The sequence below is a fragment of the Thermoplasma sp. Kam2015 genome, from assembly GCF_003205235.1.
Lineage (GTDB): Archaea > Thermoplasmatota > Thermoplasmata > Thermoplasmatales > Thermoplasmataceae > Thermoplasma.
Window position 1 is genome coordinate 115344 of record NZ_QJSM01000026.1, and the last position, 45930, is coordinate 161273.

General features: G+C 44.1%; 44 protein-coding genes, 2 tRNA genes and 1 other RNA gene (1 of these 47 cut by a window edge). 15 read left to right on the forward strand and 32 right to left on the reverse strand.

Annotated features, from left to right (window positions below):
- The 12 genes from DMB44_RS06150 to radB all read right to left on the reverse strand — a co-directional run.
- Nucleotides 1-245 carry the 5' portion of a molybdopterin biosynthesis protein gene (locus tag DMB44_RS06150; protein ID WP_110641853.1) on the reverse strand. Its footprint begins 1636 nt before the window's first position, so the window shows 245 of its 1881 coding nt (coding positions 1-245); it begins with the start codon at nucleotides 243-245; the stop codon falls past the left edge of the window.
- A complete protein-coding gene (locus tag DMB44_RS06155) occupies nucleotides 242-1441 on the reverse strand; it encodes a molybdopterin molybdotransferase MoeA (RefSeq protein WP_110641855.1) in 1200 nt (399 codons plus the stop codon). Before DMB44_RS06155 ends, DMB44_RS06150 begins: the two co-directional genes overlap by 4 nt.
- A gap of 153 nt (nucleotides 1442-1594) precedes the next feature.
- Nucleotides 1595-3340, reverse strand: a complete 1746-nt coding sequence (locus DMB44_RS06160) for an MFS transporter (RefSeq protein WP_110641857.1) — start codon at nucleotides 3338-3340, stop codon at nucleotides 1595-1597.
- Between the two features lie 377 nt (nucleotides 3341-3717).
- Nucleotides 3718-4761: a hypothetical protein gene (locus tag DMB44_RS06165; RefSeq protein WP_110641859.1), complete on the reverse strand. Its 1044-nt coding sequence runs from the start codon at nucleotides 4759-4761 to the stop codon at nucleotides 3718-3720.
- A 441-nt stretch (nucleotides 4762-5202) separates the two neighbouring features.
- Nucleotides 5203-5275: transfer RNA gene (locus DMB44_RS06175), tRNA-Gly, on the reverse strand.
- Between the two features lie 214 nt (nucleotides 5276-5489).
- Nucleotides 5490-6305 carry a DNA-directed RNA polymerase subunit D gene (locus DMB44_RS06180; protein WP_110641863.1) on the reverse strand — a complete coding sequence of 272 codons (816 nt, stop codon included), beginning with the start codon at nucleotides 6303-6305 and terminating at the stop codon, nucleotides 5490-5492.
- Nucleotides 6306-6689, reverse strand: a complete 384-nt coding sequence (locus tag DMB44_RS06185; protein ID WP_048162364.1) for a 30S ribosomal protein S11 — start codon at nucleotides 6687-6689, stop codon at nucleotides 6306-6308.
- Nucleotides 6682-7281, reverse strand: coding sequence for a 30S ribosomal protein S4 (locus DMB44_RS06190; protein ID WP_110641977.1), 600 nt, complete (start codon nucleotides 7279-7281; stop codon nucleotides 6682-6684). The genes DMB44_RS06185 and DMB44_RS06190 overlap by 8 nt, the downstream gene beginning before the upstream one ends.
- Before the next feature lie 10 nt (nucleotides 7282-7291).
- Nucleotides 7292-7807: a 30S ribosomal protein S13 gene (locus DMB44_RS06195; RefSeq protein WP_110641865.1), complete on the reverse strand. Its 516-nt coding sequence runs from the start codon at nucleotides 7805-7807 to the stop codon at nucleotides 7292-7294.
- A gap of 275 nt (nucleotides 7808-8082) precedes the next feature.
- Nucleotides 8083-9327, reverse strand: a complete 1245-nt coding sequence (locus DMB44_RS06200) for an MFS transporter (protein ID WP_110641867.1) — start codon at nucleotides 9325-9327, stop codon at nucleotides 8083-8085.
- A 72-nt stretch (nucleotides 9328-9399) separates the two neighbouring features.
- Entirely contained in the window at nucleotides 9400-10410 is a 1011-nt protein-coding gene (gene fen, locus DMB44_RS06205) for a flap endonuclease-1 (RefSeq protein ID WP_110641869.1), read from the reverse strand.
- 3 nt (nucleotides 10411-10413) lie between these two features.
- Entirely contained in the window at nucleotides 10414-11103 is a 690-nt protein-coding gene (gene radB, locus DMB44_RS06210) for a DNA repair and recombination protein RadB (RefSeq protein WP_110641871.1), read from the reverse strand.
- Nucleotides 11104-11236: 133 nt separating this feature from the next.
- Between radB and DMB44_RS06215 the strand changes: the two genes are divergently transcribed.
- Nucleotides 11237-12319 carry an aminopeptidase P family protein gene (locus tag DMB44_RS06215; protein ID WP_110641873.1) on the forward strand — a complete coding sequence of 361 codons (1083 nt, stop codon included), beginning with the start codon at nucleotides 11237-11239 and terminating at the stop codon, nucleotides 12317-12319.
- Nucleotides 12316-13332, forward strand: a complete 1017-nt coding sequence (gene priL, locus DMB44_RS06220; RefSeq protein WP_110641875.1) for a DNA primase regulatory subunit PriL — start codon at nucleotides 12316-12318, stop codon at nucleotides 13330-13332. The genes DMB44_RS06215 and priL overlap by 4 nt, the downstream gene beginning before the upstream one ends.
- 4 nt (nucleotides 13333-13336) lie before the next feature.
- Here priL and DMB44_RS06225 read toward each other — a convergent pair whose 3' ends face one another.
- Both DMB44_RS06225 and DMB44_RS06230 read right to left on the reverse strand, forming a co-directional pair.
- On the reverse strand, nucleotides 13337-13588 hold the full coding sequence (locus tag DMB44_RS06225; protein WP_110641877.1) for a signal recognition particle subunit SRP19/SEC65 family protein: 252 nt from the start codon (nucleotides 13586-13588) through the stop codon (nucleotides 13337-13339).
- Between the two features lies 1 nt (nucleotide 13589).
- Entirely contained in the window at nucleotides 13590-13973 is a 384-nt protein-coding gene (locus tag DMB44_RS06230; RefSeq protein WP_110641879.1) for a 30S ribosomal protein S8e, read from the reverse strand.
- Between the two features lie 261 nt (nucleotides 13974-14234).
- Here DMB44_RS06230 and DMB44_RS06235 point away from each other — a divergent pair, with 261 nt between their 5' ends.
- A complete protein-coding gene (locus tag DMB44_RS06235) occupies nucleotides 14235-14588 on the forward strand; it encodes a NifB/NifX family molybdenum-iron cluster-binding protein (protein WP_110641881.1) in 354 nt (117 codons plus the stop codon).
- Here DMB44_RS06235 and DMB44_RS06240 read toward each other — a convergent pair.
- From DMB44_RS06240 to purS, 3 genes are all read right to left on the reverse strand, one after another.
- Nucleotides 14582-15292 (reverse strand): hypothetical protein, encoded by a 711-nt coding sequence (locus DMB44_RS06240; RefSeq protein ID WP_110641883.1) that lies wholly within the window; start codon nucleotides 15290-15292, stop codon nucleotides 14582-14584. The two genes, DMB44_RS06235 and DMB44_RS06240, sit on opposite strands and share 7 nt — an antisense overlap.
- Nucleotides 15293-15681: 389 nt before the next feature.
- Complete coding sequence (locus DMB44_RS06245) at nucleotides 15682-17406, reverse strand: DUF2070 family protein (protein ID WP_110641885.1); 1725 nt, start codon at nucleotides 17404-17406, stop codon at nucleotides 15682-15684.
- 84 nt (nucleotides 17407-17490) lie between these two features.
- A complete protein-coding gene (gene purS / locus DMB44_RS06250) occupies nucleotides 17491-17727 on the reverse strand; it encodes a phosphoribosylformylglycinamidine synthase subunit PurS (protein WP_110641887.1) in 237 nt (78 codons plus the stop codon).
- Nucleotides 17728-18182: 455 nt separating this feature from the next.
- On the opposite strand from purS, the gene DMB44_RS06255 reads away from it, so the two are divergent.
- The 5 genes from DMB44_RS06255 to DMB44_RS06275 all read left to right on the forward strand — a co-directional run bounded on the left by DMB44_RS06255 (nucleotide 18183) and on the right by DMB44_RS06275 (nucleotide 23476).
- Nucleotides 18183-20525, forward strand: coding sequence for a plasma-membrane proton-efflux P-type ATPase (locus tag DMB44_RS06255; protein ID WP_110641889.1), 2343 nt, complete (start codon nucleotides 18183-18185; stop codon nucleotides 20523-20525).
- Between the two features lie 632 nt (nucleotides 20526-21157).
- Complete coding sequence (locus tag DMB44_RS06260; RefSeq protein WP_110641979.1) at nucleotides 21158-21499, forward strand: tRNA-binding protein; 342 nt, start codon at nucleotides 21158-21160, stop codon at nucleotides 21497-21499.
- 18 nt (nucleotides 21500-21517) lie between these two features.
- Entirely contained in the window at nucleotides 21518-22471 is a 954-nt protein-coding gene (locus tag DMB44_RS06265) for an alpha/beta hydrolase (protein ID WP_237265332.1), read from the forward strand.
- A gap of 40 nt (nucleotides 22472-22511) precedes the next feature.
- Nucleotides 22512-22700 (forward strand): hypothetical protein, encoded by a 189-nt coding sequence (locus DMB44_RS06270; protein ID WP_110641893.1) that lies wholly within the window; start codon nucleotides 22512-22514, stop codon nucleotides 22698-22700.
- Between the two features lie 11 nt (nucleotides 22701-22711).
- Nucleotides 22712-23476: a glycosyltransferase gene (locus DMB44_RS06275; protein WP_110641895.1), complete on the forward strand. Its 765-nt coding sequence runs from the start codon at nucleotides 22712-22714 to the stop codon at nucleotides 23474-23476.
- 37 nt (nucleotides 23477-23513) lie between these two features.
- Here DMB44_RS06275 and rnpB read toward each other — a convergent pair.
- The 7 genes from rnpB to DMB44_RS06310 all read right to left on the reverse strand — a co-directional run bounded on the left by rnpB (nucleotide 23514) and on the right by DMB44_RS06310 (nucleotide 32038).
- Nucleotides 23514-23807: RNase P RNA component (rnpB, locus tag DMB44_RS06280), an RNA gene on the reverse strand.
- Nucleotides 23808-23995: 188 nt separating this feature from the next.
- Nucleotides 23996-24898, reverse strand: coding sequence for an ATP-binding cassette domain-containing protein (locus tag DMB44_RS06285; RefSeq protein WP_110641981.1), 903 nt, complete (start codon nucleotides 24896-24898; stop codon nucleotides 23996-23998).
- A 12-nt stretch (nucleotides 24899-24910) separates the two neighbouring features.
- Complete coding sequence (locus DMB44_RS06290) at nucleotides 24911-25705, reverse strand: ABC transporter permease (protein WP_110641897.1); 795 nt, start codon at nucleotides 25703-25705, stop codon at nucleotides 24911-24913.
- A gap of 100 nt (nucleotides 25706-25805) precedes the next feature.
- Nucleotides 25806-27005, reverse strand: coding sequence for an extracellular solute-binding protein (locus DMB44_RS06295; RefSeq protein ID WP_110641898.1), 1200 nt, complete (start codon nucleotides 27003-27005; stop codon nucleotides 25806-25808).
- Nucleotides 27006-27046: 41 nt separating this feature from the next.
- Nucleotides 27047-27667: an isochorismatase family cysteine hydrolase gene (locus tag DMB44_RS06300; protein ID WP_110641900.1), complete on the reverse strand. Its 621-nt coding sequence runs from the start codon at nucleotides 27665-27667 to the stop codon at nucleotides 27047-27049.
- A 53-nt stretch (nucleotides 27668-27720) separates the two neighbouring features.
- The gene (gene gyrA, locus DMB44_RS06305) at nucleotides 27721-30102 is read right to left on the reverse strand and encodes a DNA gyrase subunit A (RefSeq protein WP_110641902.1); all 2382 of its coding nucleotides are present in this window, start codon (nucleotides 30100-30102) and stop codon (nucleotides 27721-27723) included.
- Nucleotides 30103-30112: 10 nt separating this feature from the next.
- A complete protein-coding gene (locus DMB44_RS06310; protein ID WP_110641904.1) occupies nucleotides 30113-32038 on the reverse strand; it encodes a DNA topoisomerase subunit B in 1926 nt (641 codons plus the stop codon).
- A gap of 191 nt (nucleotides 32039-32229) precedes the next feature.
- On the opposite strand from DMB44_RS06310, the gene DMB44_RS06315 reads away from it, so the two are divergent.
- Complete coding sequence (locus DMB44_RS06315) at nucleotides 32230-32475, forward strand: hypothetical protein (protein ID WP_110641906.1); 246 nt, start codon at nucleotides 32230-32232, stop codon at nucleotides 32473-32475.
- Between the two features lie 64 nt (nucleotides 32476-32539).
- Nucleotides 32540-33070, forward strand: coding sequence for a 50S ribosomal protein L16 (locus DMB44_RS06320; protein WP_110641908.1), 531 nt, complete (start codon nucleotides 32540-32542; stop codon nucleotides 33068-33070).
- 279 nt (nucleotides 33071-33349) lie between these two features.
- Here DMB44_RS06320 and speB read toward each other — a convergent pair whose 3' ends face one another.
- From speB to DMB44_RS06335, 3 genes are all read right to left on the reverse strand, one after another.
- Complete coding sequence (gene speB, locus DMB44_RS06325; protein ID WP_110641910.1) at nucleotides 33350-34261, reverse strand: agmatinase; 912 nt, start codon at nucleotides 34259-34261, stop codon at nucleotides 33350-33352.
- Complete coding sequence (locus tag DMB44_RS06330) at nucleotides 34219-34608, reverse strand: translation initiation factor IF-5A (protein ID WP_110641912.1); 390 nt, start codon at nucleotides 34606-34608, stop codon at nucleotides 34219-34221. The genes speB and DMB44_RS06330 overlap by 43 nt, the downstream gene beginning before the upstream one ends.
- 107 nt (nucleotides 34609-34715) lie before the next feature.
- On the reverse strand, nucleotides 34716-35975 hold the full coding sequence (locus DMB44_RS06335) for an amidohydrolase family protein (protein WP_110641914.1): 1260 nt from the start codon (nucleotides 35973-35975) through the stop codon (nucleotides 34716-34718).
- Between the two features lie 258 nt (nucleotides 35976-36233).
- Here DMB44_RS06335 and DMB44_RS06340 point away from each other — a divergent pair, with 258 nt between their 5' ends.
- From DMB44_RS06340 to DMB44_RS06360, 5 genes are all read left to right on the forward strand, one after another.
- Nucleotides 36234-36716 (forward strand): PadR family transcriptional regulator, encoded by a 483-nt coding sequence (locus DMB44_RS06340; protein ID WP_110641916.1) that lies wholly within the window; start codon nucleotides 36234-36236, stop codon nucleotides 36714-36716.
- Nucleotides 36694-38133 carry an MFS transporter gene (locus tag DMB44_RS06345; RefSeq protein ID WP_201796942.1) on the forward strand — a complete coding sequence of 480 codons (1440 nt, stop codon included), beginning with the start codon at nucleotides 36694-36696 and terminating at the stop codon, nucleotides 38131-38133. The genes DMB44_RS06340 and DMB44_RS06345 overlap by 23 nt, the downstream gene beginning before the upstream one ends.
- A complete protein-coding gene (locus DMB44_RS06350; protein ID WP_153280179.1) occupies nucleotides 38130-39731 on the forward strand; it encodes a COG1361 S-layer family protein in 1602 nt (533 codons plus the stop codon). Before DMB44_RS06345 ends, DMB44_RS06350 begins: the two co-directional genes overlap by 4 nt.
- A gap of 133 nt (nucleotides 39732-39864) precedes the next feature.
- Nucleotides 39865-39950, forward strand: a tRNA-Gly gene (locus DMB44_RS06355).
- A gap of 196 nt (nucleotides 39951-40146) precedes the next feature.
- Entirely contained in the window at nucleotides 40147-40809 is a 663-nt protein-coding gene (locus tag DMB44_RS06360; RefSeq protein WP_110641922.1) for a winged helix-turn-helix domain-containing protein/riboflavin kinase, read from the forward strand.
- A 45-nt stretch (nucleotides 40810-40854) separates the two neighbouring features.
- Here the strand turns inward: DMB44_RS06360 and DMB44_RS06365 are convergent, their stop codons facing one another.
- From DMB44_RS06365 to DMB44_RS06385, 5 genes are all read right to left on the reverse strand, one after another.
- Nucleotides 40855-41112, reverse strand: a complete 258-nt coding sequence (locus tag DMB44_RS06365) for a hypothetical protein (RefSeq protein WP_110641924.1) — start codon at nucleotides 41110-41112, stop codon at nucleotides 40855-40857.
- 21 nt (nucleotides 41113-41133) lie between these two features.
- Nucleotides 41134-43410 carry a phosphoribosylformylglycinamidine synthase subunit PurL gene (purL, locus tag DMB44_RS06370; RefSeq protein ID WP_110641926.1) on the reverse strand — a complete coding sequence of 759 codons (2277 nt, stop codon included), beginning with the start codon at nucleotides 43408-43410 and terminating at the stop codon, nucleotides 41134-41136.
- 53 nt (nucleotides 43411-43463) lie between these two features.
- Nucleotides 43464-44609: a glycosyltransferase gene (locus DMB44_RS06375; RefSeq protein WP_110641927.1), complete on the reverse strand. Its 1146-nt coding sequence runs from the start codon at nucleotides 44607-44609 to the stop codon at nucleotides 43464-43466.
- A 13-nt stretch (nucleotides 44610-44622) separates the two neighbouring features.
- Nucleotides 44623-45687, reverse strand: a complete 1065-nt coding sequence (locus DMB44_RS06380; protein ID WP_110641929.1) for an ATP-NAD kinase family protein — start codon at nucleotides 45685-45687, stop codon at nucleotides 44623-44625.
- A gap of 20 nt (nucleotides 45688-45707) precedes the next feature.
- On the reverse strand, nucleotides 45708-45930 hold a 223-nt coding region (locus DMB44_RS06385; protein ID WP_153280180.1), incomplete at its 5' end, for a zinc ribbon domain-containing protein.

The window sequence follows — 45930 nt, forward strand, 5'->3', positions numbered from 1 at the left end:
GCTATCTTAAGCGTAACCGGTCTGTCTTCCCTCGCCTCTTCAACATCGGAATGATCTACGGCGAAACCATCAACCTCGGATCTGTCGAATGGAGGCACATCATATTGAGAGAAAATATCCTCGGCAACAACACGCCCTTCCGCTTCTTCAATTGGAATATTGGTGGTACGCACTATATTCTTCATCTCCTCAGCAATTATCGTCCTTGCATCGTACGCAGAAACCAGTCTGTGAAAAACCTTCATAGGCAATCACCTATCTCAATGATCTCCACCTCAGCACCCTCAGGATAGCCTTCGCTGTTCTCTTCGATTACGAGATATCCATCTGCAGATATCACAGAATTTATAACTCCTGAACCTGTCGTACGCATCGGATCTATCATCATCTTTCCATCCTCCTCAAACATTCTTACCCTTACGAACATCCTCATATTTTCGTTGTTAAATATGGATCTTGTCAGAAATCCTTTCTTAGTGCGACGAACTTTCGATCCCATACCGAACCAGGATCTAATGGCCGGTTCTATTATATTTTCAAAGGCTATTAGTGCGGCCACAGGAAGCCCTGAGATCATGAAGATCGGTTTCCCGTTTATGATCCCAAGACCTGTTGTTCGCCCGGGTTTCATCCTAACACCATGAAATACTATCTTTCCATTTTCCTCGATGATGTCATGCACCAGATCCTGTGAGCTTGGACCGGACCCACCAGTGATTATAATTATGTCCGACTTCATCTCATTTATTTTACTAAGGATTTCCCCCTTCTCATCGGCAACATTTCCATAAAAAACGGATCGCAGACCAAGATTTGATGCAAGAGCCTTAAGCATGGGCGCGCTGGAATTCTTCACAACACCTTCAACAAGCTCTGTTCCCGTTGATAATATGCCAAGTTCAGATCTGAAAACATGCACCTTCTCTACACCCGTCTCTATGAATGCAGGAATGTGCCAAGGCATTATCCTCTGGCCACTTCGAACGATGATGTCGCCTGCCCTCAGATCCTCTCCTGATCTGGATATATTCTGAAATTTCTTGACCTGCTTATAGATTGAGGCTATCTTTCCATCAATAAATGCATCCTCCATCATCACAACCGCATTTGCACCAGTTGGTATTGGAGATCCTGTAAATACAACGGCACATTCGCCTCGATCGATGCTGAATTCTGGATCATCGCCTATTCTGACCTGCCCAATCACTGTAAGGGTCACAGGATTCGATCTTGATGCGCTCAGGCTGTCCTCAAACCTAAGAGCTATTCCGTCAACAGCGCTCCTGTCAATCTCCGGAAAATCATGCGGACTCGTCACGTCCTCGGCGCAATATAGCCCTGACGACTCCGCAGCAGGTATATACTCAGATCTTCCATGTATGGATAATCCTGATGCAAGCTTCAGAGCTTCACCGTATGGTGTAAGGCTCTTGAATTCCATGCTCTTACAATACTTTATCGAATATCACATTATCGCAATATCTGCGCTATACTGATCCGGAAATTCATGCAATCATTATCATAAATTATCCTTGAAACTATAAAATAGTGTTTCCAGTAGGAAATAAAAAATTGACAATGGAGCAAACTACCGTCATGTCCTTTTTCCAGGGGCAAATGGTAACCCAGCCTGAGAATTAGTTGATTCTGCCTTATCTTCATCAAATACCGCATGTTTCATTGCTTCTGGATTAATATATCGCTTTCCACGGAATGCAGAAAGAAGTGCTGCGAATACGGACAGTCCAGCCCCTATGTAGAACGAAACTGAGAGTGAGTTCATCAGAGCCGGTGCGAGAGCATATGGAAACCATGTGCGGCTTTCCATCGCATTTATAGCTGAGGGACTTATGCTAGCCGTTAGGGAAGGTGGCAGATAGCTGAGCATCGTACGAACAGGATCATAGCCCAAAAAGGCTGCGAAAAGTGCGGATGTCGGTGGTAACTTTGTAAGGTATGGTATAAGAATTCCAGCGCCGACGCTGCTTAGTGCTGAGGAAAGCGTTGAGGGTAATCGAGTTGATAGCGTCACTATAACTATCGTGAAAAAGATGCCCATAGAAATGGTCATACCAGCATTCTGCAGGGTGGATCTCATGCCACTTGAGACGCCACGAACTTCTGGTTGTACTGAGTTCATTATTGAACTTGTGTTTGGTGCCGCGAACATGCCGTTGCCGATTCCCATCATAAATATTATCGCAGCGAACTCGGGATAATAGAAATTAAAGGGCAATGAGGCCAGAAGAACAAATGCCACAGCAACCACAGCCATGCCAGCGGTGGCAAGCCCACGTGCCCCCATTCTATCGGACAGCGCCCCACTCACTGGCCCCATAACAAGAAACCCCGCAGTCATGGGTGTCATATATATTCCAGCCCAGAATGGGACGGACGAATACGAATATCCATGGAGAGGCAGCCATATACCCTGGAGAAATATTATAAGCATGAACATAACGCCACCCCTAGCTATGGCGCTGGCAAGCGCCGACAGATTCCCAAGCGCAAATGCCCTAATCTTAAAAAGCGAGAGATTGAACATGGGACTTGAGACATGAAGTTCTACAAATATGAAAGCCATCAACATTATTAGACCTGCGGCCAGTGATGCGATCACATAAGGACTCCCCCAACCGGTAGATGCTTTTCCATAGGGCATGAGCCCATAGGTGATAGCTATGAGTATCAGTGTCAGCGCAGCAGCAAAGAGAGAGTTTCCAGCAGCATCTATTCTGTCACGCTTGAGGCTACCGGTCTCCTTCAATTTGAGAAAGCTCCATGCGGTACCGAATGCACCTATGGGTACGCTGACAAGGAATACATAGCGCCAGTTTATTATCGCGAGAATACCTCCAAGTATCAAACCGATGAAGGATCCTGATAAACCTATAACTTGATTTATTCCCAGTGCCTTACCTCTCTCATTGTAAGGAAATGAATCTGTCAATATGGCCGTACTGTTGGAGAATAGAAAGGCCGCACCTATTCCCTGAATTATTCTGAATACTATGAGTTCTATCGCTGCCGTGTTTCCCTTTCCTGGAGTAAGAAATAGAAGTATAGAGCCGGCAGTGAAAACGGCAAAACCATAATTGAAGAGGCGGACTCTGCCATATATATCAGACAGTCTTCCAAATGTGACGAGCAGTGTGGCCGTGACTATATTATAGCCCATCAGAATCCATAGAAGATACGCAAAAGATTGTGGTGTCAATGGATTTATACCAATACCCTTGAAGATCGCTGGAAGCGATATCATTATTATTGTGCTGTTAACAGAGGCCATCATGACTCCAATACTCGTATTAGAGAGAGCTATCCACTTATACTGCACCACACTAGGACATTAATTTTCGTTATAAAAGGTTTAGTTATTAATTAGTTCTATTACAGTCGAGATATTGATCAAAAAGGTCGATGGGTGTATCATTTGGAACCATTCCGCGGCTGAATATTCGAATTTTAATTTTTAACGAGGATATGTCTGCCTGTGCTGGTATATTCTAGATGTGGCATCCAAGGCCTGAATTTCTCTGCACCGGCCCTACCGATCACTCATGCAAAATTTTTTATCAGATTTCATCGCTAGTGGCAATCGCATCTTTATTTCCTGAAGATCTGAGTTTTACAGATTCTTGTCAAATCCATGATCTTTCAATAATGACCGAAGCTAAGAGATTCATTATTCATATATATTTTATGCGATCCTTACTCCTATGCTAAGTGCATCTTATTCATATGCGTTAAGAATATGGCTGTTGACGTTATCGCATAAATCCATGCTATGATCAGTATTATAGAAGCGGCTAGTCCAACATAGTAAAGAAAGTCTCCAGCAATGCTGTAGTGATATTCCATCAATATTGATTCGAGTTGAAAGGATGAGATAGAAAAGATGGCTATGGGAAACGTATATCCCCAGATGCTTATGCTTGCAGGTTCTCTGAACACTTTCTTCAAACCGATCATCATGGCAACGACAAAGTTCCATAATTCAAAGGCCCAGAGCATTACAGAAATCAGCATTGCCTGTGACATAGCTATCTGAAAAATCGATTTGGTTGTTGCAAGAATAAGGATATTTATCACTATTATACTAGAGACTCCTACCGGAAGTACAAGCATAGGCGAAGTGACATTTGATTTGAGATCGCGTATATAGGAGGCAAATGCCATGATCCCTATGAATAAGAAGAGCAGAAGTGCCATACCTATGCCCATCACCGTCATAAAAATGATGGTACTGAAGTATTCCGTTCTGAAAAGATATAGTCCCAGGAGCGCGTTGGAAGATAATGCCACCGGAGGTATCAACAGAGCATAGGATATCTCGTTTGTATGCACAGGAGACTTTGTATACAGTTTGTAACCAAGGAAGAAGCTCATTATAAGAATCGCAGTAAAATCTGCGAAATAGTTGATAAGATACAAATTCAGATACAGTTCGTTTAACCCATAATATGATATAAGGAGAACATTGAATACCGAGGCTGAAAGTGGTATAACCGTTGTAAAACTTATCCTGTTAAGGCTGTTCCAGTCATTCCAGATGACCTTATGATCAAGAAAAGTTCTGGCTATCCATACGACAATGGTTGCTATGAAAAATGTTATACCTAGATATAGAAAAACCAAACCAATATAGCGAAGATAATGATAACCAAATATCGCATTGAGATGGTACATGGAAATTGAAAGCGCAAAGGTTCCTAAAGTAATAGTAAACCATTCAGATCCGAATATCTCTAATTTAGGCATTTCTATATATAGGGGTGTAGTATTTCATCAACATAAATTTTTCCACCAAAAAAGAGAATTTAGCCTGAGAGAATGAGACCTTACTTTATAATATACTCCTCAGCTGAATCTTCGGATATTACTTTCAGTGAAAAGATATCTCCCCGTACGTGTATATTTCGAATAGTCCAGAAGGCGCTATTGCCATAGCATGTATTCGAACTGCGTCAATTGCATTCTTATAAGTATTGCACATTTTTCATTGAATCCCCAGATTGTCTGAAGTCCGTGCATCTCATGTCCGAAGAGGTTGAGATTTACAGCTTTACCTAAAACCCCAACTTCTCTTTTAAAGAAAATTTTATTGAGATATTCAATCACATTTACTTCTGTAATTTTTTACTCTTATAGACTCGAAGAATGATTGTTCAGCGTTATATGCAGATTGAGAAATTATAAAGATGCGGATGTCGGGATTTGAACCCGAGGCACGAGCTTGGCAAGCTCGCGTGTTACCAGGCTACACCACACCCGCTTACCATATCACTATGAAGGAAGCATAACGGAATTAATACCTGAAATATAAATTCTTTTATGACTGCTTTCAGAGAAACGGTATTTGGGCAAAAATATGAAAATAGGATTGGGGAAAAATAGCAATTCAGACGGGTCTTCCTGCAAACCCAAATAAAAAATGTGTATTTTTATGTCAAATAGGCTGAATCTGAGATCCTTCATTCCTTCTATCTTTATTCAGAAAGACTCTCAACCAGCATATCCCATCTGTCCTTTAGACGGTTAAGAGCATAAAGCAGAGTATCCTTGGCTGTAAGGGAACCGTCTGTCTCAAACTGGAATATGAATCTGCTGTCATCCTCTTTTATGTTTACCCCATCCGACTCAAATAGAATGTTAAGGTCATTGCACCCGAAATCATCGGTGAAAACGATCTCTTCATCGTTTTCGCTCATTACCGATTTGGGGCATGATTCCTTTATCTTCTGCCAGCCATCGAATTCCTTCTTAGAAACATGAAATTCCCTGTGGTACTTGTATGAGACGCCTGATGTGACCTGCCATTTTGCATGATCCTTGGCCGTACCAAGAATTGCTTCCGCGGTTATCAGTATAGCCTGTTTTGCTCCAAGTTTAACTATTGGTATCTCACCATCCACAGGTACAAGATCCGGATGGCTCACGGCCTGTAGATCGGATGAAAACACTGTTGATGGCCCAAGCTTATTTATTGAATAGGTAACGGTACATAGAGAGCAGCCCTTACCACCGCAGGAGCACTGATCTCTGAAATTTAGCGTTAGATCCGTCTTCAGCGGTATAAGGCCAAGCCTATGTGCAACCATTTCATCGAAGAGCGGAAGAGAGGAGTCGTATACATTCCCTTCCGAATCTCTTATCTCACCGTGATGAAATGTGACATTCTCTATGGCCAGCTTTGGTATATCGTTTATAAGCGTGCGACGCAGCGCGTTGGCCTGGGATGGCGTAATGCCATCTATCTCAAATCTTATGTATCTATCGGATAACTTGAAAATTTTTACGTCCATTCAGACCCTTCTCCCTCTCTTTCCCCCCTTCTTCTTGGTCCCATCGTGGGGGATAGGAGTTACTTCCTCTATACGGACAATCTTAAGTCCAGCCCTTGAAAGCGCCCTTATAGCTGCCTGTGCACCAGGTCCAGGGATCTTTGATTTGTTTCCTCCCGGCGCTCTCACCTTTATTATCAGATCCGTTATCTCCTTCTCTTTCAAAGCCTCAGAGACCATATCTGCGGCCTTCATTGCAGCATATGGACTTGCCTGATCCCTATCGTTCTTAACAACCATCCCACCGGATACCATCGCTATGGTCTCAGCGCCGGTCGGATCTGTGACGTGTATTATCGTGTTGTTCTGAGATGCATAAATGTGAGCAATGCCTGTCTTATTCATTTACACCACCTTCCTCAGAGGATTCTTCACTGGTTTCCTTTATCTCAGCAGATCTCTGCGCAGGTGCAAGGAGGGCCTGCCTTATGGGATGCAGCTCGTTCGCAAGAGGCGAATTCTCTTCGAATGTTATTGCATCCTCGTCCTTGGCTTCCACCAGCATTCCGGGGACAGTGACACGCCTGCCTGCCACCGATATATGGCCATGGGTTATCAACTGCCTGGCCTGCCTGACGCTTATGGCAAGGTTCTTTCTGAAAACTATAGTCTGCAGGCGTCTGTCCAGGATATTCTCCACGGTCAATGAAAGGACATCATCAAGGTTCGCGTTCTCGCTCAGAAGCTTGTATCTGCTCAGCCTTTTTATCATCCTCTCAAGCTGCTTCTGTGCATTGACATCGTTTGTTCTTAGCCTGGCTCTAAGATATCTTGCCTGCGATCTGATCGATGACAGGAGAGCCTCACTTCTCCATATCTCCTTTTTGTTCTTCAGCCCATATTTAACAACTATCTTATTCTCCTCATCTATTCTCTCCTTCTCCCAAGGATGGCGAGGAGTCGAATACTTCTTATGATGGAATTTAGGATCTCCCATTTTATCTACCTCATTCTTTCTTCCTGACAACACCTATACTGAGACCTTTTCTACCGTTAGATCTTGTCCTCTGGCCCCTGACCTTTTTACCTTTTTCGTGTCTTATTCCTTTGTATGATCTTATTTTCTTCATCAGGTTTATATCTTCCTGAACCTGAATCTCAAGATCCGTTGAAACTAGATTGAAATTTTTGCCCGTAATGGGCTCCCTTCTGTGGTTGAGAAGCCACTCAGGAAGATCATATTCCTTAGCCTCAACGTACTCACGGAGTTTTTCGAGCTGTTCTTCCTTCAGTTCTCCAATCTTCTTATCGATTGGTAGATCCAAACGTTCCGCTATAACATAACCTAGTCTTTCCCCTATACCCTTCAGATCTGAAAGAGCCAGTGGCAGAAGACGCTCACCGTTCAGATCCTTGTTTGCTATACGTACTATGTACTGGAAATCCTTATTTTCCTTTTTTTCCGGTTGATTCTTGCCGGACTCTTGATTAACCTTAACATTATTTGCAGATCCCTTTGCCATTAGATCATCCTGTCCGTTCGATATATTTTTTCGTCATATAAACATTATCAAATGAATCAACCCCAGCTAGAGCTTTTGATCTCCTATCCAGTAGGCTGTCCTTATCAAGGCGTCAGCGTGTTGAACGAGCGAATAAAGAGACGAAATCAATGAATATCGCATTACATTGTCCGAACGCCATCTGGCTGATCTTGATCGTTCCATCGCTCCGATCTAGGTGCGCTATATTTTTTGATTCGTAGGAATAATTTGATGCCCACATGGGAAAAAGGTTTTCATGAGGTTGATGCTTTCATCCTTGCTGCGGAACGCTTATTGGGTATCAGTGGAAATAGGATCAGGGAAACTGCTCCAAATATGGTCATAATCCACATGGCATCAATCAGAGTCGTATGGACATATAGCAGAATGGATATTATGGCTATTCCAATACCTCCACCGACTGTGTTGCCGATACCCCATACCATCCCTCCAGCGGTTGTTGAGATCTCGCGCGGGACGATCTGATTGACGTATCCCATAAGAACTGGAAAACCTGAAAAGGCTGTGAAAACGTAGAGCGCATAAGTTATGGTGTTCAATACGGGATCAGTGCCAGCAAACATGAAGAAGATGAAGAAAAGTGTTGAAAGGCCGGTGGTCAATCCTATAGTAAATTTTCCTCCGTGTTTCTGGGTCAATCTCCCGAAATATGGTTGCCCTGCTACGGCCGTCAGAAAGCTTATGGTCAAGATGATGCTCATCATGGTCTCGGATCTGACACGATCCAGCACAAACTGTGAGATGTATGTAGTTGTACCGGTGAGAAACATAGACCTTATGAAGACCATCGCAACGATTATGGCCAGCACGCTGGAGTATCTGGAAAGTGTGTCACGATTCCTTGAAGAACTCGCCGATCTTGAGCTTGCCGGTATCTCGTGCTCTCTTATGAATGAGAGGCCACTGTAGATTATTACGCCTGCGATTATCATGTACGAGCCAAGCACGATCAGAGCGTATTTTTCACCAACGAGAATTATCAAAGGAACGAGTATGACAGGAAGGGCCGATCTGCCTATGCTTCCAAATGCGCCGTTTATGCCCAGAGCCGAGGCAGATGAATTTCCATAGGTCAAGTTTAGAACAGAGCTACCAAGTGGATGGTAGAAGGCTTGACCAAATCCAAAGAGAATCGATGCCACTATCATCACAGGGAGTGCTAAACTAGCCGAAACGAATGACAGCGCAAAAAGGTACACTGAGATCCCAAGTATCAGAAATCCAGATAACAGCAGAAATCTGTATCTGCGTGTCTTATCTGCATATCTGCCTATCGGAGTACTTAAGAGACCGCTTATTATACTGTAAATGATGGCTACTGCGCCAAGAACAGCGAGGCTTATCCCAAAGTCGGAGTGGTAGTATGTTATTAGGATTGAGAAAAGAAGTATATTGAAGTCGTTAGTGAAATGTCCAAGCGATGTAAAGACCAGAGATCTGATCTTAGCAGACTGTGTGAAATTTACACTTGCTTCCAATTTAACACCTCTTATCGATAAGTCATTTACCTATATAAACATTTGCAAAAATATAATTTATTTAGCATAATGCTAATCGAAGCTATCAAGCTTCGATTGTGTGGATGCCTGATAATTCTTCTTCAGCGTCTCAAGGTGATCCCTTATCCTGTCCCTCGAAAAATCGTGTTCATCACACAGGAAGCGTTCCACACCATCTGCATCCAGCTGCCCAAACTTGAAGTCAACATCGATCACTGGAGGGTTTCTGAAGAAATCCTCGATCTCGTCGAGATTCTCGATCTCTTTACCCAGTCGCTTCAATACATTCTTTATGTTCCCCTCCTTCTTTATGAGTACAAGCGCCTTTTTTGCTCCTATGCCCTTTATCCCTTCGTTGAAGTCCGTACCCACCAATATACCTATATCAATAAGCTGATCATGGTTGATCTGATTTACCGTGAGCGTTTCATCCAGCAGTATGTACTCTGGATATATAGTCCTGTAAACGTTCTTTCTTGGAACCTTCCTTCTACCATAGATTGCGAAATTTCTCAGGATCTTCTTCGCGCCGAACAGCAAACAGTCATAGTCCTGTGAAATCACGCCGTCAACGTTCTTCTTTGTCATGTACGATGCCTGCGCCTCACCTTCAGATGGCGCATCAACATAGGGGATTCCCATATAGTCAAGAAGCTTCTTCGTATCATCGACTATTTGAGGTGTTATATAATTTACGCGAGAGTAATACTGCCTCAGATTTTCTTCGCCCCTCTCTATGGCCTCCTCGAGCTCAACTTTAGCCTTTTCCTTCATCAACTGCCTCTCGCTGAGCGTTCTGTTCTTTAAGGGACTTGGTTTTCCATCAAATACGTATACCGGCTTGATCTTGTTTTCTATGAGATTGACAGTACGATAAAAAATTCCATACAGATGCGATGTCACATTGCCATGCGAATCCATAAGAGGCATTCCATCAAACTGCCTCACATTGCTGAGTAGTTGGTAAAGTATATTGTACGTATCTATGGAGAATATCTGGTTCGCCTGATCCTTGAGCGATGTGTCATGACTAACAACTATATCGGATATATCAGTTCCCATACCTCACACCTCGCATGTCAGTCCACCATCCGTAATCCTGAAAAATGCCGATAGACCCTCCTTCACGGATCGATGCTTTGTTATGCTTATCTTTCTTCGGCCGTCGGGCAGCTTTTCAACCTTGAGAATCGCCTTCATAGCATGATCGACGAGAAACCCACCGAATGGCTGCAGCGTTCCATTATCTATATCCTGATATATTTGATTGGTTATGAGAACCGGTATGTTTCTCTTGGCTGCCAGTGATGACAATAACGAGAGCTGTCTCTGAAATTCCACTATTCTGGACTGCCTGTCGTCGCTACGTTCCAACCGGAAGAACTCAGAAAATGAATCGAGAATTATGAGCCCTATCTTCTGATCTTTATCTGCCATCTTTGAAGCCTTCATTATGGCGACTTCCTGATCGTCCAGAGAATAAACTCTGAAGAGTTTGAATCTTGATATATCGGAATGGCAGACTGCAAGGAATCTCTCTGGCGATAGGCCCTCTGAATCAATATACACGACCTTCAGTCCCTGACTGAGTGCCGAGCATGAAGCCACCATGCATATGTTTGTCTTACCGGATCCTCCTTCTCCAAAGACCTCTGTGATTATGCCACCCTCCAACCCTCCGTTCAGAATTGCATCTATACAGTTGACTCCAGTGGTCAGGCGTCTTATTCCTTGCTCAAGCGAAACTTCATCCATTACGGGGTAAATATCTCCATAAAGTATATTTTCATTTCCATGATACACGCTGATTTAATGCCCATTTACTGATTTCTCTCTGTATAAGATGATTGATTGCAAAGAGTTATATCCACAGGTAAAATCTTGCAATATGGATGTGAAGAGAATTTTCGAATACGCCAGAGAGGTTGACACAGTTCTCATATACAACGCCTCGGAGAGCGCTAGAGATCCGACGTTCACCTATGTCACGCAGACGACGAATGGGATTTTTGAAGGATCTGCCCTGATAGTTGGAAAGAACGGGACAACTATCGTTACATCCCAGCTTGAAGAGCAGGCGGCAAGGGCTACTGGTCTTGATGTCAGGATATTCAGGAACTCCACTGAATTCCAGAATATACTGAGAGAGATTTTGAAGGACGTCAATACCGTTGGCCTCAACTATTCATCACTCTCACTTGCATCTTATAAGATGCTGCTCAGGATAGTACCAGATAAGGAATTCCTCGATGTATCGGCAAGCATCCTCGAAGCCAGAAAGATAAAGCAACCTGAGGAGCTGAGCAAGATTAGGGAGGCTGCCAAGATAGGCAGTGAGGTTCTGCCTGATGTTCTAGACAGCCTCAATGAGGGCATGACAGAGTATGAGGTTGCTTCCAAGATAGTCTATCTTATGATGAAGAACGGTGCCTCAGGACCATCCTTTGATACCATCGTGGCATTTGGAAAGAATGCCGCAATGCCACATTATTCGCCCGGTCAGGCCAAACTCAAAAAGGGGGATTTTGTGCTGATGGATTACGGGGCCAGATACATGGGATACTGTTCAGATATAACCAGAACGGTCGTGTTCGGAAAGGCCAGCCAGGAACAGGTGGAGATGTATAATATAGTCAAGGAAGCTCAGATGGCTGGAATGAAGAGCATAAAAGATGGAGCGAACGGAAGGGACGTTGACGGTGCAGCGAGGAAAGTTATCGATTCAACCAAATTCAAGGGAAGATTTATACACTCTCTTGGCCATGGAGTGGGACTTGAGGTTCATGATCATCCAGCACTTTCCCCAAGCATGGATTTTCCGCTCAAAGCAAACATGGTCGTCACCGTAGAACCAGGGATATACGTTCCAGAGTTCGGTGGGGTGAGAATAGAGGATGATGTAATAGTTACAAAGGACGGCTATGAGCGGATAACCAGCGCACCTACATATGACCTCATAGAAGTATCATGATATTTCCAGACAGAAAGACAATACTAGACAGGAATTTAATAGAGGGCATCGCCGCCGCCTCAATTAGTGGTGATGCCCAAAGAGACCGTGAGTACGCTGCAATAAAGAGAAGCACGCTGGCCTTCATAGAAGGCGCAATACGTGGAGATAAGTCTGCTTACATCTCTGAGGTCGAAGAGCTTGCGTTCATGACCTGGATACTGGCGTCTCTCAATGAAAATATAGTGACAGCAAGAACCATAATAAGAGCGCGCGATATCGTTGAAAGACAGCTTGCAAATGCGCAGCATAATGAAGATCTGGAAGAGTTCGCAAGGAGGCTCAGCATCGATGTATCCATTGAGGGCAACATACTTACGAAGGATCATCTCTACAGAGTTCAGATCGATGACTTTGCAACCTATGCCAGCAGAGTGACCGGAGCGAGATATAGACTTTCCAATCAGATTGTAAAAAATGGTTACGTATATATTCAGAATGAAGTTCTTGTCCGTATCCTGGAAGAGGCTTTTGTATCCTTCATGTTCAGTGTGATAGACGATATAGATGAAAATGCCGCGACCGATGCACTTAAACCAGTATCTGATGACCTAGCAAGGCTACGCGATGCATATAGGAAAGTACATAACAGAGGACTATTGGAGGGCAAGGGAAATATCGATATGTTTCCGCCCTGCATGAAGGAGATAATTAAAAATCTTGATAGCGGAATAAATGTATCGCATATGGGAAGGCTGGCACTGGCCAGCTTCTTACATAAGGTTGGGTATTCTGAAGATGAGATAGTTCAGTACTTCAGGAATGCGCCAGATTTCGAAGAGAATATAACGAGGTATCAGATTAAGCACCTATCAGGAGAGATCTCTGGAACGGAGTATACACCACCAAAATGCGAAACAATGCGATCCAATCATCTGTGCTACATGGATGATGACCCTCTGTGCCACAGGGAATGGATGAAGCATCCCCTGACGTATTATGAGGTTAAGAGGAAAAACAGAAACATAAGATAAAACGCTATAGCTTCTTCTCGATCAATTTCAGTATAGATGTTTTCTTCAAATTTGATTCCAGAACATACATTTTTGTCTTCTGCCAGGGAATTCTAGGATAGTAACATTCCCTTATTTCGTATGATATACCGGCCTCATCCAGTATCTTGCGGAGGCGATCCTCGGAAAAATTAGCGAGAACCTTCCTGGAAAGCCGCCTTCCCTTGGATCTGGGTATATCCCTGGAAAAATACTGGAGATATAGAGCGCACCTCATTTCACTTCAGAAGCTTAGCGTTAACAACGCCATCCTGGCCCGGCCTTGAGGTTACAACAGCATCCCCTATCTCTGTCGCTATTACAGTACCCTTGTTTATGATGTTTCTCTGAACATAATGGCTGTTTGCAGGGTTGGCTTTAACTGTTACTATCTTGACGCGCTTTATCTTCTTCTCTGATGCATCGTATACATTTGCAGTCTCAGCTGTGAACAGTATCACCTTGCTGTTACCGCCCATTGTTCTGACTACCTTACGCTCGGTCTTGCTGCCAAGCTTCGTTAAGGTTGGCTCTCTGCCCAGTTCAAATCTTCTCTTCTTTCTGGACTGCTTCAGGCTTCCGCCAGTTGGTTTCTTTCCGGATTTGCCCTGAAATATTGTCATACATTCACCCTCTACTATGAGTTAATCAGCAGATATCTTCCATATGATCAGGATTAAACCTGACGATACAGTTATTTGCTAACGCTTATTGTAATTCACTTTATCAACTTTTCCGATCGGACATCAAGAACGCAACGATTCAAGGGCGGATCACATCTGGAATGACTATAATATCCTAGCAATAGCCCAGCGATCACATATTTATGCAAAATTGATATCGAAATATCGATTAATTTTTATAGGTAAGTGGCATACCTATCTATGAAATTCGCTGTAGCAGTTTCTGGAAACAAAGTGAATGGGCCTGGGGAATCTGAAGAAATACAGATTTATCAGGTAAACGATGGTAAATTTGAGCTTGTGGAGAAATACGCCAATCCGGCGCTTGAAGCGTCTGGCGCAAGAGGCATACAGATGATACGATCAGCAATGGATCATGGGGTGGATGTACTGGTGCTAAGCGAAATTGGATCTCCCGGATTCAATTATGTCAAAAATAGGATGAAGGTATATATCGTACCAGAGATCCCCGTAGATGAGGCACTGAAGATGATACTGGATGGTCGGGTAAAACCTGCCAGTGCTGCGACACATGAACACGGCCATCATCACTGATCCATTTTTCCAAGAGGGATAGCCACCTTTCTCTTTATGAGTATTGCGGCAAGATCAGATGGGATATGAACCAGATCGTTGTTGTGCAACGAATAGTTCCTATCTGACTGGGCTATTGGAGGAAGATCCTCCGTTATCATAACGAGAACGTATCTTTGCTCCTCATTTTTATCCTCAGAGGCCGGTGGAGTTGGAGTCTCGATAGGCTCTTCGGAACTCTTCTTTTCCCGTACTTCTTCTTTCACGATCTCTGTGCGTTCAAAATCCTCAGCCTCTTTTTCCGGGATAACCACAGTCTGGGCCTTTTCCACCTTATTTTCTTCACGCTTTGGAATAAAACTTTCAAATTCCTCCATAATTATATTGTGTATCTTTTCTATGAATTCCCTTTCTTCTTCAGTGAGTGGAGAAAGCGTTTCTCCACCTATATCGTATATTGCCTTGGCCACTATTTTTTCGAATCTCCTCTGAAAAAGACTTTTGAAGTCCCTCTTTATGGTCTGTATCCTATTGTTGACCGTGAGATAATTTTCTATATCCTGTTTCTGAAAATATTCGGCAGCTTCAGCCTGCAGATCCGATAATGCCAGACGTACTCTACGGTATATATCCGGATCGATTTCTATTATCTTCCGATGACTCTGCTCAGCGTAGATCGCTGTACGTATGTCTGATATGAGCTTATCTATGTCTGCAGGTTTCATTAACTCCCTATTGTTCTTATATGCACTTTATGCTAATGTGATTTTCTCTATCGTCGATGTCATTCTAAGAAATGAATGAGACATAACTGTATCATGCCAGGGAAAATGGATCGATAAACTGGACTACATATCCATAGGATATCATGACCGGGAATACGGGCTTATAGCCAAAGTTGGAGGTTTGATAGAAACATCAGAAACCTTTTTAGACAAGAGATACGCGGAATTATCCATTGAATGGATCTATAAACAATCTTTCCATGTTCCTTTTGTATTCTCCACGATATTGGCTCTGTTCGGAACATATCCTTAGAGGCGGACGCATCTTTGCTGAAATGAAAGTTCGAAGATCCCGCTGAGGAGTGACTCACATCTTCCAGTGAATGTGATTAGATGAACCTGAATATGAGAAAAGTTGTGGCTATGGACGTAGGTATGGTATATATAGCTGTGAATTTAGCCGTGCGTACTGCCGAAAATACCGTAGATATAAGCGACTGAAAATTGTTCTTTTCGCCCATCTTGACCGTCGTAAATTCAGTAGCCATGCCTATGAGAACAGGTTCAACGTCATTCTTCGCCCTTTTGACAGCCTCCACTATCAGATCTGATATTTTCTCCAGATCGCCCTTTGAACCCAATGGAAACACGTCAAGAACGCTTGCATTCACATAATGGTTATCTGTTGTATAGATCTCTACGCCTGCGACGATGCCAGAAAGCTTGGATCTTACCTTCTCTATGAGTTCAGTCGTTATATTGTTGGAGTCGGTAAGCACAACAGCATCATATCTATCACCGGTCTGAAAGACAGTCGCCTGTATACCCATAGATGCAAGACCTGGTATATCCTCATAAATCCTCGCGTATCCCACCTTGGCTTCATACTTGGGTTCATCCCTTTTGAATTCTCTTTCGAATGCCTTAATGGTGGTTGAGCAGTTCTTAAGCTCGGGTGCCTTTTTGGTAAAATTGTTCTGTGCATCTATAACGGTAAAGTCCTGAGCACCGATCTTTTTCATATGCGCAATGATCTTAAGACCCTCTTCAAGCGCTACATCGTCAAAGGGTGTTTTTTCAGGGACTATTGCTCCAAAGGCAAAATTGCCGAATCTCTCTATGAAAATTACATATTTACCAGCGACTACCTTTCTTGGCCTGGACATCTTATCAGTGAATACAAGCTTGCTGTGGGCTTGTCGAACCGCTTCCGCAATATTGTCTATGTCCTGATCTCCTCTGCAGTTATTATCGTTGCTAGTTGTGGTATGAAACACCATCAGATCGTTCAGCTCTGGAAGCCTCATGCTCAGACGTTCAGGAAGGTTACTGCTGCCAAGGGTTCCAAATGGGCCTGGGTGTATATAAGGAAAGATCATGCTCACCTTTATGGTTCCATCTCTTCTTCTTATCTCTATAAGCTTGACAGGGATCTTTCGCTCATGGCTGTATATTCTGTCAAAGAAATGCTTAACTGAGATATTAGATTCAAGACGCTTACCTGAATTCAGGAAAAATTCGAGGATCTTTGATGGGGACGATCTGTATTTCTTCACAAATTTTGATGTCGACCTCTTAACAAGGAAATATGCCGCGACCGCATAAATCAACGAGGATATGATGAACGGCACAATAAGGATATACTGTGATCTGAACAATATGAGGAATATGATCAATGCTGAATAAACATAATTCATAGATGGTACCAGATCTCTGATCCCGTCTGCTGGATAAAAAACGTAGAATATCAAGAATCTGAACAATGTGGTTGAAGATATTGCAAGTAGAAGTGATGCATCATAGGAACTGAAGGCGTGTGAAATTAAGAGGATCCAGAAGAAAACGTTCCATATGACAAGCGAGACAAAATTAAGATATATACTTCTCCTCAATGGAAACACAATCTTAGTCAATTTTGTGAAAAGCAGATCTAGAAGAATGGATATGAAGAAAGTGCCTGGTACTATCAGCAATGTTATTACAACGCTTTTTATAAAATAATAGTCAATTAAACCTATGACTATCAATGGAATTACGAAGTACTTCGGAGAGACAGATTTTTTGACAAATACCGATAGATCGTCTATGCTTCTCTGTTTTTGTGCTAGCAACATATCTGTAATATAGAGAAGTATTTCTTTTTTATGCGTTATATTGAAATTTATGTTAAAAATTTATGTTATTAACTTTTTGACAATTTAAGCAATTGACCCGTCGACCACACCTATGCTATATGTATGTATGACTGGATTTGCCAGTATCTTCTTCGTCACTTCATAAACCTCTGACTCATCAGTTGCCTCAATGTAGTAAACCTTTGATGTCTTAATATCCTTTATTCCCTTGTATCCGAGTATATTGAAATTCTTGAGTATGGTAACAGCTTCTGGATCTTCAACACCTTCCTTATACCTTATTTCAACACGGAATTTCATAACCCAGTATTTGATCGCCGTTAAATATATTATGTTTGATCCGGGATGACCGTTTCTTTGGTCCCAAGATGTTAGAACTTTCCGTGCTCAGCATTAGGATGACCTCTCCATGAGGCGTCTATTTTCCGTAATTATAGAAAAGTTAGGAGTTTGAGGGAAGCAGTAAAACTCCTCTTCAGACATGAGATACACGGACTTCCCCAATAGAATTATACCTAAGTAGGATAGGTGCAGTCCGAATACACGCCTGTGGAGATCGCCACTTCGGGCTTGTACGGAATATATCCGTACAGGCAGAGGTCTCTTCGATAAAAGGAAGATCCGATGCTTCAGCGGAGGAGTAGCTCACTTCCGTAGAACTGCATGGCAAAGGCTATATGACCTTTTCTCTGGGCATAATCATCCTATACAAAAATCTGACTTCCCTATAAATAGAGTGATGATATTATGAGGATATGGGTGATGAAAAGGCCGATGTGGATAAGATCCTGAAAGAACTTGAGACAAGCCAATCTGGCCTAACAGAAGAGGAAGCACAGAAAAGGATCGATCAGTACGGTTACAATGAGATACAGGAAAAGAAGGAAAACAGAGCCATCAAATTTCTCAAAAAATTCTGGGCACCCGTTCCATGGATGCTGGAAGCCACCATAGTCATAACAGCCTTACTTGGTAAATATCTTGATACTTACATAATTTTGTTTCTCCTTGTTTTCAATGCATTCGTAGGATTTTTTCAGGAATCAAAAGCCGAAAATGCCGTGGAGCTCCTCAAACAGAAGCTAAGGGTCAAGGCAAGAGTTGTCAGATCAAGCAACTGGAAGCAAATCGAGGCCAGGTTCCTGGTGCCGGGAGATGTTATAGACATAAGGCTGGGCGACGTGGTACCAGCTGATTCAGTCATAATATCTGGCAGTCTCGAAATTGATCAATCTGCACTGACGGGAGAAAGTGTAGCGGTTTCAAAGGATAGGGGAGATACTGCATACTCAGGATCTATAGTCAAACGTGGAGAAGCTTTGGCCGTGGTGGTTAAAACTGGATCTTCAACCTACTTTGGAAAGACCACCGATCTTATACAATCTGCAGGAACAAAATCACACATAGAATCACTCATATTTGGCATAGTCAGGGATCTGATAATACTGGATGTGATCCTTGTCCTGATAACCGCCGTATACTCTTACTTTATTCATATACCGATACAGAATATAATCCCATTCATCCTCGTGCTTCTGATAGCCTCAATTCCCGTGGCACTTCCCGCAACATTCACGATAGCCATGGCTTACGGGGCTCTCGACATTTCTAAAAAGGGCGCGATAGTTACCAGACTGAGCGCAATAGAGGATGCTGCATCCATGGATGTTCTCTGTTCTGATAAGACGGGGACCATAACGAAGAATCATCTTACGGTTGCGGACCCAATAGCTCTCAATGCAGATGAAAAGGATCTCATCATGTATGCTGCATTTGCCTCTGAAGTTCAGAGCGACGACCCTATAGATAAGGCCATACTGGAATATGCAAGGTCCAGGAACATGATGCCTGATTTTTCAATCAGAACAGCATACACGCCATTTGACCCATCTACAAAGCGAACCGAAGCGGTCATCAGGATAAATGGAAAGACGATGAAGGTTGCCAAGGGTGCACCACAGATCATAAGCCAGCTGTGCAGCATGAAATACGATGATATAATGGATGACGTCGTGAATCTTGCAAAGCGTGGTTACAGAGTCATAGCTGTTGGTGCTGGGGAGGATAAGATGCACCTCGCTGGTTTGATACCGCTTTACGATCCGCCACGTGATGACTCAAAGCAGCTTATATCGGATCTAAAGGATCTAGGCATCTCAGTTAAGATGGTAACAGGCGACAATGCACCCATCGCTGAAGAAATTGGGAAACAGGTTGGCATTGAGGGAAAGGCTTGCAATATCCATACCGATGGCAAATTTTCGGACGAATGCGCCATATATGCAGAGGTCTTTCCAGAGGATAAGTTCAAAATAGTAAAATCTCTGCAGGAAGAAGGTCATATAACTGGAATGACCGGCGACGGTGTAAATGATGCTCCTGCGTTGAGGCAGGCGGAGGTGGGTATAGCAGTCAGCAACGCTACGGATATAGCAAAGGCTTCAGCAAGCATAGTACTCACGCATGAAGGTATTTCTGACATAGTCGAGGCAGTCAGAGAGGGAAGGAGGATATTCCAGAGGATGCTGACGTACACGCTTAACAAGATCGTGAAAACTATACAGGTTGTGGTGTTTCTGACAGCATCATTCTTCGCTGTGCATTTCTTCGTCACCACTCCATTTGATATAATACTGCTCCTATTCGCCAACGATTTTGTAACCATGTCGATTGCGACAGATAACGTTAGATATTCAAATAAACCGGAAAAATGGAATGTAAAGGCCATGGTTGTCACGTCCGGTCTTATAGCGGCCCTTCTCGTAGTTGAGGGTTTTATAATTCTCTACACCGGTCTGTATCTTCATTTCTCAAAAAACATGATACATACGCTGATATTTGATATGCTGGTATTCAGCGGTCTGTTCAATGTTTTCATGGTCAGAGAAAGGGGACGCTTCTGGCACTCAAAGCCTTCACGATATCTGATGATCTCAATACTTGGGGATATAATTGGAATCGGCCTGATATCCGCGCTGGGTATCCTCGTTAGCAAAATACCAGTGTATTCCATACTGATGGCCCTGGCATTCGCATTCGTCTGGATGGCCTTCCTTGACACGCTGAAGAACTATGTTTTCAGAATATACGGTCTGTGATCAAGCTGTTCGTGAAACAATTGCATGGAACCGGCAGGTGGGATTGGCGTTGAATAGACGCTGACATCTAGACACAAGTACCGTGACCGAGCCGTCTGAAGTTTAAACCTTATATATTTTAATTTAGAATGCATGTAAGAAATACACATCTGCCAGAATGATTTATATCTGACATTTTAAAGATCTGAAAGATGCTTGAGAACAATACTTGCTGTCAATCAGCGCCTTCCATGTGTGCATCCATAGATGATGATAAATATTTAAAGAGAGGTTAGGGATTGGGGGAAGCAGTAATTCTCCTTCTTCGGACAGGAGATACACGGACTTCCTCCAATGCTATGAATTATAAATTGTCCTCCCATATTTTTCCGTATCATCCACGATAACCAAGTGTACGATGCTTGAGTAGGATCGGTGCGATCCGAATTCACTCCTGTGAATATACCTCTGGCGGGATGCCTGATCCATGAAGGTATTAGCTAAGTGTCGTTGAATCAGGAAGCTCCGAAGCTAGAGCAAGGGATAGCTGACTCCATCATTCCTTCATCTAATGTGCGGATCTGAGGAGCTCAGATGCAGTATTATATCCATTGAGACAATATTGCTGCTGAACGGATTTGGAGGTGTTGATGATGGAGATCAAACCAAGGATAGACTATGAAACTTTTTCAAAAGTTGATATGCGCGTCGGTATAATAATGGATGTCCAGGATTTTCCTGAGGCTAGAAAGCCGGCCTACAAGCTGCGCATCTTCTTTGGAGACGATATAGGATACAAAAATTCCTCAGCACAGATAACCAATTATCCTAAGCAAAACCTCATTGGTATGAGGGTCATCGCTGTTGTCAATTTTCCGCCAAAACAGGTCGCAAATTTCAAGTCGGAAGTCCTTGTCCTGGGGGCGCTTACTAACAATGGTGTGAGACTTATACAGGCCGATGATCTCTCTCAACCCGGCGACAGAATAGCATGAGGTGATAGATTGATAAACATGCTCGAGGAAAAAATAACATCCGAAGTTCTATCTGGGAATCCACTTGGAGATCCAGTTACAAGGGATGTGAATATCATCGAGATAAGTCCAAAACCGCGTTCTCCAGTTTTGATAGGCCTTGCTGGATTCACCGGATCTGGAAGAAGTTTCCTGAACAGATCGTTTACCGCACTGGATTTTATAACCGCACTGAAGGACATAGAACAGAAGAGAATAGATCATGGCTTCATACTTATCCTTCCAGACGTTATGACCGGACTCTACGGAAACCAATATCTGAACTCAGCAGCTGTTGGAGACTATGAGGATTACATTGTGAAGGAAATCGTCGGATTCGTAAGAGAGAGATATGGAGAAAGAGCAATGGCGTTATTCGGAAAATCCTCAGGAGGCTTCGGATCTTACACGCTCGCTGTGAGGCATCCGGACATATTTTCTGGATTCATAGACGTTTCAGGCGATTCATGTTTCGAGTATGAATACATCCCTGACTTTCCAGATACATATAAGGAGATACACAAATACGGCATATATCGCTGGTACGACGAGATACACAGGAAACTCAGTCTCCAGAATCAGGACATAAAGGTTGCAAATATTGTTGCCATGTCCGCCTTTTACAGCCCGGATTCTGGCAGCCCAATGGGGATATCATTCCCGTTCGATCTTGAAACTGGCGAGTTCAATGAATCTGTTTGGTCAAGATGGCTGCGATTCGATCCGGCAAGAAATATAGATGAATACATGGATGTGCTGAAGGATATGGCTGTCTTTCTGCAGGCTGGCATACGAGATGAATTTCATGCAGACATAGGGATCGGGGTGATGCACAGAAAGCTTGAGAGAGAAAATGTAGTGCATTTTTACGAGCTATATGACAGCGGGCATTTTGGCATTGATTACTTCTACCTAAAGTCTATGCCACTTCTGCTGGAACTGATCGAACAGTGAATGGAAAAAGTTTAATAACCGTACAACACATTGCAATCAGATGGAGAAAACTTGTGAAGTTACAGGCTGCACAAATCCGAGTTTCAAGACCGTACCAGCAGAACTTGCCAGAAAGGTATTTTCTTTATCTGTCGATAAGACAAAGGTACACCTCTGCAAGGAACATTACAAGGAATATAAGAAGAAGACCAAGGAAGACAGAAAGATAGATAGGGCCGACTGGGTCTGATTGGTTCGATCATGGTCAACTACGGTGCATCTATCGTTGTTACGGTTAAGGATGAGGGTAAGAATCTCAGGGATCTTCTGGAAAGCATAAATCGCAATGATTTCAGACCGATGGAGACGATCGTCGTTGATGATTTGAGCACGGACGATACGGAGGAGATCGTCAAGCAATACGATTTCACCTTATACAGAAGGATCAGATGCTCCAGAGGTGAGGGAAGGAATATCGGATCGAAGATGGCCAGATACGATTTTCTCCTCTTCACGGATGGCGATGCCACGGTGTCCGAAGGTTGGATTTCCGGTATGACCTCTGCCCTGGCGGAGGGAAATGATGCAGTTATCGGTCTCACCCGGTACATCGGTAAAGAGAGATACATGCAGGAACGCGTGAAGATATACATGAACGGCATTGAGGTTACTGCACCGTCGGTCAATCTGGCTTACAGGAAGGAGAAATTCTTAGAGCTTGGAGGTTTCGATCCCGAATTTGTTACGGCAGAAGACATAGATCTGAATATAAGGGCGGTTGAAGCTGGATTCCATTTTGCGACATGTGATAGATGCATCGTCTATGCAAAGACGAGAGAAAATCTACGGTCGTTCTTAAGGCAGGCATACTGGAATGGATATGGAAGGTATCAGCTCGAAAGAAAACACCCTGGTGTTCTTAGGAAAACTGAGATAAGGATCGGTAAAAATTTCTTCGACTTTCTTCACATGGCCGCCGGAGCAACAGGATATCTTTCCGCTAAATTTGATTACAGGAAGAGATGATGCATCTTGCTCGGACCCAACGAATCTGAAAAGGCGGGAATACGCGGAGTAAGCCCCCTTCTGTTCACCCTACGGGCTGGCAGCATTCGACTATTCGTCTTACCCGATCCTAGCGGCGGGCTCACAGGATCCGTTTAGACTTTCTCCATCCGGGGAGGCTTTCCATCGGATCCTCCGGGAACGTCATCCCTTCGGAATCATTCTTAACCGGAGACCGTGAATTTCTTTTGCCTTTACCATCCTTCTCAGGATACCAGCTTGCGCTGGTCGGATTCCGCCGTGGAGGGGGGACTTTCCTCACCTCAAGAGCGTCAGCTGCCCTCGCGCTTTCCCGCCTGCTGTTTCCAGCCTATCATTATCCCTAACACTTATATTTATCTGATCTCCGGTTGAGGCCCTGAATTTCACGCGTGAAGAAATGGATATATATCAGCAATGACCTTTAATCTGCATCTTTACGCATATCGTTGCCTCCACAAAGAGCAGATTCCAGAGTTCACGATCGATCGCGATATGGATCTATGCACTGGACTCACCTGAAGAAATCATCTCCTTGGCGGATGATAGATCGAACTGGAAGTGATCAGCCATAACACTGGACGTTATGAAGTAGTTCTCGTCACCGATTCTAATGGAGCATACATATCCTTGTCCGGATCGGTTGCAGATTGCCGGATATCCTCTATCCGATGGTATCACTGAACGTTCGCTCAGCCTGTAGTACTTTCCATCAATGCGAACTACATTGCGAAAGTCCAGCAGAGAAGCGCTCTCATAATACCGAAGATCCTCAATGCTCTTTACAGATTCAATTATCCTGCCATTGGACATAATGGATAAAGTATCAAAACCAAGTTCAAGATCCCGTGAGTTATGAGTAACGTATATATAATCTATATCGTATCTCTCCAGAAGTTCGGCAACGCTTATCACCATTGACATCCTTGATCTCTCGTCCTGCATTGAGAATGGTTCATCCATAAGAAGCAGTTTCGGTTTTGATATCACAGCTCGTGCAACAGCCACTCTCTGCTGTTGACCTCCAGATAGTTCCCAGGTATTCTTATCGAGAAGATCGCTGAGGTGCATGAGATCCACGACCTCCCTGTATATATTGTAATCACCATGGCCATATCTTATCGAAATCGCAAGGTTTTGCCTCACATTATACTGCGGAAAGAGGAGGAGATTCTGTGGTATATAGGTTATCCTGCGTTTCCACGGCGGCAGTTTTTCAACATGTTCACCATTGAGTATGATCTCCCCTGTTGAATCTATTATTCCAGAGATCGCTTTGAGAAATGACGACTTACCTGCGCCGTTCTCACCCATTATGAAATTTTTCCTTCCCCCGGTACTGTAGTGATCGACATTGAGAACAAATTTTCCCAGACTTGCATTAAGATTATTTATCTCAAGCATTCCAGCCACACTCTAAGAACGTATCCCGACAGTTTCCACAATCCTAAAAACACCGGTCACCACTATGCCTGTGAGTATCAGTATTGCGGATGAAGCGGCTGCAGGATCGAGGCCGTAACCGAGCCACTGGGAATATATGAAGACTCCTGCGAGCTTCACAAAACTTGGAAAGATGTAGTATGCAACTATCAATATCGCTCCAACCTCCGAAACCGATCTGGCCCAGGACAGAAGGAAGCCCTTTATCATAGATCTTGCCAGAAGCCTCATCGAAACTACCAAGAAGCTTATGCCCTCACCGATTCCAAGAGTCTTCGCAACATCCTCATAATCCACCACGTTACGCTGATAGCTTACACCGACTTCCCTTATGGAGTACGCCGAGGACAGAAAGAACAGCGTTATTATTACCGCGAAAAGTGTGTCATCAAACGAGTAGCCTGGTATGTACTTCGAGAGTATGTGGCCTATGGGCATTGAAGGCTCAAACGTGAGAAGCATTATTATACCGACGACCGTGTGCGGTATCATAATGGGAATCTCCACAACGCTGTCCACCGCCTTGAACACTGCTGATCGGTGTCTGGACATCGTATACGCATATGGTACAGCAGCCATGACCGAAAGAACCGCAACGAATGCACAGACAATATAAGTGTACTCTATGGACGGCAAGATGCCGGAATGCAGATCGGTCAATATCTCGGACAGGGATGAATAGGTGAGGGCCCTTATCAAAGGTATGATGAGTACGAGAAGGTATATCACAAACACCGGTACAAACAGATAAGAAAGACGCCCTCTCATCTCACAAAAACACCTCTACACGTGATCGCCTTTAACATATTTACGCATGCGCATTCAAGAAAAACTGTGTAAAATATAATATTATGTAAAAAATAAGAAATCAGTCATATGAGGATACTGGCAGATACGATGGAGGCGTAACCACCAGACCCTTCAGCTGACTTGGTACGTTGCCCACATAGAATGGCTGCGATAGCGGATCGAATTTGCTCATGGAGAGGTATTGCTGCCCAAGACCGGTTATCAGGTCGTAAACGTACTGTATCGCATATGGGTTCGTGTAGTTGTTTATTACGGTGACGCTGTAGAATATTGGCGCACCTGGTAGATTGCCCACGTTATCCCATGCTGGACCGCTTTCATTTATCTGTTCGTAGAAGTCGTCAACGGTCTTGTTGACGCTGCCAAGGTTTATCCATGTTGGAAGCCCATTTGCACCTGTGGAATTCTGATAGTAGTCCAGTCCCTGATTTATGGCCTGCGAGACGTAAGTGAGAGCATAATCGGCCGTTCCAGCTGTCAGGTATCCGTCAAGTCCTATTTCGACTGTGGTCAGTTTCGTTGTGCCATTGAGATACTTCGATATGAATATCTGATGGTAGAGCGCCATCGAATCGTTCATCGGATATCCAAATTTATCATGGAACCAGTTGTTGTAAGCCCTATTGTAATTCATGTATTCAGTGAAGTTGTTGTTGAATGCAAGTCTAACATAGTAACTGACCGGCTCGCTTCCTTTAATAACAGTTGTATTATCCCAACCTGTGTAAAGTACTCCGGCCAGCTTCATGGTTTCTATGGCCTGGAAACCGCTTGGGTCCAGAGAAGCGTTTGACGCTGCCACTATTGCACTATTATTGGTTATATTCTCGAACCAATAAGGATAACTTGAAGGTATGGAATATTTGCTGTTAACCCAGGTTATTGCCATCTCGTTGGCTGAGAATATGATCTGCCATGATGCGTAATGCGTCTGATTCATAAGATCCTGATAAAGTATAGGAGCTGACGCGGAGATGAATACGCTGTAGTTCTTACCTTCCTGTACCTCCCTGGCACCGCTTATCGAACCTGAGAAGGTCATGCCCACGCGCACCCCGGTCAAGTTAGTGAATTCTGGATTGAAATCGTTTCCAAGAGCGTATTTCAGCGATCCTGCGGCAAAGGTATTTATGGCAGGTTTCGAAGGGGTGGAAACCGTGTAATGCCCGGCGGCAAAGCCTATCACAATTCCAACAACAAGAAGGACGACAGATATGCCGACCCATTTAGTTGAGGCGGGTTTTATTGGATTTTCCATGATTAGTTAATATCGTAAATAACTAAAAAAGTTTGTTTATTTTATTTCCAGGTGTTAATAATTTCTTCGGAGTGGGCTACAATGGCCTGGGTCTTCAGAACTTTCAGGGCTGCTTCATGCATCTCTCTGTTGGAGGATGAAACACAATCCTCGACAACCACCGGATAGAAACCCCTGTTTCCTGCACTTCTTGCTGATGATTCTATACCAAACTCAGTGGCTATGCCGGTGAATATGACTGTGTCTATATGCGCATTACGCAGCATCAGCTCGACGTTTGTACCGATGAAAATATCAGCCGTGTTCTTGTTAACCACCATATCGCTGGCATCTGGCGCGAGATCGGCATAGATTTCTGATTCGGGTGATCCGGGCTTCATGAAACTGATCTTCTTCGGATCAGAAACGCCGTATCTCTTCATAGAGGAATACAATCTGAACCCAGACTCATATTCGAAGGGCAACGGGGTGATCTTCGTATAGAGTATCGGTATATGATAATGCCTTGCCTCAGCTATAAGTTTCTTCAGAGATGAGACAAACTGATCTCTATTGAATATTCCGTTAACAAGTGCGTTCTGGACATCCCAGACGACAAGGATCGAATGATCCGGGCTTACCATTTCTTTCAGATTTTCATATATCTTTCCTTCTATAACCATAAAAAATGAATAGAAGAATAGATATTAAGATTTTTCAATGAAATATTTACAAGTCATTTAATCACAGCTGCGGCTATTATCCTGTCATCATCGTCTATATCCATCAGCTTTACGCCAGATGTCACCCTGGATGTCTCAGGAATTTCCGAAGCCTTTATCCTGATGGTCTTCTCATTCATCGACACAAGTATAACCTCGTCATCGCTGCTCACCGGTATCGCATGACTGACCTTTCCTGTCCTCTCAGTATCCCTGTACACCATCACGCCGGATGATCCCCTATGATGTATTGGAAATTCCGAGATGCTGGTGCGTTTTCCATACCCCTTCTCTGATATGCTCAGAATATCCTCATCCTCATTGACTACGAAGGCTGTGAGTATCTGGTCCCCCTCATTCAGGCGCATAGATCTTACACCCATGCTTGTTCTCCCAGTTTCTCTTATCTCAGAGGTGTTGAACACTGATGCCTTACCCTTTGACGACAATACGAATATATTCTGATCCTTCGCCGTATATGATACGGACACAAGCTCATCGCCTTCGTCAAGCGTTATGATCTTGATCCCGGAACTCTTTGAATCAAAGACAGGATCCGCCGCAGTCTTCTTTACCGATCCGTCCCTTGTAACGAGGATCAGATAGTATCCCTTCTCCGGCGGCGCCTTCATGATCTCGGTGACTCTCTCTCCATTGGAGAGCTTTAGGAAAGCTGCAGCTGATACGCCAAGAGAGGTTCTGCTCTTCTTCGGTATCTCATAGGCCTTCGATTTGAAAACCCTGCCAGTATTGGTGAAATAGTAAATCGTATCGTGAGAGAAGCAATGGATCATGCTCTTTATGCTATCTGCGGTCTTCATAGAAGTGCTTACGCCCTTGCCACCCCTGCGCTGAGATCTGTATTCATCTGCCTGTACACGCTTCACTAGGCCACCGTAGCTCAGCATAAGAAGGGATTCTTCATTTGGAATCAGATCCTCCGTTGTCCTCTCCGTCACACCTCTGAACTTTATCTTCGACCGCCTCTTATCACCATATTTTCTCTTTATCTCCTCCATCTCGCTCTTGAATACCTTTATCCGCTTTTCCTCAGAGAGTATGGTCTCCTCAAGATCCTTTATATCCGCTTCAAGTTGCGATATTTCTGTTCGTACAGATTCCTGTTCCATATTGACCAACCGCTGGAGACGCATCTCCAGTATGGCCTTTATCTGCCTGTCATTGAGTTCAAATTCCTTCCTGAGCAAATTCCCTGCCTGATCAGCATCTCTTGACGATTTAAGGATCTCCACAACACGATCTATATTTTCAATGGCCGTCAGAATGCCAGTCAGAACATCCAGCCTTTCCTTTTTCTTGTCAAGCCTGTACTGGGATCTCCTGAGAATGACGTCGAGCCGGTGATCTATAAATGAATCTATGAGCTCTTTGAGATTCATCAGCTTGGGTTGATTCCCCACAAGCACCAGATTTATTATTCCTATGCTGCTTTCGAGTGCGGTGTGCTCATAGAGCTGGTTGAGGACAAGCGATTTTATATCATCATCCCTCACCCTGACCACTATTCTGATGCCATTCCTGTCGCTCTCATCCTTTATATCCGTTATATCCTTTATTATCTCATTCTTGGCTAGATCCGCTATGGACTGTACAAGATCTGCCTTATTCACACCATAGGGTATGCTCTTTATTATTATTCTCCGATCCTCTGAGAGATCGACCTCACCCTGCACTATGACCTTCCCCCTACCTGATCTGTAGGCATCTATCAGTTCCTTTCCATAGAAGATTATACCTCCTCCTGGAAAATCGGGACCCTTAACGTATTTGAGCAGATCATCTACCGGTGCATCCCTGTGATCGACCTCATACAGTATCGCATCCGATATCTCTGTGAGATTGTGCGGCACCATGTTCGTTGCCATTCCAACTGCTATACCAGAGCTTCCATTGACAAGAAGGTTTGGAATCTTAGCCGGAAGATATTCAGGCTCAGACAGAGTACCATCAAAATTCAACCTGAACGGCACCGTATTTTCATCTATATCATCCATCATGTCCTCTGCTATCTGGGTGAGCCTTGCCTCCGTATACCTCATTGCAGCTGGAGAATCTCCATCGATCGAGCCGAAGTTTCCCTGACCATCTATCAGAGGATATCTGAGGGAAAAATCCTGCGCCATCCTCACAAGCGCATCATATATGGCCATGTCACCATGAGGATGGTATTTACCCATGGTTTCACCGACGATTCTTGCACATTTCTTGTAAGGTTTATCATGGGTTACGCCCAGCTCTCTCATTGAATAAAGAACACGCCTCTGCACTGGCTTTAGACCATCCCTGACATCCGGTATTGCCCTGCTTACGATCACGCTCATAGCGTATTCTAGATACGACTTTCTTATCTCAACCTCAACGGCTCTCTTTTCCATACATCACACCTCAGAGGTCTATGTTCTCCGCATAAACTGCATTCTCTTCTATGAACTTCCTTCTTGGTTCTACTTTTTCACCCATCAGAATAGTGAATATCCGCTCAGCTTCCTCTGCATCCTCTATGGTCACCTGGACAAGTTTCCTGGTCTTCGGGTTCATCGTCGTTTCCCATAGCTGCTCCGGATTCATCTCACCCAGTCCTTTGAACCGCTGTATTATTGCATTTGGCCCGAATTCTTTACTCACCTGTTCCTTCTCATCATCTGAATAAACGTATTTTACATTCTGTCCCTTCTGTATTCTATAAAGTGGTGGCTCGGCAAAGAAGACATTGCCGTTCTCGATGAGCGATCTTGCATACCTGAAAAAGAATGTGAGTAGTAGTGTCCTTATATGAGCGCCATCAACATCTGCATCCGTCATTATTATTATCTTGCCGTATCTCAGCTTTTTTGGATTCAGATCCTCTTTCACTCCAGTGCCTATAGCGACGACAAGATCGTGTATTATCTCATTTTCAACGACCTTCATATCAGAGGCCTTTTCCACATTCAGTATCTTTCCACGAAGTGGAAGAACAGCCTGATACTGCCGATTTCTCGCCTGCTTTGCGGATCCTCCCGCAGAGTCACCCTCGACTATGTAAAGTTCTGTATTATTCGGATCGTTGGAAGAGCAGTCAGCAAGCTTTCCTGGAAGTCCACCGCCTTCCAGAGCCGATTTTCTCCTTACCAGTTCTTTAGCCTTTCTTGATGCTTCCCTTGCCGCTGCAGCCGAAAGTACGCGGCCTATGATAACGTCTGCAACATGAGGATTGGTCTCCATGAAGGTTCTCATGAATTTTGAGGTCACTGACTGCACTATGCCCCTCACAGCGCTGTTTCCAAGCTTGGCCTTCGTCTGGCCTTCAAACTGTGGGTTCTGCATCTTAACGTGCAGTACAGCTATTACGCCTTCCTTTACATCATCGCCCGTTATATCCTCAACGCCTTTTATCTTATTGTTGGCCCGGGCATAATCCTGTATTGCTCTTGAGAGCCCCTGATGGAAGCCTGCCACATGAGTGCCGCCTTCAGGTGTGCTTATATTGTTGACAAAAGATATCAGCACTTCCTGCACATCGGTGGTGTATAGAAGCGAAAATTCCACCATGTGATTGTCGACCTCTTCCTTCAGATAAAGTGGATCGATTATCGCCTCTTTTCCCTCCGCCAGATGCTTCACCAGCTCAGTGAGGCCGCCCTCATGATGGAGTACGTCTTCCCTTCCTGTGGCTTCCTCCTTCAGTGTTATTGTCAATTGTGGGTTAAGATATGATAGATCCGTTAGCCTGGAGAGGATTGTATCATATGAGAATTCTGTTACCTCAAATATCTCAGGATCCGGATAGAATTTTATTATTGTTCCATGATCCGGAAATTTTATGTTTATACCAAGCTTCTCGATATCTGATATATCACTGGCTATCTTCAGACCTGAAACCGGAATCCCCTGTTCGAATATGTCATAATAGATCTTGCCATCTCGCTTCACCACTGCGATCAGCTTTTTTGAAAGAGCGTTCACAACGTGTACGCCAACACCGTGCAGTCCTCCCGTTATTTTATACACCTTCTTGTCAAATTTCGCACCGCTGTGGAGTTCTGTTAACACAATCTCCAGACCAGGTCTATTGTATTTTGGATGGATATCCACGGGTATACCTCTCCCATCATCCTCAACTGTTATGGATCCATCCTTCCCCATCAAAACATATATCCTGCTGCAATATCCAGCTACAGATTCATCCACACTGTTATCCACGACCTCATACACAAGGTGATGGAGGCCCCTCGTGTCCGTGGATCCTATATACATCCCGGGCACCTTTCTAACAGCTTTAAGCCCTTCAAGTATCTGTATTTGCGAAGAATCGTAATTGTTCTCAGTCATTTCCAGTCCCTATTTGTTGTTTCCATATTAATATTTAGATCATTGAAAGGTGAAATTTCAGAGTTTTTTCTAACATTTTCCATCTTTCTGATCCATATTTGGATCATACAGGTTCATAATGTCTCGCCCTTTCGATAAGTCTGACAATCGGCTTGCTCACAGTATAAATAGGGGCATTGAATATGCAATATATGATTGTTGAGGATCAAAGGAATATAACGTGTGGAGGCGATCCATTCAATTACCTTAAGAGCACGCTGAAGGGCCTCTCATTCCAGCTGGAACCAGGGCAGGATGTAAAAGTCCTGCTCTTAAAGGAAAAATTCCCATTCAATAGGGATGTCTACGAAGGACTGGCGAGAACTTCCAGGTTCAAGCTGATCGATGTTGAGGAGAACGATGGAGAAGTCGCAGTCATACTGAGGAAAACCCAGTGAAGGTATCAATGTCCACCCAAAAATTAAATATCCGCTTATAATTAGCTGTCAGAAAGGTGTATTTATGGTAACTAAGCCTGCTAGAATGTATTCGCGCATAACCGGCCCTGCCTATACGAGAAAGGAGTTTATGGGCGGTGTTCCATATCCAAAGATCACGACATTCGTTCAGGGAAATCAGAAAAAGGACTTTCCAATAGAAATGAGGCTCGTCGCCGAGGAGCCCTGCCAGATAAGGCATACTGCACTGGAGGCTGCAAGGGTCTCGGTGAACAGGAGGATGACTGAGGCTGCTGGTCTTGATTACTTCTATCTAAAGGTGGTCCCATATCCTCATCATGTGCTGAGGGAACACAAGATGGCTACCGGCGCCGGTGCCGACCGTATATCAAGCGGTATGAGAGCCGCATTTGGTAGGCCCGTAGGAACAGCGGCCAGGGTTTATCCTGATGATGTCATAATGATAGCCAGAACAGATGAGGCGCACGCAAAGGAGCTGAAAATGGCTCTCCGAAAGGCCGCGATAAAACTTCCAACACCATGCAAAGTTGTGATAACAAAGGGCAAGGAAATCGCTGGTTCGCTGGGGATATAGATTCAGATATCCCTGTTTTATCAATTTTCGGTTGGCGATCTGCTCAATAATTAAAATTTTGATGCTTCTTTTTAACGGATGGATATCTCCATTTAAATCTGATTCAGTATAGGATCTATATAGTGATGCATCTAGGCGTATATTCAAAATGTAAAGGCACTGTTCCTACAGATAATACAAAATATATAAAATTTTTATATTTGGCAAGTCCGTGTATCTCCTGTTCGGAGAAAGAGTTTTTACTGCTTCGCTCAAACTTCCAATTTTACTTATAAAATTCTAGATGTGCTCTATACGATATCTCTCCCTGCTAGCTATGAAAACCTGCATCAACTTTCCTGCAAGCATCGATGTATTTCCGTTGTCGTAGAGCGGTGAAAATTCATTGATATCCATACCGATGGTTTTATGGGAGAGCCTCTCAATGATCCTTCTGACATCGTAATCTGTCAGGCCAAATGGCTCTGGAGTTCCAACAGCTGGGGCGTAAGCTGGATCGATACCGTCCATATCTATCGAGATGTATATTTTATCGTACTTTCTTTCGATCTCATTGATGTATCTGTCTATACCGTACTCCTTAACATTGAATGATGGAATGAACTCAACCTTATCAAAGTCAGGATCCTGATATTCATCGAGAGATACTGATCTTGTGCCAATAGATGTTATCCTTCCAGGCCCAAGTATCTCAAGAGAACGTTTTGTCACACATGCATGGTTGAATTTATTGCCCATGTAAGAGTCTCTAAAGTCTGAATGAGCATCAATGATCACCATATGGACGTCCTTCGGCAGATTCCTCACCGCACCGACAGTTATAGAATGCTCACCACCCAGCATTATTGGGATCTTTCCATCACTGAATATCATCCTGGTTATGCGTTCCACCTGATCCACGACGTATTCAACATCTTCAGATTCCTCCATGTCACCGAGATCGGCGATCTTTGCCTTCAGAAGATCGAAATGATATGAGAATTCGAATGATTCGAGATTAACATAAGCCGACCTTATGGAATCTGGAGCGTACTTGGATCCTCGTCTGTAACTCGATGTATTATCAAAAGGGACGCCGAATATCACATAATCGCTTTCCTCATATTCATATTTGGCGTCCGCGATCTTCTTAAGTGATAGAAGATCCCTCAGTTCTGAAGCATGATCTTTCGCATCCCCATTGTTTCCCAATAGGGCACCTCCATTCCTGGTTTGACCTTGTCGGCGATCTCTGGATCCAAAGGCAAGACAAAGGTTTCGAACGTTTCTGAGTCCATGAGCTGAACTTCGTTGTTTTGAACGGACAGGACCTGCGCGTTCTTCTTCTCTATTATCGGTATCTTGACCTTGTGCTTCACGGGGTAGACGACACTCCGCTTCTGATTATCAAATACCCCTATGGCCACGATCCTTCCCTTGGCTTCGCCATGCTTACCTGGTTTAGACATAGTTATTTCTACGATTTTGCATGGTGCATCATCTATCAGTATGTATCTTCCTACTTTGAGTTCTCGTACTTCAGCTTCTTGCCAGCTCATTAATATCTGCCCCTAATTTTATTACCCTTTAAATACTTTCTTACCGCAATGACTGGCCGACTGAACTCCCTCACATCCTAAATTCATGAAAGTTGTGTCTCACCTAATCATAGGAATTTTTCATCCGAATCTAGACCGCTTTTATCAAATCCAATCAATCTTCCACCATACTTCTTTATCATTCCATCCACGATTACAGAGTCAACTGTGTCTGGATTCGCCGAGTAGACTATGTTATTTACCACGTTATTTTCGTCGGTTGGTATAAGTTCTGGCTTCCGCATATCCAGCAGTATGAGATCAGCTCTCTTCCCAACTTCTATAGATCCAGCATCAATTCTGAGAGCCTTAGCAGCGTTTACGGTGGCGAAATCAAGTATCTGCTGGCTCTTTATTATGGAAGCATCCCATCTTGCATTCTTTATGCTCAACGCAGAGAATTTCATGACATCGAAAAAGTTGAGCGAATTGTTGCTGCCGTTGCTGTCGGTTCCAAGTGTAACATTTACACCAGACTCAATCATCTCAGGAACTGGTGGTACTCCACCGGTTGCGAGCTTAAAGTTGCTGACGGCATTCCATGACACGTTCACTCCATTTTTACCGAGCAACTTTGCCTCGTGATACGTGGCCCATACACAGTGCGCAGCTATGACTCTATTCGAAAGGATCCCGATCCGATCCAGATGTTCTATCGGCCGTTCCCCTATCTTCTTCACGCTGTCATATACTTCCCTTCTCGTCTCAGAGAGATGCATGTGAAGAACCGTATCATATTTTTCAGCTATTTCCTTAGCGCGCTGATACGTCTCATCTCCTGCCACATATATACCCTGAACTCCAACGGATGGGGTGACAAATCTAAGATTCCTGTGTGATCTGATGAAGTTCTCAGCATTATCGAGCGGATCACCGTGCTGTGTTGTATACTCCCTGTCCAGGGTCACCCATGACAAGAATGCCCTTATGCCTACCTCCTCTGCGGCTCTTGCTATCACGTCTTCTGAATAATAGAGATCCACAAAGGATGTTATACCGCTGTTGATCATCTCGTACATGCCGAGCTTTGCAGAGTTGAAAATCCCCTCCTCTGTTCTCTGCGAATCATATTTGAATGTCAGATCTAGGAATTTTTCCAGATCGACATCATCAAAGAGACCCTTTGAGGCCGACATGCCGACATGTGCATGGGTATTTATGAATCCGGGAAGCAGTATCTTTCCTTTTCCATCTACAATTTCATCGCTCTTCGGTTTTTCTTTACCTACATATGTTATCTTTGATCCATCAAACTGCACGTTACCTTTGAATATTCTCCTATTTTCGTCCTGTGTCACGATGAGTGCGTTTTCTATGAGCGTGCTCATAGCACGCTATCGGTTCTGCATTACTTAAATTTGCTGGATGAATACATATAAGTGTAGACTCCTCTGAAGCATGTTCAATCCTTTTTCTGTAAGGTGGCTCCTATCAGCGACTGACGATAATTCTAAATACGGATTCTTTCTCGTCGAATGTAAACATTCGATGTTAAGGCCTTGGCTTCGGCGAGTATGACAGAGATCAACGATCCGCGATGTATTCAGAAATACTTATATACGCTCTAAATATGTCGAATTCGACCTATGGAACGATATGCAGTGAAGGCTCTGATACTGCTCAGCAAAAAGCCATACACGCTCTATCAGATGTCTAAGGAGATATCAAATGATGGGCCGGTATCGCACGGGACGCTCATGCCCATGATAAGAAGACTTCTTCAACAGGGCTTCATAAAATTCGAGACTTCAGGAAGGGAAAAAATATACACCCTGACAGAAAAGGGCGTGAAATTTGTGGAATCTCTGAGCGAGATAGAACAGCAACTGAAGCAAAACCTCATATCCAGGGCCATGGGTGACGCCTTCTTTTACCTCAATCTGCTCTCCAAGGATGATACCTCTGCAGCTCTCAACGCTGCCATAAGCATAATGCTTCCCGCAATAATAGCGGAGGTGGAATATGCCTTCAAGATGATAATGAAAGGCCACATGGATGAAATTAAACGAATAGCGAACGAAATTAGAGAGACGTACGGTGAAATCAATGATGAACAATCACTCAGCTAGAACCATAGCCATATCCGCATTCGCTGGCCTTCTCGTCACCTATGTAGAGACCATGATAACCCCGGCACTGCCAATACTGGTTTCCTTCTTTGATACAAATTATGATCATCTCTCATGGATAATCACCGCCTACATAATATCTGGAACAGTTTCATCAGCCATCTTTGGCAGACTGGCCGACATGTATGGGAAAAAGAACGTCTTCCTGATACTCGCGATCTTCTATACAATTGCTGTATCATTCGGTGGCTTCGCTAAAACCCTCGAGGAGCTCATCATAATAAGAACAGTGCAGGGCATAGGCATGGGCATGTTTCCAGTATCGTTTGCGCTGATAAATGATCAGGTGCCAAAGGATCGCCTTGCCCTGGCGCAGGGAATTGTAAGTTCAACTTTCTCTGGAGGCGCTGCTATTGGACTGGTTGTTGGAGCCTGGATCACTCAGAACTATGGATGGCAGTGGTCATACCATTCTTCGATTCCAGTCGCAATACTGCTTGTCATACTGGCCGCCATATATCTCCACGATGAGAGCACAAGGAGACCCGCAAAGATAGATTTCGTCGGTGTTGGATCGCTTGGATTTGCCATAGTATCATTCATTTTGGCCCTATCTGAAGGCGAATACTGGGGATGGACCTCACCCTCAATCATAGGGCTGTTCCTGCTGTCGCTGGTGATGTTCGCCGTATTCGTATTTTACGAGAAGAACGCTGCTGAACCATTCATCAGGATGGATCTGCTGCGCATAAGGAACGTCTTTCTGGCCAATATCACGGGTCTGTTTGCGATGTCAGGGATGTTCTTCCTATTCTACACAGTCCCTTCCATGCTTCAGGATCCTGAACCTGCTGGATTCGGTGTATCAATAGTTGAATCTGGTCTTATCCTTCTGCCCGCCGCTATACTGAACATGGCCTTCGCTCCACTTGCCGCAAAGGTCACAACAAACAGAGGCCCTAAAAATGCAATCATTATTGGTCTGATCATACTGCTGTTCAGTTATCTGGGCCTATATTATAACAGAAACAGCACAATCTCCATATTGGAAGATGCCTCTGTAATGGGTATGGGCATCTCATTCATATTCGTTGGCGTCATAAATCTGCTGCTGATATCCGTTCCAAAGGAAAGATCCGGAGAAAGCACGGGAATGAACGTTGTATTCAGAAACATAGGTACGTCCCTTGCTCCAGCAATAGGCGGCGTCTTGGAGACGCTATATGTTTCCTACGTTATCATCGGTGCCATACCTGGAAATTTCCACGGCCTGCCGGTGATCCCAATAATGCACAGCTTTCCGTCATCCCAGGCCTACGATGGAATATACATCATAGGTATGGCATTTGTGTTGATTGCACTGGTGCTTTCAATGTTTATGAAGAATGTTGTAGTTTCTAGAGGTGATGAAAATTGAAAACCAATTATATCATAGCAGTCCTGTTTAGCTTCGTTCTGATGTTTGCCGGCATCTCCGGCATTTCTACCGCTTCTGCGCAAGCTCCATCGCCAGAAGTCGTATCCGTCAGCTGGTATGCACCGAATTCCACCGAGATCGTGGCTCCAGGAATGGATTATATTCCTTTGGTAATATCGTTTGTTTCTCCGCTTGCCCTTCTGGATGCCAGCGCATACGTGAATCTCACGAAATTCAATGATGGAATACTCGGATATGTTAATACGCACGGCTATCCGAGTGGGCCGATGGTGTATAATTTCACCGAGATACCGGCTGGAAAACAGATAACCATAATGCAGCTGGTAAACATTTCCCCATCAGCCACAGTGGGGGGCTACAGAGAAGATCTCTACATCCAGGGAATAAATAATACAGTCGAGGATTATTTCAATGTATCGTTCACAGCTTATATCCTTGGAACAACGCAGATTCAGGTTGCTGCCACTTATTTTGGTACAGAATCTAAGCCGATAGCGCCATCGCCTGGCATGCAGAATATCCCAATGACTCTGGTGTTTGAGAATGTTGGAAACGTGCTGGATCAGAATGTATCCGTTCGATATGATCCTTCTTATCCCCTATATGGTTCGCCGCAGTATTATAATATAAGCGCAATCCCACCTGATGAAACTGTGCCCATAACATTCTCGGTGAGCATATCAGACGCTGCATCTAATGGCTTCTATTCACAGAATGTGACGGTAAATGTCTATGGAAGGACCTATGCGGTTAGTTTCCGCAGCGGAATACTTGGATATAACAATATAACACTGGTAAACACCGAGTTGAATCCTCCTGTGATCTATACGGATCAGAAATTCATCGTTTTCAAACCTTTCATAGAGGTTTCAGGAAATTCCGTCCTTAGATATCTCAACGTCTCCATCTACTCATCTGATTTCTCGGATCTCACAAATGAATATCATCTCTCTTACATTACGCCTGGAATATACAATTTCACCTTTCTGCTGAACTCACTCTCCTATTATGGCCCACAGATCGTCTATGTGAATGTAAATGGTAACGCATACCCTGTTGATGTGTACGTTCACCATTTGATCAGCGCCAGCGTTAGCTTCCATCAGAGCACACTGCAGGCAGGCGTGGATAAATCTGTAATATATTTCAATCTTACAAATGATGGAAATTTGACCATGTATGACATAAGGGCATATCTCGATCTGCCGGGCATCATAACAATACACATACCTTCATCTAATCCGCTTGGCGCGTTGACCGCAGACAACATAACCATACCAAGCCTTTCGCCCGGCCAGTCCTATCAGTTGATATTCCTAGTTGATACTTCCTCGGCGGCTTCTCCCGGCGCTTATCCCATAGAACTCTTCCTTGGATGGCACTACAATAATACGCCCTACGAGTTTACCAAGACATACAATGCGAATTTAACCGTTTCGCCCACGGTTGAGCAGAAGATCTCACAGGCGTTTACCTTCGATCCCTTGAACATAGCTGTACTTGCCGTCATAGTGGCAGTCATAGTAGGTCTTTCAGTGTATGCGACAAGCCATAGAAAGAGAGCTAAAAAAAGATGAAATGGTAAAATTTTTTCATAAACGCCATATTAAAATATACAATATTTTGACCGCGTGTTGAAAGCGTTTCCAGCGGACAGCGAAATTCATATATGTAGATAAAATATACACCCTAAACTTCCTGAAATTATGAGCGGAAGTAGTGTAGTCTGGCATCACAGGAGCTTCCCATGGAGACGGAAAAAGCTCCTAACCCGGGTTCAAATCCCGGCTTCCGCACTTTTATAGCTTTTTGATGCGCTGACCGTTATACCGCTCTGACATTCACACATCTCTGAAGGGACAGAAGTTCCTGATTCAACGACACACATATGATACCTTCTAAAGGTGCATGTGGACATGGTTGGCAGAGGCCATAACCTTAATCCGAATATCCCAGCAATATCTATAAATCAACGTCAACAATAACCTGCAAATGGAAATTGCTGATCAGTACTACAGAGCCATAAAGAAGATAAAGGAGATGGCAGAGCCTTCAAACAAGGCATATCTAACCTCTTCCAAGCTGGCGGATATGCTCGGTATCAGTCAGCAATCAGCCTCAAGGATAATAATAGATCTCGAAAAAAATGGATACATAACACGCACCGTGACCAAGAGAGGTCAGATCCTGAACATAACTGAAAAGGGACTCGACGTGTTATATACCGAATTTGCCGATCTGTCCCGGATACTCTCCATAAGGAATAACATCTTTATAACAGGTACTGTGACACCTGGCATGGGAGAGGGCAGATATTACGTTGCAAGAAAGCAGTATATAATACAATTTCAGGAAAAACTCGGCATAATACCCTACCTTGGCACTCTGAACATAAAGGTTGATCAGTCCAGCCTCTCAGAACTCAGGAAGATCAGAGGGTTCAAGGGTATCCATATAGAAGGGTTCAAGACAGAAGACAGAACGTTCGGATCAGTCAAGGCTTTTTCAGCTAAAATACAGAGTGTACCGTGTTTTGTTATAATGCCAGAAAGAACAGTATATACAGACGTGATCGAGATCATCTCGGACAAATACCTGAGGGATACGCTAGGACTGAAAGATGGCGATCGCGTCACCATAGAAGTTTATACATGAAAAATGTATGAATATCGCGGGAGAAAGACTCTAGCACTGGTTTTTCTATACTTCTATCTCGCCGTTAAGTATCTCATCGATCACGCGCTGGAATGCTGATATAACGCGATCTTTATTCATCTTACAGTCAAGCACCTCCATATATATCTCATAGGATTCTTCTGATATATCCCTGCCCTGAAAGACGGTGATTGTGCCGCATGTTCTTCCGGCATCAAAGTTCAGCATATACTTTAGCACCACAGTTACGTCCTTCTCCTCGATATATTGTGTTTTTTCCAATGTATCAGATTCAAACGCCATGCCATCACCCCTTTTTGAATATCAGTACTTATCAAGACCATGTTCCCAAGCATCTCTGATCTCTTCGACCGGTACATTTATGATGTTCAAACCGGCTTCGTCTATAATTATCCTGTCTCCTCCAGTTTCTCCAATGCGCTTGACAGAGACGTTTCCAGAACCTTCCATAAACTCTTCCTCCATGTTCCTAGGTACTTCAACAACTATTCCATTCCCGCATTCGGAGAAAAGTTTTACAGTTGGTCTGGCTGAAGAAACATTGCTTATATCTGCGTGGAAACCTATACCGGATCCAAAGGACATCTCTGCAAGAGCTGTAAAGAGACCACCTGATGACACATCATGGCTTGATAAAATCGCATCCCTCTTCAGATTGATGAAATCGCGAACAGCCGTCAGCTCGTCCAGATCAGGGATCGGAAGATAACCTTCGCTATATCCGCGCATCCTGTTGTATTCGCTTCCGGTCAGGTTGTCACATGGCGATCCTATCAGATACAGCGCATTGCCCGGCCCTTTTATGTACGTGGTCCTGGATCTCCTCACATCATCTATGATCCCCACCATCAGGATCGTCGGCGTCGGCATTATATCCGTCTTCTTATATTCGTTGTAGAAACTCACATTTCCGGCCACGATAGGTAATCCCAATTTTCTGCAGAAATCGCCTATCGCCCTGACAGATTCAACGAACTGGCCCATGATCTCTTCGCGCTCAGGATTTCCAAAGTTGAGCGCATCCACAACGGAATGAGGCACGCCCCCGGTTGATAGAATGTTCTTGTACGCCTCCACCAGCGTCCACATGGTGCCTGAGTATGGATCAACGCTCACCATGTTCGGCCTTGATCCAGAGGTTATGACCAAACCACGCATTGATTGTTCCAGCGGCTTTATTACAGTCGCGTCCGCGTGCGTTTCTCTATTGGGCCGACCAACGAACGGAGTGACGATGGTGGATCCTCTGACCGTATGGTCATACTGCCTTACAACCTTGAATCTTGCGCATAGATTCAGCCTGGAAATGAACTGAACAACGAAACTGCTTAGGTCCTCAGGTTCCTCAGGTATTGCAATGTATCTCTCCGATTCCTTCAATCTGTAAGGTCTTTGATAAACAGGAGCGTCATCCAGGAATTTTATATCCATATCTATTATCTTTCTTTTTCTGTAGTATACTCTGATCCTGCGATCTTCTGTCACCTTTCCTATCACGGAGAAATCCAGATTCCATTTTTCGGCTATTCTCTTTATCTTTTCCACATCTTCCGGATAGCACTCCATCAGCATGCGTTCCTGGCTCTCGCTTATCCATATCTCCCAGCCCGACATGCTGGATTCCTTCAGCTTGATATCATCGAGCACAATCTCCGCTCCAAATCCCCCGGCATAGACCATCTCCGTTGCTGCGCTTGACAAACCGCCGCCGCCAAGATCCTTCATCGCACGAATCAATCCCTCGTCATTTGCCTCCAGAACGGCCTTTATCATAGGATGTTCAACGATGGGATTACCCAGCTGTATGGCCAATCTACTGCTCTTGGTTATCTTTCCAAGTGTTGTGCTTGCGAAGTTGACGCCATGTATTCCATCCCTGCCTGTTTTGCCTCCCATTAGAACAAGGATATCCCCGGCTTTATACGATTTGGATCTGACAATCTTGTCCTTTCTGACTATACCTATACACCCTGCATTCACGAGAGGATTGGAGTTGTAGAGCCTGTCAAAATATAGTGATCCGGCCACATTTGGTATACCTATTCTGTTTCCGTAATCTCTTATGCCGCTGACCACTCCATCAAATATATAACGCGGGGATAGAAGACCCTCGTACCTGTCCGATGAGACATCCCCAAGAAACAGAGAATCCACAAGTGCAACAGGCTGTGCACCCATGCAGAGAACATCGCGGACTATTCCGCCTATACCGGTTGCAGCACCTCCATATGGTTCTACAGCACTTGGATGGTTATGGCTCTCCATCTTCAGTACATAGGCATTTTCGCCATCAAAATCAACAACACCAGCATCATCTTCCATAGCAAGAATCGTGTAATCTGTTTTGAGAGAGCCGAGATATTTTTTGAGATAATATTTGGAGGATTTATAGGAGCAGTGCTCGCTCCATGACTGAGCCACGGCGTGAATTTCGGCATCGATTGGATCGCGACCTTCCCTTTCAAAGTATGCCTTCAATGATCTCATCTCGTCCAGCGAAAGGGCAAGCCCAAGCCTCTTGCTTATCGCCTTCAGCCTGCTATCATTCGCATCTCTGAGTTTGACCGTCCTGAAAATCATCACTGGGGCATGCGGTCTTCATTAATAAATCAGTTGAGAATCCCTCGACGATTTTACCTGAATATATAGCTATCAGATCTGGCCTTCTCGGTGGAACCTCTTTCCTCTCCCTCTGCCTCCACATAACTGTATATCTCAAGCAGCGAGGATATGTGCCTCTCAAGGCTGTATTTATTCTCCACAATGCGCCTAGCCTCTGTAGCCAGTTTTCTGCGATCCGCTGAAAGTATTCTTTTGGCACTCTCTTGTGCCGAACGCACATCGTTGAAATCCACGTAAGATATCGCTTCGCTATCCTCCTTGACGGGAAAATCATTTGAAACCATCACGGGCACCCCTGATGAAAGTGCCTCGAATACGGATATGCCGAATGTATCAGCCGATGATGGATAGACAAACATGCTCGCGTTTTCCATGAGCTCCCTCTTTTTCTCATCGTCGACATATCCTAAGATCTCCACATTCTTCATTTGATGTGCATGTACGATTCTCTTTATCCTGTCCAGTTCTGGTCCTATGCCTGCTATTTTGAACTTAACACCATCGCTCTTCATGGCCTCGGCCAGATCCAATACCCTGTAAACTCCCTTGTCCACGGTGATTCTACCCAGATAAAGTATGTACTTTTCCTCAGGTATGTACTGACTGCATCTATATTTATCAGTATCAACAAACAGGGGGAGAGTGATCACATTGTTTACACCATTTCTCCTGAGATACTCCTCAACAACCTTACTTGGGGCCATGACAACCCTGCATTTCCGGTACAGATACATGCTATAGCGTTCTCCCAGAGAGAATGCAAAATCCTGAAAAGGCATATTAATGCTATCCTTCATCTTAGATATGTCTGTGTGAAACGTGGCAACGGGGGGAATACCAAGCCTTCTGGCCACAAGATATCCTATTGAGCTCATATAGAAGGCATTGTGAAGATGGATTATATCAGGATCAAACTCTATAGCCCTTCTGAAAATCGAGAATGGCAGGAAGAAAAAAGGTACTCTGTACTGTGGATACGGTAGGAATGGGACAGTTAAGCGTGGAATGTACACGTTATGCTCCCGCTTATCGCCGGTAAGAGAGAATATCATGACCTCGTGCCCCTCGCTTTCCAGCTTGTCTTTTACCTCCTTCAAATACACTGATACTCCATCGGGAGTGGGATAATATGTGTCCGTAAAATAAAGTATCCTCAATTCTTACCTCTTGTCACATTATTACAGGTATAATTTTATATTTACCGTATCCCACCAGTACCCTGGCATATCCATGCTTCCATGGATTTATGTCTGAATCAACATACAATGTCCTCATGTTTTCGGCCTTTGAAGGCGATGCAACGATCACTATGTCATCCTCGCTGATCATCCCCAATATTCTGCCGGATAACTGCTTGTTGCCGCGTCCGATCAGAAAGTTCTGACCGCCTATGGGTGATATTATTATACGGCATCCATTCCGGCAGGCCTCATAGATATCACTCTCTGCGGCGTCCTGCTTCAGCAGCTTCCTGTCCTTGATGATATCAAAAGCAAGCGGATTTGTTGATATGCCCATCTCCTTCTCGATGGTTTTGCATGTGTTCCCTGGCCCAATTATATAATAGCGATCATCCATATGCTCCATTATATATTCAGCTATATCTTCAGCACCTCCAGTATCGTATTCCGCCTTTGAGGACACAATTATGTCGTTTACATCCGGTACCTTAAGGTATCCATATGACTTTGCACTGAGTATACCCCTTCTATAAAGATCCTCGTCTATATCCATAACCTCAGCATCTATTCCATGAAGTTTCTCAATATTCAGTGAATTCATGCTCAATGCTGCATGGCGAGGACTGATGGCAAATACAGAGCTGTACATCTTTACCCCTGCAGGTATTCCTATAACCGGTATCCTCACTCCAGCAGAAATTATGTCTCTCGCTGTCCCATCCCCACCTGCGAAAACAAGGATGTCAGCATCGTCTATGGTCTTCAGGAACCCAATCGTGTCCTCTCTGGTCGTTGGCCATCCACTGTGATATGTGACGCTATACGCATCTGTGAACTCTGATATTTCGACCTCACCCATATATCCGGATGGCACAAGAAAGATGAATTTGGAATAATCCACATCCTTAAGGAAATCCATAGAACGCGCTATGGAAACCGATCTTTCAGGATCCACTATCTGAAGCCCGTCTGAACCCTTCATGTTAAGCAGCGAACCATAACCTGCCAGTGGATTTACGAAGAATGCCACCTTTATTTTATCCGTATCGCTCATAGGTATATTCTCGCAGTCAGCTACTCCTCGCTAAAGCTTCGGAGCTTGCTGCTGGTCTCCCCTCCACCCCTGAGTGGAGTTTCATCGAACCGCAGTGATCGGCTGGCTAACAGCATCCTGAAGTACTCAGATGTACCGGGCACTTCGATGTTCCTTGAGGCATTCAGATCCGCATGGAGTTCGAAGCCACAGTTCAGGCATTTGAATACCGAGCCATGCCTGTTGTTTTTATTTACATAGCCA

Bases quoted from the DNA above. Each gene is read 5' to 3' on its own strand.
- DMB44_RS06155 (WP_110641855.1), bottom strand. From the start codon at position 1,441: ATGGAATTCAAGAGCCTTACACCATACGGTGAAGCTCTGAAGCTTGCA.
- DMB44_RS06165 (WP_110641859.1), bottom strand. From the start codon at position 4,761: ATGCCTAAATTAGAGATATTCGGATCTGAATGGTTTACTATTACTTTA.
- DMB44_RS06180 (WP_110641863.1), bottom strand. From the start codon at position 6,305: ATGGACGTAAAAATTTTCAAGTTATCCGATAGATACATAAGATTTGAG.
- DMB44_RS06185 (WP_048162364.1), bottom strand. From the start codon at position 6,689: ATGAATAAGACAGGCATTGCTCACATTTATGCATCTCAGAACAACACG.
- DMB44_RS06190 (WP_110641977.1), bottom strand. From the start codon at position 7,281: ATGGGAGATCCTAAATTCCATCATAAGAAGTATTCGACTCCTCGCCAT.
- DMB44_RS06195 (WP_110641865.1), bottom strand. From the start codon at position 7,807: ATGGCAAAGGGATCTGCAAATAATGTTAAGGTTAATCAAGAGTCCGGC.
- fen (WP_110641869.1), bottom strand. From the start codon at position 10,410: ATGGGAACTGATATATCCGATATAGTTGTTAGTCATGACACATCGCTC.
- radB (WP_110641871.1), bottom strand. From the start codon at position 11,103: ATGGATGAAGTTTCGCTTGAGCAAGGAATAAGACGCCTGACCACTGGA.
- DMB44_RS06215 (WP_110641873.1), top strand. From the start codon at position 11,237: ATGGATGTGAAGAGAATTTTCGAATACGCCAGAGAGGTTGACACAGTT.
- priL (WP_110641875.1), top strand. From the start codon at position 12,316: ATGATATTTCCAGACAGAAAGACAATACTAGACAGGAATTTAATAGAG.
- DMB44_RS06225 (WP_110641877.1), bottom strand. From the start codon at position 13,588: ATGAGGTGCGCTCTATATCTCCAGTATTTTTCCAGGGATATACCCAGA.
- DMB44_RS06230 (WP_110641879.1), bottom strand. From the start codon at position 13,973: ATGACAATATTTCAGGGCAAATCCGGAAAGAAACCAACTGGCGGAAGC.
- DMB44_RS06235 (WP_110641881.1), top strand. From the start codon at position 14,235: ATGAAATTCGCTGTAGCAGTTTCTGGAAACAAAGTGAATGGGCCTGGG.
- DMB44_RS06240 (WP_110641883.1), bottom strand. From the start codon at position 15,292: ATGAAACCTGCAGACATAGATAAGCTCATATCAGACATACGTACAGCG.
- DMB44_RS06245 (WP_110641885.1), bottom strand. From the start codon at position 17,406: ATGTTGCTAGCACAAAAACAGAGAAGCATAGACGATCTATCGGTATTT.
- purS (WP_110641887.1), bottom strand. From the start codon at position 17,727: ATGAAATTCCGTGTTGAAATAAGGTATAAGGAAGGTGTTGAAGATCCA.
- DMB44_RS06255 (WP_110641889.1), top strand. From the start codon at position 18,183: ATGGGTGATGAAAAGGCCGATGTGGATAAGATCCTGAAAGAACTTGAG.
- DMB44_RS06260 (WP_110641979.1), top strand. From the start codon at position 21,158: ATGGAGATCAAACCAAGGATAGACTATGAAACTTTTTCAAAAGTTGAT.
- DMB44_RS06265 (WP_237265332.1), top strand. From the start codon at position 21,518: ATGCTCGAGGAAAAAATAACATCCGAAGTTCTATCTGGGAATCCACTT.
- DMB44_RS06270 (WP_110641893.1), top strand. From the start codon at position 22,512: ATGGAGAAAACTTGTGAAGTTACAGGCTGCACAAATCCGAGTTTCAAG.
- DMB44_RS06275 (WP_110641895.1), top strand. From the start codon at position 22,712: ATGGTCAACTACGGTGCATCTATCGTTGTTACGGTTAAGGATGAGGGT.
- DMB44_RS06285 (WP_110641981.1), bottom strand. From the start codon at position 24,898: ATGCTTGAGATAAATAATCTTAATGCAAGTCTGGGAAAATTTGTTCTC.
- DMB44_RS06290 (WP_110641897.1), bottom strand. From the start codon at position 25,705: ATGAGAGGGCGTCTTTCTTATCTGTTTGTACCGGTGTTTGTGATATAC.
- DMB44_RS06295 (WP_110641898.1), bottom strand. From the start codon at position 27,005: ATGGAAAATCCAATAAAACCCGCCTCAACTAAATGGGTCGGCATATCT.
- DMB44_RS06300 (WP_110641900.1), bottom strand. From the start codon at position 27,667: ATGGTTATAGAAGGAAAGATATATGAAAATCTGAAAGAAATGGTAAGC.
- gyrA (WP_110641902.1), bottom strand. From the start codon at position 30,102: ATGGAAAAGAGAGCCGTTGAGGTTGAGATAAGAAAGTCGTATCTAGAA.
- DMB44_RS06310 (WP_110641904.1), bottom strand. From the start codon at position 32,038: ATGACTGAGAACAATTACGATTCTTCGCAAATACAGATACTTGAAGGG.
- DMB44_RS06315 (WP_110641906.1), top strand. From the start codon at position 32,230: ATGATTGTTGAGGATCAAAGGAATATAACGTGTGGAGGCGATCCATTC.
- DMB44_RS06320 (WP_110641908.1), top strand. From the start codon at position 32,540: ATGGTAACTAAGCCTGCTAGAATGTATTCGCGCATAACCGGCCCTGCC.
- DMB44_RS06330 (WP_110641912.1), bottom strand. From the start codon at position 34,608: ATGAGCTGGCAAGAAGCTGAAGTACGAGAACTCAAAGTAGGAAGATAC.
- DMB44_RS06335 (WP_110641914.1), bottom strand. From the start codon at position 35,975: ATGAGCACGCTCATAGAAAACGCACTCATCGTGACACAGGACGAAAAT.
- DMB44_RS06340 (WP_110641916.1), top strand. From the start codon at position 36,234: ATGGAACGATATGCAGTGAAGGCTCTGATACTGCTCAGCAAAAAGCCA.
- DMB44_RS06345 (WP_201796942.1), top strand. From the start codon at position 36,694: ATGATGAACAATCACTCAGCTAGAACCATAGCCATATCCGCATTCGCT.
- DMB44_RS06360 (WP_110641922.1), top strand. From the start codon at position 40,147: ATGGAAATTGCTGATCAGTACTACAGAGCCATAAAGAAGATAAAGGAG.
- DMB44_RS06365 (WP_110641924.1), bottom strand. From the start codon at position 41,112: ATGGCGTTTGAATCTGATACATTGGAAAAAACACAATATATCGAGGAG.
- purL (WP_110641926.1), bottom strand. From the start codon at position 43,410: ATGATTTTCAGGACGGTCAAACTCAGAGATGCGAATGATAGCAGGCTG.
- DMB44_RS06380 (WP_110641929.1), bottom strand. From the start codon at position 45,687: ATGAGCGATACGGATAAAATAAAGGTGGCATTCTTCGTAAATCCACTG.